Origin of the sequence: Streptomyces sp. NPDC002574, from assembly GCF_042889545.1 — a bacterium.
Taxonomy (GTDB): domain Bacteria; phylum Actinomycetota; class Actinomycetes; order Streptomycetales; family Streptomycetaceae; genus Actinacidiphila.
Genome location: NZ_JBIARB010000003.1, coordinates 353,017 through 410,367, shown reverse-complemented (window position 1 = coordinate 410,367; position 57,351 = coordinate 353,017). Strand labels below are relative to the sequence as shown.

Genomic DNA, 57,351 nt, shown 5'->3' with positions numbered 1-57,351 from the left:
CGGGCAGGGCCCGTGAGCCGCCCCTGCAGGGCTCAGTAACGCTGCGGCGCCCACCCCTGGACGGCGCTCGCGGCTCCGCCGCCCGCGTGGGCGTCGCGGTCGTAGAAGGGCTGCGCGGCCGCCCGCATCCACATGCCGACGGGGTCGTACTCGTCGGCGAGGGCGACCGCGGCGACGGGCAGCCCCTGGGGCACCGCGGCGAGGGCGGACTGCATCATCAGGCGCACCGTCTCGGCGGACTGCGGGCCGGCGTCGTAGAGGTCGACGCCGATCGCGAGGTAGGGCTCGCCGACGGCGGGCTGGACCCAGGCGCGGCGCAGGGAGCGCACCGCGGGGGTGCGGTGGGCCTGCTGGGACAACAGGGCGTAGTACTGCGGGATCTGGAGTGCGGGCTCGGCTATCCGCAGCGGCCCCGCGGGGGCCTGGTCCAGCCCGAGACCGATCCGGCGCAGGTCGAGCCACGGGACGCCGACCCCGCCGCCGGGGGCGTGCGGATCGAGCCACAGGCCCCAGCGGTCCGGGAAGAGGGAGGCGGCGATCTCGCGGCCGGACACGACCTCGTGCGCCCGGGTCCAGCCGCTGGCGGCCAGTTCGCGCGAGGAGGTCACACAGGGGGCGTAACCGTAGCCGCCCACCTCGATGTTGCCGTACTGCGCGTCCGCGCCGCCGGGCGTGCCCTGCCACAGCAGCATCCAGACCTCGCTGTCGGCGAGGGTCCGCAGCAATGTCTCGTACGCGTCGAACCTGCCGGGCGTCACCTGCCGCAGCGCATGCTCCAGCCCACCGTCCCCTCCCGCGCCCGCGCCCACGTGACCCGCCCTTCCGTCTCTGCGTCGTCCACTGCTTCGGCTGCCGGACCCAGGTTATGCGCCGGTGCCGACAAAGAAGGGTCGCACGCGCTCGATCATCCAGTCCCCCACGGGGTCCTGCGCGACGTCGAGGAGGACGAGATTGACCTGCCACGGCACGGGGACGGCGCCGAGCGCGCGGCCGAGCGCGGTCATCGCGGCGACCCGGTCCTCCTCCTGCCAGCGGTCGAGTTCGACGCCGATGAAGAGCGCGGCCGGGTCCCCCTCGACGCTGGCCATGGCGCGACGCGCGGTGAGGACGACCGGGGTGACGGCGAACTCGCCAGCGGCGGCGGCCAGGAACTCCACCGGCTCCTCGTCCGGCGAGGGCTCCCACAGCCGCACCCGGGCGCCGGTCGGCGTGCCGGCCTCGCGGTCGGTGCGGCACAGTTCCATGACGGCGGGCGGCGGCAGCGGAATCCCCACCGCGCCACCGGGGTTGACGGCGATGCCGACCTGCGGCGGCAGTCCGCGGGCGAACTCGCGGGCCGGGGCGACGGCGAAGTCCATGCCCTGCGCGGCGTGCAGGAACTGCTGCTCGGAACTGAACACCGGGACGAAGACGCCGCCGCCGAGTTCGATGGTGGGAAGGTCCAGGTCGGGACTGCTCTGGTTGCCGCCGGCCGGCAGCGGGATCCACAACTGCGAGCGCCCCAGCACCTCCAGGACCCGCGCGGTCGCGCCGGCATCGCCGAGGGCCGCGGTGAGCACTTCCTCGAGTTCGTTGGCGGGCCAGGTGCCGGCGGGCTGTTCGCCCGCGAACGCCGGGGCGAATCCGTCGGGTATCCGCTGCCCAGGGATGTTCACTGCGTCTCGCCTCGCAAAATCCGGTCGTGGTGCCCTCTCCCAAAACCCTATCCGCAGGCGGCCCCGACGGACCCCTCCGGGCCAGGAACCGTCACACCGTGCGATCTTCCGGTTGCGAGGGGTCACGACTTCTCACAAGGTGGGGCAGGCAAGGACAAAACCCTCACTTGGGAGATTCCTCAATATGCGCATCACCAGGACCACCTCCGCCCTCATAGCTGCCGCCGTCTGCGGTTCGCTGACGATGGGCCTCACCGGCGGTGTCGCGAGTGCCCACGCCCCGGTCCGGATCACGGCCGTTCACCTGGCGCGTACCGCCGATGCGGCGGAGACCGGCCGTGCCGACATCATCGCCAAGCTGGGTGACACGCTGTCGATCGGCGCGAAGCTCACACAGGAGGCCCAGGCCCAGGCTCCCGACTCGGCGAAGCTCGAAGAGCTCCGCCAGGGCCTGGAGGAGGCGACCCAGCAGTTGTCCACGGTCGTCGACCAGGCGGCCGGCGCGGCCGGCCCGTCGCAGACCGACCAGTCCGGCGCCGACCCGGCGGCCCAGTTCCCGGCCGACCCCGCCGCCGACCCGCAGTTCGCCGACGTGGCGCTGCCCGTCGACAGCAGCGAGCGTGCCGCGGACGCCGTGTCCGACGTCCAGAAGCAGCTCGACACGCTGGTGACCGACGTCGCCGCGCTGCTGAAGGCGGCCGTGAACAAGGACCTCGCGGGGGTGACCGCCGGGGTGGCCAAGGTCGTCGCCGACCTGCAGGCGCTCCTGCTGTCCGTACCGAAGCTCATTCCCCTTCCCATCACCCTGCCGCTGGAGGACCAGTCGGCGCAGGACCCGCAGGCTCCCGAGGCCCTGGCGCCCGAGGACCCGGCCGCGGCTCCCCAGGCTCCCGAGATGCCTGCGGTGCCGATGGCCCCTGCCTCGCAGGTCCCGTAGTCAGCCCACTCACCGCAGCATCACCGCAGTACGGGGTGGCCCGGCCGCTCAGCCGTCGAAGTCGATGGCCTCGAGCCGCCGGGCCGCTTCGCGGTCCAGCAGCACCGCAGAGGTGCACGCGGCCGGCAGCCGGCCCTCCTCGGCGGCGCGCAGCAGCAGCCGCGAGGCCCGCTGGTGCCGGGCCATGGCGTACGCCGAGACCCCCCGCCCCCGCGAACGCTGCCCGTCGAGGGCGGCCTCCACGGGCACGTCGAGCAGCACCAGGTGCATCCCCCGGCCGCGGCGCCGGACCTCCCGGCCGACCCAGGCCCGTACCCACGGCAGGGTGCCGCAGTCGTGCAGGGCCACGCCGGCCCCGGAGCGCAGGGCCCGCCACAGGCCCGTGTAGTGCGCCAGCCGCACCAGCGGACGGTAGACGGCATAGGGCAGCAGGCGGGGCATCCGGGCCTGCCAGCGCTCGCGCACGTCCTGGGAGTCGATCAGCCAGGCGTCGCCGGACACACGGCGCATGAGCGTGCTCTTGCCGCCGCCGGGGAGCCCGGAGACGATCAGGACGTCACCGGCCGGGTAGCGCAACCGCCGTACCGGGGTGCGGCTCGCGCGCAGGTCGACCAGCCGGCCCGGGCGCACCGAGCGGCCGGCACGGGCCGCGCCGCGGGGACGGACCGGCGGCCTCACGGCCGCCGGACGGGGAGCGGCCGGTGCCCCGGCCGTCGCGTACGCACTCTGCCACCGCACAGTCGCCCTCCCGGTGAGACTTTCAAGAAATGGTAAATCCTCGGTATGCGCCTACCCGGGGAAGCGACGCGGTGACAACACGATCGGGACCCGACCGGGACATCGGGGACACGGCCGCGACAAGGCCGAGCGGCCGTGCAATGATGGCGGCCTCAATCACATATCGGCCGTTCGAGGCCGCGCGGGAGAGTTCCCCGCTCCCGCCGTGGCGGGCGGGGCGCCGAAGGAGCAAGTCCTCCCTTGAATCTCTCAGGCACAGATACCGCGCGTCCGAGGCACATCTGAAAAGCGGGCGAGCCCTCCCGGTCCGGGGCGGCCGCCCCACCCAAGGTGCAAACCCGGGCTCCTCCGCACGGAGGGTCCAGGTGAACCTCTCAGGTTCCGATGACAGATGGGGAGGGCAAGCCCCCCTCCTGTCATCGCCAGACCTGTCTTTCCATGTCCTTGGGAGCCCGCCCGATGAGTGAACCCCGCCGTACCGCGCTGGACGCCCTGCACCGGTCCCTCGGTGCCACCATGACCGACTTCGCGGGCTGGGACATGCCGCTGCGGTACGCCAGCGAGCGCGACGAGCACACCGCCGTACGGACCCGGGCCGGTCTCTTCGACCTCTCCCACATGGGCGAGATCACGGTCACCGGCCCCGCCGCAGGCGAGGCGCTGGACCACGCGCTGGTCGGCCACATCTCCGCGCTGGCCGTGGGTCGCGCGCGCTACACGATGATCTGTGCCCCCGACGGCGGCATCCTGGACGACCTGATCGTCTACCGCCTCGGCGAGCAGGAGTACATGGTCGTCGCCAACGCCTCCAACGCCCAGGTCGTCCTGGACGCCGTGACCGAGCGCGCCGCCGGCTTCGACGCCGCCGTCCGCGACGACCGGGACGCGTACGCGCTGATCGCCGTCCAGGGCCCGGAGTCCCCCGGCATCCTGAAGTCGCTGACCGACGCCGACCTCGACGGCCTGAAGTACTACGCCGGGCTGCCCGGCACGGTCGCCGGCGTCTCCGCGCTGATCGCCCGCACGGGGTACACCGGTGAGGACGGCTTCGAGCTGTTCGTCGCCCCCGCCGACGCCGAGAAGCTGTGGCAGGCGCTCACCGACGCGGGTGCGGGCGCCGGCCTGGTGCCGTGCGGCCTGTCCTGCCGGGACACGCTGCGCCTGGAGGCGGGCATGCCGCTGTACGGCAACGAACTGACCACCGCCCTGACCCCGTTCGACGCCGGTCTCGGCCGGGTCGTGAAGTTCGACAAGCCCGGTGACTTCGTGGGCCGGCAGGCCCTGACCGCCGCCGCGGAGCGCGCCGCGGCCGAGCCGCCGCGCAGGCTGGTCGGCCTGGTCGCCGAGGGCCGCCGGGTCCCGCGGGCGGGCTACCCGGTGGTGGCCGGCGGCGCCGTGATCGGCGAGGTCACCTCGGGCGCCCCGTCCCCGACCCTGGGCAAGCCGATCGCCATGGCGTACGTGGACGCCGCGCACGCCGCGCCGGGCACCTCCGGTGTGGGCGTGGACATTCGCGGTACCCATGAGCCGTACGAGGTGGTGGCGCTGCCGTTCTACAAGCGGCAGCGCTGAGGCTCCGCCCGCACACCGGGCACCGCCGTCCCACCTGTCAAGACAGCCGTTCACCAGCACATCCCGTCATCCAGGAGAATTCACGCCATGAGCAACCCCCAGCAGCTGCGCTACAGCAAGGAGCACGAGTGGCTGTCGGCCGCGGACGCGGACGGCGTGTCCTCGGTGGGCATCACCGAGCACGCGGCGAACGCCCTCGGCGACGTCGTCTACGTCCAGCTCCCGACGGTCGGCGACTCGGTGTCCGCGGGCGAGACCTGCGGCGAGCTGGAGTCGACCAAGTCGGTCAGCGACCTGTACTCCCCCGTCTCCGGTGAGGTCACCGAGGTCAACGAGGACGTCGTCAACGACCCCTCCCTGGTCAACTCGGCCTCCTTCGAGGGCGGCTGGCTGTTCAAGGTGAAGGTGTCCGAGGAGCCGGGCGACCTGCTCTCGGCCGACGAGTACACCGCCTTCACCGGCAGCTGACGCCGCCGCGGCGGCACCAGGCCGCCCCGACCTGCCCACCCCGACCTCCGGACGGATGACCCCCCAGATGTCGCTTCTCAACAGCTCCCTGCACGAGCTCGACCCCGACGTCGCCGCCGCCGTCGACGCCGAACTGCACCGCCAGCAGTCCACCCTGGAGATGATCGCCTCGGAGAACTTCGCTCCGGTCGCGGTCCTCCAGGCCCAGGGCTCGGTGCTGACCAACAAGTACGCCGAGGGCTACCCCGGCCGCCGCTACTACGGCGGCTGCGAGCACGTCGACGTCGTCGAGCAGCTCGCCATCGACCGGGTCAAGGCGCTGTTCGGCGCCGAGCACGCCAACGTCCAGCCGCACTCGGGCGCGCAGGCCAACGCGGCCGCGATGTTCGCGCTGCTGAACCCCGGCGACACGATCCTGGGCCTGAACCTCGCCCACGGCGGGCACCTGACCCACGGCATGAAGATCAACTTCTCCGGCAAGCTCTACAACGTGGTCGCCTACCACGTGGACGCCGAGACCGGCCAGGTCGACATGGCCGAGGTCGAGCGGCTGGCCAAGGAGTCCCGGCCGAAGCTGATCATCGCCGGCTGGTCCGCGTACCCGCGGCAGCTGGACTTCGCGGCCTTCCGGCGGATCGCCGACGAGGTCGGCGCCTACCTGATGGTCGACATGGCGCACTTCGCCGGGCTGGTCGCGGCGGGGCTCCACCCCTCCCCCGTGCCGCACGCGGACGTCGTCACCACCACCACGCACAAGACGCTGGGCGGCCCGCGCGGCGGCGTCATCCTGTGCAAGGCCGAACTCGCCAAGAAGATCAACTCGGCGGTCTTCCCCGGCCAGCAGGGCGGCCCGCTGGAGCACGTCATCGCGGCGAAGGCGGTCGCCTTCAAGGTCGCGGCGAGCGAGGAGTTCAAGGACCGCCAGGTCCGCACCCTGGAGGGCGCGAAGATCCTCGCCGAGCGGCTGACGCAGGCCGATGTCACGGCGGCGGGCGTCTCGGTGCTCTCCGGCGGCACGGACGTCCACCTGGTCCTGGTCGACCTGCGCGACAGCGACCTGGACGGGCAGCAGGCCGAGGACCGGCTCCACGAGATCGGCATCACGGTCAACCGCAACGCCGTCCCGAACGACCCGCGCCCGCCTATGGTCACCTCCGGCCTGCGCATCGGCACGCCCGCGCTGGCCACCCGCGGCTTCGGCACCGACGACTTCCGCGAGGTCGCCGACGTCATCGCCGAGGCGCTCAAGCCGGGCTTCGACGCGGAGCAGGCCAAGGCGCTCGGCGCCCGGGTCGCCGCGCTCGCCGAGCGGCACCCGCTCTACCCCGGCCTGAAGTAGCGATCGTCACCCGTTGTGCGGGACCGCCCCGGCCGGCGGTCCCGCACACTGGACCTTGCGCGCGACACCCGTGCGCGCCATCCGTACCACCCGGCGGCGATCCCGCCGGCCACCCACGGACAACGGGGTCCGTGAACCCGAGGAGTCCTTCACCGTGGCCATCTCCGTCTTCGACCTCTTCTCGATCGGCATAGGCCCGTCCAGCTCGCACACCGTGGGCCCGATGCGCGCCGCCCGGATGTTCGTCCAGCGCCTGAAGAACGACGGACTGCTGGTCGGCGTCGCCTCCGTGCGCGCCGAACTCTTCGGGTCCCTCGGCGCGACCGGCCACGGCCACGGCACCCCCAAGGCGGTCCTGCTGGGCCTGGAGGGCGAGTCCCCCCGCACGGTCGACGTGGACACCGCCGACGCCCGTGTGGAGCTCATCCGCGGCACCGGCCGCATCAACCTGCTCGGCGCCCACGAGATCCCCTTCTCCGCCGACAACGACCTGGTGCTGCACCGGCGCCGCTCGCTGCCGTACCACGCCAACGGCATGACGCTCTTTGCCTACGACGAGTCCGGCGCGCCCGTGCTGGAGAAGACCTACTACTCGGTGGGCGGCGGCTTCGTCGTCGACGAGGACGCGGTCGGCGAGGACCGCATCAAGCTCGACGACACCGTGCTGAAGTACCCCTTCCGCACCGGCGACGAGCTGCTGCGCCTCACCCGCGAGACCGGCCTGTCCATCTCCGGCCTGATGCTGGAGAACGAGAAGGCCTGGCGCTCCGAGGCCGAGATCCGCGCGGGCCTGCTGGAGATCTGGGGCGTCATGCAGGACTGCGTGAACGCCGGCCTCACCCGCGAGGGCATCCTCCCCGGCGGTCTCAAGGTGCGCCGCCGCGCCTCCGCCACCGCCCGCCAGCTGCGGGCCGAGGGCAGCACCGCCGCGCACGCGATGGAGTGGGTCACCCTCTACGCCATGGCCGTCAACGAGGAGAACGCCGCGGGCGGCCGCGTCGTCACCGCTCCCACCAACGGCGCCGCCGGCATCATCCCGGCGGTCCTCCACTACTACGTCAACTTCGTCGCCCAGGCGTCGACGGAGGCCGAACGGGAGGACGGCGTCGTCCGCTTCCTGCTCGCCGCCGGCGCGATCGGCATGCTCTTCAAGGAGAACGCCTCCATCTCCGGCGCCGAGGTCGGCTGCCAGGGCGAGGTCGGCTCCGCCTGCTCCATGGCCGCGGGCGGCCTCGCCGAGGTCCTCGGCGGCGGCCCCGAGAAGGTCGAGAACGCCGCCGAGATCGGCATGGAGCACAACCTCGGCCTCACCTGCGACCCCGTCGGCGGTCTCGTCCAGATCCCCTGCATCGAGCGCAACGGCATGGCCGCGGTCAAGGCCGTCACCGCCGCGCGCATGGCGATGCGCGGGGACGGGCGGCACCACGTCTCCCTCGACAAGGTCATCAAGACCATGAAGGAGACCGGCGCCGACATGAAGGTCAAGTACAAGGAGACCGCGCGCGGCGGGCTCGCGGTGAACGTCATCGAGTGCTAGCCCGCTGGGCGGGGTCCCCGCGGGGTCGAGCGTGGCCGGCACGCATCCCGCAGGGGCGTCTCGTGACCCGGCCCAGAGCCGCCGGAGCCCCCCACGAACCTCGTGGGGGGCTCCGGCGTGCCCATGCGTTGCCGTCAGACGGTCAGCAGCGTCCTACACGGCCGATTCGCGCTCGAGAAATGCCACCAGGTTGCCGAAGTAGGGACCCTTTCCGGCATCCCAACCCTCCTGGGCACCGAGCTCGATCTGCAGCTCGCGAGCCGCAGCGAGAAGCGCTCGCGCCAGCGGAGCGCGAATGTGCTCCGGGTGCGCATCGAAGTCCACGCCGTAATCGAAGATCTCCCACTGCAGGCTGTCGAGCCCCTCTGCGCGAAGCTTCTCACGCGTGCGGTCCAACAGCCTGTCCCAACCGCGCTGACCAATTGACCAATCGCTGCCGTCGCTGAAGCCCACAAAGGCAGACATCAGTACCCGTCTCCCAAAATTATCGCCGGACTCCTTGGCGCCCCCTGGTCTCCGCCCAGGAGTCCATGGAGGTGAAGATTGTGTCGATCTGAGAGCTGTTGGCGCCAGTGAGATCCAGCACAGTGTAATCGGCACTCTTCTGGTAGAGGTGCTTCTGCAGGGACGCCAAGAATTGCCGCGCGTTCCATCTCGCGTATGCGTCGACGGTCCCGATGGCGTCATACGTCCTGTTGTTTTCGTCGATGGAATCCTCTGATGCGTTGTTCTCCCTGAAACCTCGCAACTGTCCGCCGTTGTACGACGGGTCGTCCATGAGTCGCGCGGCCTGGTTGCCGCCGCCGAGGTCGTAGTAGCGGGTGGCCTTGGCGGTCGAGGCGCCCTTGTTCAGGGTGAGTTCGGTGGTACCGAGGTAGAGCGTGGTCTCACTGTCGGTGCGGCGGATCAGGCGGTTGCCGTCGGGGTCTCGCCGGTGCGGTGGCCGGTGATGTCGTAGGTGTACGACAGCCAGTACGGCGCGGGCCCGCCGAGCGGGGAGCCCGGTGTGGCCTGGCAATTGGTGGCGCCCTGTGCCCAGGCTTCGGTGAGGCGGCCGAGGTGGTCGTAGGTGAAGCACTGGTTGTCGGTGCCGTCGCGGGAGACGTCGCTGATGGAGGTGATGTTGCCGGCGTCGTCGTAGCCGTAGGTGGAGGACTTGTCGACGCCGGGGACGCCTTCGCGGTCGACCCGGGAGTTGTCCAGGCGCTGGGTGCCCCACTGGTAGGTGTTGGTGACCTGGGTCTTCTTGCCGCCGCTCTGGTACGTGAACTGCAGGGGCTTGCCGGTGTAGCTGTAGGCGGTGCCGGTGACGTAACTGACGCTGCCCGTGCCGGAGAGCGTGACCGGACGCATCACGTCGTCGTAGGTGGGGGTGAGGACGTCGGAGGCGAGGCGGCCGGCGGCCGGGTAGCTGGACGACTGGACCGTCCCGTCCGGGTCGTACTTCGTGTTGACCTGGTAGGAGCCGGCCAGCGCGCTCTCCGAGGCCGGCAACGAGGCGGCCGGGACCGTGGCGGTGACGCGGTTCGGGCGCTACAGCGTGTCGTAGATGTTGTAGGTGGTGGTGAACGCCTGCCCGGACGCGCCGCCGACATAGCCGGTGGCCGGAGGCGAGTTGGCCCACCCTCCCGGTGGGGTCCCAGACGTGCTTGGTCAGCGTCGGCCCGGTCACCGGCCCGTCGTGGGTCTCCAGCTCACAGCCCAGACCGTCGTAGACGTGGCTGATGGTCTGCTTCGGGCTGCGCGAATCGGTGCTGGAGGTCAGCAGGTTGCGGTCGCCACCGCCCGCACGGCAGGACGCCGGGTCCCCCGCCGGCCGGCGTGCGCCGGCCGATCGAGGAGATGGGTCACATTCGGCCGAGCGGTCAGGCGCGACGGGTCCGGGGCGCGGGGCCGCGCTCAGAGCACGATCTTGCGCGGGTTGAAGTTGCCGCCCGGGTCGGCGGATTCGAAGAGGCCCGACATGACGGCGACGCCCTGCGGCGAGATGTCCTCCTCCAGCCACGCCGCGTGCTCCAGGCCCACCCCGTGGTGGTGCGAGATCGTGCCGCCCGCGTCGATGAAGGCCTGCTGGATCGCGCGCTTGACCGTGTCGTACTCGCCGAGCGGGTCGTCGCCGAACACGAAGGCGAAGGTGAAGTAGAGGCACGCTCCCGAGTGGTACGAGTGCGACATGTGCGACATCGTCCAGCCCTTGCGGCCGATCTCCTCGTAGGCGCGGTCGGCCGCCGCGTAGACCGCGGCGTGGATGCCGCGCAGCTTCGACCACGGACCGGCGGTCTCGCTCACGTCGCCGGCGGCGCCGCGGTCGAGGAGGAAGTCCCGGATGTACGGCGTGTCGAACTTCTTCTGGTCGTAGAGCGCGCCGGGCCCCTTGCCGACACCGATGCCGTGGTGCTTGCGCACGATCCGGTCGACGAGCGACTTCTGCAGCTTCGCGTGCGCCTCGTCGCCCTCGAAGCCGATGAAGGACAGGCACATCTCGTCGAGGTTCCAGCCACGCCGCCTGAGGTACGCCATGAGGCCGGCCTGCGCCTTCTTCTTGATGCCCTTGGACTCCTTGCTCGTCGCCAGGGAGAAGCCCGTCTCGTGCGCGTCCGAGATCCGGGTGACCGAGGGCGACACGTCGCTCTCGGCGATCTCCCGCATCGCGGCGAGGCCGTGGTCGAAGTCCTTGAAGAAGTAGGCGTGGATGGCACGCCTCTCGGGCAGCCGGTGGACCTGCACCGTGACCTCGGTGATGACGCCGAGCCGCCCCTCCGAGCCCACCACCATCTCCCGCACGCTCGGCCCGGTCGACGCGCTCGGAACGGCGCGGATCACCAGGACCCCGCCGGGCCGGACGACCCGCAGTCCCTTGACGATGTCCGCGATGTCGCCGTACTTGTCCGACTGCATGCCGGACGAGCGCGTGGCGACCCACCCGCCGAGCGAGGAGTGGGTGAACGAGTCGGGGAAGTGCCCCATCGTCCAGCCCTCCCGGTTGAGTTGGGCCTCGAGATCGGGTCCCAGCGCCCCCGCCTGGATGCGCGCCAGGCCGGAGTCGGCATCGATCTCCAGCACCCGGCCCAGGCGTCCGAGGTCGAGCGAGACGACGACCCGGGACTCGTCGGGGTGCGGTTCCAGGCTGCCCGCGATGTTGCTGCCGCCCCCGAAGGGGATGATCACGGCGTCGGCCCGGACGGCCGCGTCGACCACGCCCCGCACCTGCGCCTCGTCGGCCGGGTAGACCACCACGTCGGGAGTGCGCGCGATCTCGCCGGCCCGGAGGCGGACCAGGTCGCGCAGGCTCTTGCCGTACGTGTGGACGACCCGGGACAGGTCGTCGACGACGGCGTTCCCGGGTCCGACGATGCGGCCCAGGACCGCGAGGAGCTCCTCGGGTGCCGTCGGGGCGGGCACCTCGATCCGCGCGAAATCGGGCCGTTCTGCCTGCTCCCCCGCCCGGAGGTCGAGCCCGACGGCCCGGTGCACGAAGGGCGCGAAACCGGGTTTGTCCTCGTGACGGAAGCCGACGCCCTCCACGCCCCAGCCCCACCACTTCATGTGCTTCACATCACCGGTGCGCAACGCGTCGGTGCGGCTGGTGGGTTCGGTCACGGACGGTCTCCTTCAGACATGACGACGTGAGGTGGCGTGCGCGCCGAGGACGCGGTCGGAGTGCTCCTCGGCCAGGGCGACGATCGCCGAGCGGATGCGATCGCTGAACTCGCTCACCGGCTCTCCGGGAAGGGCGGTGAGCGGTTCGCCGAAGACCACCCCGACCGGCAGGCGGCCCGGTTGGGGCCAGTTGGATCCGCGGGGATGCGCCGCGTGCGCGCCGATCACCGCGACGGGGAGCACGGGCACCGCGGCCGACGAGGCGAGCGCCGCCGCCCCGGGCTTGAACGCCCCCAGCGACCCGTCGCGCGAGCGGGTGCCCTCGGGAAAGATGAGGAGCGGCACGCCCCGGTTCAGCAAGCCCCTGGCACTGACCCCGCGCGGGTTCGCCCCGGTGCGGTCGACCGGGAAGGCGTTGAAGAACAGGGCCGTCAGGCCGCGCCGCCGCCACACGTCGAAGAAGTAGTCGGCGGCGGCTCCCACCGCGAGATAGCGCGCCAGACGGCGGGGCAGCGCGCCCATGATGAGCGGCGTGTCGAGGTGCGAGGTGTGGTTGGCGACGACGACATACGTGTCGTCGACGTTCGCCAAGCGCTCGCGTCCGAGCACCGTGACGCTGGTCACGCTCCAGACGACGGGCTTCAACAGCCCGCGCTGCGCGACGAAACGCGCCGCGGCGTGAGAGCGTGACGTGAAACGGTCGCGCATCGTCGCGTGCATCCGCTTCCTTCCGGTGCGGGCTCGCCCGCACTGCTTCTTTCAGTGACTGGGACTGTCTTTGCGGCTGGACGAGATCTGCCGCGAGATCCACCGCACCGCGCGGCGCGGAAGATGGCGCGTGATCCAGATGAGCAGCCGGTACCGAAAGCTCGGCATGGAGACCACCCGTCCGCGCCGTACGTCGCGCAGACTTGTCTCGACAAGCCGATCGGCGTCGAGCCAGAGGACGTTCGGAATGCTCGACGAGCGGATTCCGGCCCGGGCGTGGAATTCCGTGCGGACCCAGCCAGGACACAGCGCGGTCACGGTGACGCCCGTACCGTGCAATTCGTTCGCCAGTCCCTCGGTGAGCGAGGTCACAAAGGCCTTGACGGCCGAATAACTTCCCATCGTGACAAAGCCGGCGGTGCTCGACACATTGACGATCGCGCCGTGCCCGCGTTCCCGCATGGCCCGCCCGGCGGCGCCGGCGAGCACCAGCACCGCGCGCGCCATGACCTCGATCGCCCGGTCGTGCGGAGTCGTGTCGGCCGAGGTGATCGCAGCGTGCACGCCGAAACCGGCGTTGTTGACGAGCATGCCGACCGGACGGGCGGGGTCCACCAGCCGGGCGGCGACACGTTCGACGTCGGCGCGATCGGCCAGGTCGGCGGGGAGCACCTCGACGGCACGGCCGCGCGATTCGAGCTCGGCCGCCATCAGGCCCAGCCGCTCCCTGTCGCGCGCGACCAGGACGAGGTCCCAACCGCGGTCCGCCAGAGCGCGCGCGAACGCCGCTCCGATCCCCGAGGTCGCACCTGTGACAAGGGCGACTTCCGCACCGCTCACCATAGTTTCATCCGGCATCTGCCCGACATGGGAAATCCCCGCGCATGACGCACCCTTCTCCGCTCGACTCCTCCTGATTGACCGGGCACCCGCCGATCCTGTGACACGCGTTTCCTGAATGCGGAGCCACGGCAGATGTCACACATGCGCCGGCTGCCCGGTCACAGGTGATAGCCCCGGAACACCACTCGCACGTTCCGGGGCCCCTGCACAGTTGCCTTCCACCCCGGCCCCAGAAAGCCCGCGCATGTACTCACAAGACGAGGCGACGACAACGCCGCCCGGCACAGCGGGCTTCGACGTGCGCGAGTTCGCCCGTACCGCACACGGCAGCCACCGCGGAAGGCTCGGCCTCGGGCCGCTCGCCGAGGAACCGCTCGACGCCGCGTCCGTCCGGCTCGTCCGCGCGCTGCGCGACATGGAAAGGGCCACGCTGCACCGCGTGCGCAACCTCCTCGTGACCGCGACGCACAAGGACGCCCGGGTCACCGCGTTCCTCACCACGTGGATCTTCGAGAGGTTCTGGGTCGCCGACGCGCTCGACGCCGTCCTGGAGGTCTCCCCCGCCGCCCACGGCCTGCCGTCGCCCGCCGGCCGGGCCCGGTGGGCACCGGCGGAGCGCCGTGAGCGCCGCGGCCCGATCCGTCGCTCCCTGATCGCCGGCGTCACCGGTACGGAGATCGTCGCCGAGCACGTGACGACGGGCCTGGTGGACGAATGGATCACGACGGCGGCCTACCGGCGTCTGGCCGGGATCTCCCCCGCCATGGCGTCGATCATCGACCCCGTGGTGGGGATCAAGCAGCGTCACATCGACTTCCTCGCCGAGGAGTCGCATCTGCGGCTGGGGCGCTCGGTCCGCGCCCAGCGCATCACCCGTCGCGCCCTGCGGCACTCCGCGTGGCCGCTCGGCTCGGTCGGCCGCGCCGCGCACGAGCGCGCCTTCTTCGAACGCCATGTCTTCGGCGACCCGGACGGACGGGCCGAGGCGGCCCGGGTCCGCGCGATGGTCGCCGCGCTCCCCGGCATCGGTCCCGGTGTCGCGTCCACCGTGGAATCGAGGCTCCTTCCGTGACGCCGCACAGTGCGAAGACCGAACTCGGCACCGCGCACGTCCTGCTCACCGGCGCGACCGGCTTCGTCGGGCAGGCCGTGCTGGAGCGGCTGCTCGCCGACCATCCCGCCGCCCACATCTGGCTCCTGGTGCGCGGGAAGGGCAGGCAGACCGGGCAGGACCGGCTCCGGCAGCTCCTGCGCAAGCCCGTGTTCGGGCGCTGGCGGGACGCCCTGGGGGCCGAGGAGGCCGAACGGGTCGCCGGTGAGCGGATCACGGTGCTCGACGGCAGCATGACCAGCGTCCCCGAGCTGCCCGCGCGCCTTGACGTGGTGATCCACTCGGCGTCGACGGTCTCGTTCGACCCGCCGATCCACGAGGCGTTCGACACGAACGTCAACGGCGCCGCGAGCCTCTACCAGGCCCTGCTCGCCTCCGGATCGGACCCGCACGTCGTCCATGTGTCGACCTGCTACGTCGGGGGACTGCGCCGCGGTGTGGTGCCCGAGGCCCGGCTCGAGCACGACGTCGACTGGCGCACCGAGTGGCGCTCCGCGACCCAGGCCCGCGAGCGCACCGAGCTCACCTCGCGGGAACCGGCGCAGCTCGAACGGTTCATGTCCCGCGCCCGCGGCGACCACGGCAAGGAGGGCCCGATCGCGGCGGCCCGCGCGAGCGAGGACGCGCGGCGCGCGTGGGTGCGTTCCCACCTCGTCGACGCCGGCCGGCGGCGCGCCCAGAGCCTGGGGTGGACCGATGTCTACACCCTGACGAAGGCACTCGCGGAACGTGCCGCGGAGGACCTCTGGGGCGAGGCGGGGCACCGGCTCTCGGTGGTCCGGCCCGCGATCATCGAGAGCGCCCTGCGGCATCCGTACCCCGGCTGGATCGACGGCTTCAAGGTCGCCGATCCGCTGATCTTCGCCTACGGCCGCGGCCAGCTGCCGGACTTCCCGGGGCTGCCCGACTCGATCCTCGACGTCATCCCCGTCGACTTCGTCGTCAACGCCATCCTCGCCGCGGCGGCCAACCCGGCCCCCGCCGGCGAGCCGGAGTACTTCCACATCGCCTCGGGCGCGTCGAACCCGCTGCCCTTCCACCGCATGTACGACAACGTGCGCGACTACTACCTGCAGCATCCGCTGCCCAACGACGACGGCTTTGTCCAGGTGCCGACCTGGAAGTTCGCGGGCGAGCGCAGGTTCAACCGGCGTCTTTCGCTGGCGAAGAAGAAGGCCGACCTGTGGGACGCCGGTCTGCGGCTGATGCCGAACGACGAGCGCAAGCGCGCACGGGCGGCCGAGAACGCCAAGCTGCGCGCCGGAATCGACACCCTCGGCAACTTCACCGACCTCTACCGCGCCTATGTGCAGACCGAGATCATCTTCGACGACCGCAACGCCCGCGCGCTGAACGGCGCCCTTCCGGCCGAGGTGCGCGAGGACCGCGGCTTCGACGTGGAGGGGATCGACTGGGAGGAGTACCTGCAGAAGGTGCACCTGCCCTCGCTGGGCGAGCTGACGGCGGTCTACCGCCGCCGGAAGGCCGGGGCCGCCCGGCCCGCGGGCGCCCGCCCGAGACCCGGGCTGCCGCAACGCACCGACGTGCTGGCCGTCTTCGACCTGGAGCGGACCGTCGTCGACTCCAACATCGTCGAGCAGTACCTCTGGGTGCGCACCGCGGGCTTCCGCAAGGCGGCCTGGCCGAAGGAGGTCGCGGACCTGCTCGTCTCGCTGCCCGGTTACCTCCGCGCCGAGAAGCGCGACCGCGGCGAGTTCATCCGTGCGTTCCTGCGCCGCTACCGCGGCATGCCCGTCGCCCGTCTCGAGGAGGTCGTACGGCGCGGCTACGCCGACACGATGCTGCGGCACACCTGCACGGACGCCCTGGCGCGTATCCGCGAGCACCGTGCGGCCGGTCACCGTACCGTCCTGGTCACGGGCTCCATCGGCCTGCTCGCCGCTCCGCTCGCCGACCTGTTCGACGAGGTCGTCGGGAGCGCCATGCACGTGAAGGACGGCGTGCTCACCGGCTACCTCGACAAGCCGCCGCTCGTCGACGAGGCGCGGGCCGCGTGGCTCCTGCGGTACGCCGAGGAGGGCGGCTACGACCTCGCGGCCTCCTACGGCTACGGCGACAGCCACTCCGACCTGCCGTGGCTGTCGCTGCTGGGCAAGCCCTCGGCGATCAACCCCGACGCCGAGCTGGCGCGCCAGTCGCACCGCAGGAACTGGGACATCCACCGCTGGAAGCGCGGCGGTTCGGGAGTACGCGGCGAGGTCATCGCCGCACGGGCGGCTATCCCCGCGCGCACCGACGAGAAGAGCGACTGATGGCATTCGACATTGACAAGTACGCGAAGAACTCCACCGGGGTGCAGTGGGCCGACCTGGACTTCGACAGGTTCGAGCGCGACCCGCTGCCCGAGGGGACGCTGCGCACGCTGCGGTACATGTGCGACGTCGAGTACCACACGGTCTGCTACATGCGGGATCTGCTGACGACCCCGTCCCACAAGGAGCCCGCGGTGGGCGCCTTCATGACGATGTGGAACCGCGAGGAGTTCTGGCACGGCGAGGCGCTCGCGGCCGTGCTCGAACGCCACGGCGTCCGCGTCGACTTCGACGCGCTCAAGGCGACCCGGCTGAGGCTCGGCTGGAAGGACCGCCTGGGGACGGTGAAGCAGACCGCGATGAGCCGCCTCATCGGGAACGACTTCGTGGCCGTGCACATGGCGTGGGGCGCGGCGAACGAGTGGTCGGCGACCGCGGCGTACCACCGGCTCGCCGCACTGGAGAGCCACCCGGTGCTGGTGCCGCTGCTGAAGCGGATCGCGCAGCAGGAGACGAAGCACGTCGCGTTCTACGCCTCGCAGGCGCGCGACCGGCTCGCGGCGAGCAAGAAGGCCCGGGTGTTCGCCCGGTTCGCGCTCGAGAAGGCCTGGGGCCCGGTCGGCTCGGGCATCATGTCCGACAGCGAGGTCACGCACGTCATGACCCACCTCTTCGCGGGCGCCGAGGGCCGCAGGCTCGTCCGCGACGTCGACTCGCACATCGCGAAGCTGCCGGGCATGGAGGGGCTGCGCATCGTCGAGGACTCCATGGACAAGCGCGGCATCCCTGCCTGAACGCCTGTACGCCGGAACGACCGCACCACCACATGCCGACGGCCCCTCCGGGCGAACCGCGTGGTTCGTCCGGAGGGGCCGTCGGCATGTGGTGGTGCGCCCGCCGGGGCCGGCGGGGTCCGGCCGCACCCCGAGGGGCGCGGCCGGACCTGCGGTCACATCGTGTCCTGCGCCCCGGGGATCCACATCGGCTCGGCCCACTGCGTGGCCGGCGCCCAGGAACCCGCTCCGCCGAAGGGCCACTGGCCGGATCCTCCCGTCCCGTGGTCACCGCCGTCGTCGCCGTGGCCGCCGGCCGCGAACGGCCGGTGGTCGCGGTCGGTGGGCTGGAATCCGACCGTGTAGGTCCGGGTGACCGCGCCGTTGGCGGAGGTCACCTTGATCGTGCGGGTGGTGAACCGGTGCCCGCCCGAGAGGACCGCGCTGCCGTCGGTGACCTTCACCCGCGCGCCGGAGGCGGCAGGCGAGGCGGAGACGGACGGGATCCTCCGGTCCTTCGGCCAGTCGACGACGTACGTGGACACCGCCGGGTCGAACCCGTCGATCGCGACGCCCCCGACGGTGATCGCCTTGGCGTCGGCAACGCTGGCCTGGGTGGCGTCCGAGTGGTTCGTCACCGTGACCGAACCGTCGGTGTGGACGACCACCTTCGCCGCCATCGCCGCCGCCAGGTTGATCCGCTGCCAGCCGGCCCCGCCGTCACCGGTCAGGTCGAGCGGGTAGCCCGAGTCCGTCGCGGTCTGCTCGATGATCTGGGTGCGCTGCTCGGCGGTGAGGTCCGGGAAGGCCGTGATCAGCAGCGCCGCCGCGTCCGACGGTGCCTTGAGGCTCTGCCCGGCCTTGCCCACCCGGGAGAACCCGTAGCTCAGGCGCTGGGTGTACAGGTCGACGTCCTGCGCCGGGCTCAGTCCGGCGTAGGGGTCGCCCGCGCAGGCCGCGAGCGTGTCGCCGTACCCCTGCTCCTCGCAGGCGGCGAGCAGCACGTTCTCCATCTCGGTGTGGGCCTGCATCAGCAGGTCCGCGAACTCGGGGTCCGCCCATCGGTGGGCCACGGTGGCCTGTCCGGAGATGCGGCCGCCCATGACGTCGAGCGGGTAGTGGAACCCGAGGACGATGCGGTTGTTCCCGTACTCCGAGGTGCGCGCCAGGATCGACGGGGCCAGCTCCGGCAGGAGCGTGGCCAGGACGGTCCCCGCCTCGTAGCCGCCGTAGGTGTGGCCGCTCGGGTACGAGCCGCTGGTGGTGAGGCTGCCGTACGAGCCGTCCTGCGACTCGTAGATGTCCCCGCCGTCACCGACGAACCCGAGCCGCACGTATGGGCGCAGGTAGCCGTAGTGGTTCTTCGCCGCGTCGACCTTGTCCAGGCCCTGCGTGACGCGGCCGAACAGCGCGCCGGTCTTGGGCAGCCGGCCCCCGTTCAGGGCGTCGAGGTAGATCTGGCCGAGCCGGGACCCGAGGCCGTCGGCCATGGTCACGGTGGAGCTGTTCGTCGCGTCGACCTCGGCCCGGTCCACCTCCTTCTGCGTCGCCGCGTTGTTGATGCCCACGGCGATCCGGTCGTTCTCCGCGGTGGGCGGAGTACCGCCCGGCACCTTGGTGTTGGCTGCGAGGACGCCGGTACCGAGGTCGTCGATGCCGTTGAGGAGCCCGTAGAAGTAGTCGGTCCCGTCACCGGTGCCCGGCCACGTGTCCGACGCGTAGCTCGCCTTCAGCGTCTCGTCCGGGAAGGGGGACGGCTCGTACGCCGGGTCGGAGGCGTCCGCCGGGACGGCCGCCGCGGGGTCGTCCGAGGTTCCGGCCAGGGTCACCGCGGTGACGGTGGCCGTGTGCGCCTTCGCCTTGCCCGAGGTGGTGAGCAGTGCCGTGTCCGCCGTGGCGGGGAGGTGAACGGTGGTTCCGTCGCCGAGGGCCACGGTGTAGCCGATGATCGGGAATCCGCCGTCGCCCGCCGCCCGCCAGGTCACGCGGACCTGCTTGCCGTCGGTGAACACACCCGTCACGGCGGGCGTCTGCGGCTTGCCGCCGCCGGTGACCACGGGTGCCGTGGCGGCGCTCGGGCGTGAGGCGCCGAACGTGTTCACCGCCTGGACGCGTGCCGTGTACGACCGGCCGGACCGCAGCCAGGTGAACGTCGTGCTCCGGCTGCCGGGATCGGCGATCTCGACCTGGTGGCCGTCGCTGAGGGTGATCTCGTAGCCGGTGACCGGGGAGCCGCCGTCGTCCTTCGGCGCGGACCAGGAGACGGTCACGCTGGAGCCGGACGGGGTCGCCGACACGGCGTCAGGCGCGGCGGGCACCGTCCTGGGCTTCGTGGTGAGCGCGGACATGGCGTGGTCGAGTGCCCTGTACCGGGTGGTGAGGGTCCCGTCCGCGGCCGTGTCGTCCGCGACCGCGGTCCTCGCCGCGGCCCGTGCCTCGGTGAAGGCCTTCCACGACGCGTCCGTGTAGCGGGTGTTGTCGAGGGCCGACGCGGTCGCGACCAGGGCCTCCAGCTCCAGCCTCGGCAGCGGGACCAGCTGGTTCGCGGCGAGGGTGAGGCTGCGGGTCTGCCCGTCGACCTCGAGCTGCGTCGCGTCGTCGGCGTCGGCCAGGGCGCCTGCCGCGGCGAGTTCGCGCAGGAACACACCGAAGTCGATCGTGTCGTAGCGCTCCGCGTCGCCGGAGAGCCCCTCGAACTGGTCGATCGCCTTCAGCAGGGCGGTCTTGTCCGTGACGGCGGGTGTGTCGACGTGGTCGAAGGTGATCCGGCCCAGGTTCGCGACGTACGGGTGCGAGGAGTCCGGGGTCGTGGTCAGCCGCAGGTAGACGGTGTGCGAGCCGGCGATCGCCTTGGGCAGCGTCAGGCTCGTGGTGCCGCCGGAGGACCAGGCGGACCCGGTGACCGGCAGCGGCACGGTCGCGTACGGCGTGCCGGGGTTGGCCGGGTCGAACGAGTCCAGGTAGAGCTGGGCGGCCGAACCGGTACCGCAGCGGGCCGAGTTGTTGACGTAGGTGAGGGTGACGGTGCTCTTCGGCGAGCTGCCGAAGTCGATGTCCCCGTAGTTCAGCCAGGCTCCGTTGTAGGTGCCGCCGAGGTCGGTGGCCGAGCCCGCCCCGGTCCAGCCGACCGGCTCGCTCTTGAGGCCGCCGCCGCTGTTGGCACGCCACGCGGTGGCGTCGAAGCCCACGGGGGCGTCGGCGGCGCGCGACAGGGTCAGCGAGTGGACGTTGGCCACGTAGGGCTGGCCGGACGTCTGCGTGCTGGAGACGAAGGCGGCGTACACGTCCTGGACGCCGGTGAAGACCTTCGGGTCGAGCTGCACGGTCGTGGTGGCGACGGTGCCCCAGCCCGATCCGGTGTACTCCAGCGGGATGGAGACGGTCTTCGGGCCGTCCTTCGAGCCGAGGTGCAGCTCGATGTGCGAGTCCGACGCCGCGCGCGACTGGGGCTTGTCATAGGTGACGGCGACGGAGTCGGCGCCGTCGCGGAGGTTCGTTCCCGTCCACTGCGCCCACGCGCCGTTCGTCACGTTCTCGAAGATGCCGCCGGTCAGCTTGAGCGGCAGCGAGCCGTCACCGGTCGCGGTGCTGTTCACCGCGGTCAGCGTGGCGAGGACGGTCGAGGGGGACGACGAGACCGGGTTCGGCGAGAACTGGTACCAGTCGAAGTTCGACACCCACTGCTGACCGGACGGGGCGTGGAAGACGAACGTCGCGCTCTTCGCGGCCAGCAGGGCGTCCGGGTCGGTGACGGTCGCCTGCACCGTGGTGTAGAACTGCCAGCCGCCGGTTCCCGGCAGCGAGGCGGTCGCCACGACCGGGCCGTCGGCGGCGCCGGCGTGGATGTCGACGCTGCTCGGCTTCGCGTTGGCCGGCTGCGAGTTCGCGTAGCGGACCGAGACGCTCCGCGGGGCGACCCCGCCGAAGTCCAGCTTGGAGTACCGCTCCCACGCGCCCTCGGTGACACCACCGAGGTCGCCGTCGGAGTAGTACGCCTCCTTCACCAGGCTGGGACCCTCCATCTGGTCGGGGGCCTCGGCCTGGAGGACCGCGTAGCCGCCCTCGTCGATGGTGAGCGTGTCGACGGCGGTCTGCAGCGCGTCGCGAGCGGCCATGATCGTGCCGGTCGCGGCGCCGGAGTCCGCGAGGACGGTCCGGGCGCGTTCGAGCGCCGAGCGGAACAGGGTCCAGGAGCCGTCGGAGTAGTTGGCGCTGCGCACCAGCGACGCCTGGCCGACCAGGTCGGCCAGGGCCTTGCGGTGCACCGCGGCGGCGGAGATCAGGAGCGGATCGGTCGCGGATATCCCGGTGCCGCTCACCGTCGAGGCCCGCACGCCGTGGGCGAAGGCCGCGTCGCGGAAGGCGATGCCGAAGCGCGCGTCGGTCTTCGTGGTGCCGTCGAGCGACAGCGTCGCCGTGCGGGAGCCGCTGACGCGCAGGTCCGCGGTGACCCCGTCCGGCAGGCCGGTCACGCTCGCCGTCCCGGCCTTGGTGAGGCTGGTGCCGTTGCGGGCGGCGAAGGACGCCGGTCCGTCCAGGGTGAGTTTCACGCTGTCGTCGACGGTGCCGTTCGCGTCGGTGTCGACGGTGCCCGGGCGGGCGGAGACGGTCGTGTCGCCCTTGTCGCCCCCGTTGCCGCCGTCACCCGTGTCGCCCGAGTCGGTGTTCAGCGAGTACGCGGGCTCGGTGTGGGCGCCCCACTGGGAGGGCTTGGAACCCATGGTGAAGTCCAGGGTTCCGCCGCCGATGATCTGCGAGTAGTCGAGCCACGTGTTGTCGAAGCGCTTGCCGTTCAGCTTCGCGCTCTGCACGTAGTAGTTGCTCGGCGAGACGCCGTCGGCGTTCACCGTGAACTTCGAGCCGTTGGCGTAGGTGATCGTCGTGGAGTCGAAGAACGGGCTGCCGATCTGGAACTGGCTGGAGCCGGCGGTCACCGGGAACAGGCCGAGCGCCGCGCCGACGAACATGGTCGACATGGTGCCCGCGTCGTTGTCCATGGTCGGCAGGAAGCCGTTCGGGGAGAGCTTGTAGACCTGGGTCCTGACCGGCGGGGTGAACTGGCCGCCGGAGCTGGGGGCCTCGTTCGTGGAGCCCGTCGCGATGTAGCGGTTCCAGGTGGTGCCGGTGTAGATGGAGCGCACCCACTTCTGCGTCAGGCTCGGCTCGCCGACGTAGTTGAAGAGGTACGGGGCCTGGAGGTCGATCTCGTTCGCGTTGGAGTGCAGCATGGTCGAGCCGTCATCGACGCTGGAGTCCTCGCCGAACATGTGCTCGACCGCGGCCCTGCCGGCCTTCGGGCCGCCCATGGCCTCGATGAGGCCGCCCATGTCGTAGGCGTCGTACCAGTGGTACTGCCACAGCGTGCCCTGGTAGAGACCGGCCGCCTCGAACTTCTCGTAGTCGGCGCTCTGCCAGTCGCCGCCCGCGGCGCGCGGGGTGAGCAGACCGACCTTGGTGCCGTCCGCCGCCGTCCAGGCGCCGGACTTCACGAGGTTGTCGATCGCCATCGTCGACTGGGTGCGCAGCTTCTTCGCGTCGTCCTTCTTGCCGAGCGCGTCGGCGATGACGGACAGCGCCCACTGGTCGTAGCCGCGCTGCACGGTCGTGCCGGGGTCACCGGCGACGTAGCCCTGCCGCAGCTGCGCACCGGTGTAGTAGCCGCTGTACGACAGCAGCGCCGGGTACGCCTCGTCGAGCCGGTCGAAGTTCTTGAAGCCCTTCGACAGCGCGTCGGCGACCAGCACGGCCGAGCGCTCCCAGCGCACGGTCGGGACCGAGTGGGTGAGGCTGCCGAGGCTCTTGCCGGAGGTGCGCGTGTCGGCGAAGAGCTCGACCAGCGACTGGATCATGTCCCGGTAGGTGGCCGGGTCGATGTACGCCTCGACGGAGTACTTGCGGAAGTCGTCCCAGGTGGACCAGCCGTCGTAGTACGTGAAGCCGTTCGCCTGGTGCACCGCTCCGTCCGCGCCGCGGTACGTGCCGCTGGTGCTGGTGGCGTTCACCGGCAGCGCGTACATGCGGTACAGGTGCGTGTAGAACTCCTTGGTGAGCGTCGACCCGGGGTCGGACTTCGCCGAGGAGCGCACGGCGACGGCGCCGAGCGCGCTGTTCCACTCCGCCTTCGTCTTCGCGCGGGCCTGGTCGAAGGTGAGCAGGCCGACTTCGTTCTGCTGGTCGGTCGCGGCCTGTTCGGCGCTGATCGGCGACAGCGTGATGCGCAGTTCGACGTCGTTGCCCGCGGCCTTGTCGAACCCGAGGACGGCGCCGGTGTCGGACCCGTCCTGCGTGGTCGCGTCGCTCAGCTTGCCGTCGTTGCCCCAGCTCTTCAGGGAGGTGACGGGGACATTGGTGGTGGCGTCGTAGTACAGCTTGTACGAGGCGCCGTTGAACGATCCCGCGATGAGACCGCTGATCGACGTGGTCCCGTTCGGGAGCGTCGTCGCCCTCATCGTCGAGCGGGTGCGGCTGGTGAAGTTGTTCGCGAGGTCGAGGACGAGCTCGGGGTTCGACCCGGCGGGGAAGCTGTACCGCTGCAGCGCCGTGCGCGTCGTCGCGGTCATCTCGGCCTTGATGGTGCCGGGGTCCTGCGTCACCGACGAGCCGGTGCCGGAGATCGCCCCGAGGCCCGCCCGGTAGTAACCGGGCGTCGCGGTCTCGTCGTCGTGGCTGTACGGGTGGGCGTACGTGCCGGAGGCGGGCCGGCTGTCGTACTGCACGGAGGTCGGGACGACGAGCAGGTCGCCGCCGCCGCCCGAGCCGCCGACGCCGTCGAGGTTCGTCGCGGTGAAACCGGCGATGTGGTCCTCGTTGTAGTCGTACCCGGTGTGGTTGCGGTTCGGCGTGGTCAGCGGGTTGACCTTGGCCAGGCCGTGCGGCGCCTGCGCGCCGGGCATGTCGTTGCCGTCGTCACCGGCGGTCGACACGAACGGGTCGACGAGTTGTGTCCAGTCCGTGCCGGCGGACGTCCCGGAGGACGAGGTCGTGCCGGGCGCCGCGGCGGCCGCGCCGCCACCGGCCAGCGCGGCGAGGCCGAGCGCGCCGGTGAGGAACGCGGCGACCGTCGCGCGCAGGGGCGAACGACGCCCGCGGGCGGTTCCCCGAAGGACCGCGCGGGGCAAGGGGGGATGGGATCTGATGGGCACGTAACCTCTCCAGCGTCGCGATGCGCACGCTCGATCCGGCCTATCAGAAGACAACGTTGTCAACCCGAACACCGGGCGTGCAACCCAGAGCGAGACGGCAGTGGACATGCGGGATCGCCCCCGCCGTGTTCACGGCCGTCCGCCATCCCACACGGGGAATGCGTCCAGCGGGGAAATGGAATCCGTACAGCGTGTGCGTACCGGACACCGCGACGACGACGCGGCTCCGCCGGGCCGGGGCCGCCGAGCGCGGGTCGGGTCCGGTTCTCCCGGCGGGGGTCCCGGCCCCGTCGGCCGGGAACCTCGACCGACGGTCCGTCAGTGGAGAACCGGAGGGGCCGAGAACGCCCCCGGTCCGCCTCGGTCGGTCAGTCTTGGAGCAGGACGCGGCGAGGAGCTCGCCGGCGCCTTCTGGACGCTGGTCGGAATGCCTCCTGGAGCACATGGCGCTGGAGGAGAAGGAGCTCCCCTGGCCGCGAGGTTCGTCATCGCCACCGAATGGGCCGGACTCGGCAGGCACGCGATGGCTCGCTCCCCATGCGGGACCGCCACCCCGCCCCGCGTGGGGAGGAGCGGGGCGCCTCGGCAGTCGGTCCCCTCGTCCTCCCGTGCGTCAACGGCGCCGTTGGGTACCCGAGGACCCGGCGCCCAACGTGTGGACCGGCCCGGATGACGACAGCGAGGTCCCCCCACGGGACCGGGGACACGTCGCGGGGCCACCGGACGGATTGCCGCGCACCGGTGTTGGCGCACTGCGCGGCGGATCCGGGGCGCATGGACAGCGGCGGTCCCCCGGCGGCATGGTGATCCTCCTGGCGGCCCCGGGGCTCCGGGGAGACGGTGGCGCCGGCGCTCCGGCCCGGCCGGGCGGGGCCCGGCCTCGCGCCGGCGTACCCCGCGGGGGCATACTCGGCCCCTCGGGCATCGGCGCCCGTGGGCAGCGGGAGGTACGCGATGGTGTCGTCGTCGGGGACGGAGCCGCGGAGGATCACGATCCATGACGTCGCCCGGTCCGCCGGGGTGTCGCGGCAGACCGTGTCGCGGGCGCTGAACGACAAGGACGAGATCGACGGGCTGACCAAGCAGCGGGTGCTGGACGCCGCGCGCGAACTGGGCTACCGGCCGAGCCGGTTCGCACGGGGGCTGGTGCGGCAGGACACGACGACCATCGGCCTGGTGATCCCGGACCTGCTCAACCCGTTCTTCACCGAGGTCGCCGCCGCCGCACTGGAGGCGGCACGCGCCCGCGGCTGGCACGTCGTCGTGTACGACACCGGCGACCGCGCCGCGGAGGAAGCGGGCACGCTGCAGGTGATCTGCTCGCAAGTGGACGCGGTCGTGGGGTACTTCAACAGCCCGGAGAACGAGCTCGAACACTTCACCCGGGGCATGCCGGTAGTGCTCATCGGCCGTGAGCACCACACGGCGCGGTTCAGCTCGATCCGGGTCGACGGCGAGGCCGGGTTCCACGCCGCGGTCGCGCACCTGGTGGGCCGGGGGCACGTGCGCATCGGCATGCTGGACCACGACGGCCGCGCCGAACCCAGCGTCCGCAGGGCGTGGTTCGCGGCGGCCGCCGCGGCCCACGGGCTCGGTACGGACGCGGTGATCGGCTCCGCCCAGTCCGCCGAGGGCGGCGCCGCGGCGCTGCGGACGCTGCTCGGCCGCCACCCCGATGTCACGGCGGTCCTCACCTTCAACGACATCATCGCCATGGGCGCCCTGCGCGAGGCGCGCCGCTCGGGCCGTGACGTCCCGGGCGACTTCGCCGTGATCGGCTTCGACGGCCTTCAGCTCGGCACGCTCGTCGAGCCCGCGCTGTCCAGCGTCGCCCTGGACACCCGGCGGCTGGGCTCGCTCGCCATCGACCAGGCGGCCCGCCTGCTGTCCGGGAGTGAGCCGCTGGACGCCGAGGAGCTCGTCGTCCGGGCCGAGTTGCTGCTGCGCGACTCCGCCTGACGGGAGACGCTTCAGACCACCGCCCACACCCCGGCGCCGATGACCGCGGCGATGTAGACGGCGGTCGCCAGCAGGACCAGCCGGATCCGCGTCGCCTCGCTCCACCGCGTCCTCGACAGCAGCCAGGCCAGCGCGGGCAGGACGAGCACGGCGTGCAGGCTCACCGCGTGCAGGGGCTTGAGCGGGGCCGTGGAGTGGTAGGCGGCCTCCTGGTGGCCGGTGCGGGTGAGGTACACACCGCGGGCGATCATGGCGGCGCCGGAGGCCAGGCCGACGAGCAGGATGGCGAAGCCGGAGCGCAGGGCCAGGGCCATGCCCGCGGGCCCGGTGGGACGATGGCGGAAGGCCGCCGCGGCGAAGGCGCCCAGCACGACCACCAGGACACCGCCGCCCACCGCCAGCGTCATGGAGACCGCGGTGTCGAAGCCGGTCTCCATGTTGAGGTGCGAGGGCACCCGCCGCCACGCCTGCAGCGTGATGCCCCCGGTCTCGACGACGCAGTCGGCCGCGAACACCGCGAGCAGGACGGCCCGCCGGCGCTCCCCGACCCGCAGGTACGAGGTGACCCAGGCGACCGCGATCAGGGTCAGCCCGAAGGAGACGCCGAAGGTGACGGGCTTGCGCCAGGACACCGGGCCGTCCCAGGGACCGCCGTCGACGGCGAGGACCGCCAGGTGGAACAGGCCCGACGCGACCAGGAGCGCGCCGGTCGCGTAGGACGCGCGCTCGGCCGGACGGAAGGTGCGCGGCGCCTGCCGCGGGCTGAGGGTGGTGGTCGCCATGGCCCCCAGCCTGCCGGGGGCGACGCGGCCGGTCGTCCTCCGCCCGGAGGCCGGCCGCGTACGCCCCCGGGAGCAGTCCGGACGGCGGCGCCGCGAAGGTCAGCGGTGCGCCGCGTGCGCGATTCCCGTGGAGGCCGCCACGCGGTCGAGCAGGTACACCGCCCCGACGCAGACGGCGATCCACGCCGAGAGGATGATGACGCCGCGGGTGAGGCCGTCGTGGTGGAAGTAGGCGAGCCCGTCGAGCGCGCGGACGCCGACACCCGCCGGCATGACCGAGGCGAGGGGCTCCAGCCAGCCGGGGAGGAAGTCCGGCGGGAGGACACCGCCGCTGGTGGCGTTGCCCATGACGAGCATGAAGATCGACCCGAGGAGGACGCCGATCGGGCCGAAGGTTCTGATCAGCATGATGGTGGCCGCGGCGACGGCGCCGGCCATGAGCGTGATGATGCCCATGATGCCGAGGAAGGAGCCCGGTATCGCGCCGAAGGCGGTGCAGGCGATCAGCGCGGTCGCCAGGCCGCCGATGACGGCGAAGAGCGTGAGGCTGAGCACGCGCTGGCCGAACGAGAGTCTCGGCGCCACCTGGTAGGTCACCTGCCCGAACAGGAATCCGGCCAGGACCAGGCCGAACGAGGCGTAGAAGACCGACAGCCCCCTGCTGTCGCCGTCCGAGAGCGGAAGGATGTCGACCACCGGGATCTTGTGCCCGTCGCCGTGCGGCACCGCCGCCAGCGGCGCGACCAGGGCGGAGACCGCCGGGCCGTTGGCCCCGGCGTAGACGATCCTGGGCTTGCCGCCGTCGGAGAGGTAGGCCGCGTAGGCCTGGCGGTGTTCGACGGCCTGCCGGGCGGAGGTCTCGTCGGGGTACCGGTCGATCTGGAACGCCTCGGGCGCCAGGCGCTGCAGCCGTACGTCGAACAGGGCCGCCGAGCTGTCGGAGGCGGCGACCGCGACGGGCAGCCGGTGCGCCGTGGGGGTGTGGAAGGCGGCGAGGAAGACGCTGACGAAGGCGAGGCCGATGATCAGCACCGTGAAGACGGGCTTGACCACCGCCTGCGTTCCCGTCATCCCCGGCCGGTCGGGCGGGGCGTCGGTCTGCGGTCCGGGCACATGGCGGTGCCGATGGCGCTCTGGCAGGGGATGCCCCTCCTCCAGGGGGTGAGCATCACGCATGTATACGGTGTCGGACACGGTGGCCGTCCTCCTGGCAATGTAAGCTGACTTATATAAGCTAACAGACAATACGGAAAGGTGACTCGTCATGCCCGTCGGCAACCCAGGCGACCGCTTGGGCTACCTCGTCTGGCAGCTCTCCCAGGCGTACATCCAGCGGCTGGAGCATGCGCTGCGGCCCCTCGGGCTGACCCAGACGCAGTACAGCGCCCTGATGCGGCTGACGCTGGACGGTGCCCTGTCGGGCGCCGAACTGGCACGTCGCTGCGGAGTCACCGCCCAGTCCATGGGCACCGCGCTGCAGGGACTGGCCGACCGCGAACTGGTCGAGCGGCACGCGCACCCGACGCACGGCCGGATCATCGAGATCCGGGTCACCGCCGCCGGCGCCCTGCTCGCCGAGCAGGGCGAGCAGGCGCTCCTGCCGTGCGAGGAGGAGGCCCTGGCGCCCTTCGAGGACCGTGAGAAGGTGCGGCTCAAGGCCGATCTGCGCCGCATGCTGAGGACACTGAGCCCGCACGCGCTGCCGCCCGAGTGACCCCCGGGCGACGGCGCTCCCGCGCCGTGGGGACCGAGGTGCGCTTCCCTCGGCCGGGGAGCACGCTGGTGGGGTGACCCACATGGCGGCGCGGCTCACGGGAGGGACGGCGCGCCGCACCGCGGCAAGGGTGGCCCGATGACCGCAACCGCTGGGACCGATCGCCACGGCACCGGCGAACTGGACCGGGTCATGAGCCACGCCGTGGTGGACGCGATCAAGGCGTTCGGCGGCTACGGCGGCGGGGTCTACCTGCGCTCGCCCAACCGCCACGGGCTGCGGCTCGCGGTGCTGGCCGGGGTGCCCCGCACGCTGGTCCGGCACTGGTGGGACCTGCGCTTGCAGTACCCGTTCCCGCCCGCCGAGGCGTTCGCGACCGGGCACAGCATCTACCTGCCGGACGCCGAGGAGACGATGCGGCGCTTCCCGCGCATGGCGGTCGTGCTGCCCTACTCCTTCGCCTCCTTCTTCGTCCCCGTGACGGACGGCGGCGAGCGGTACGGAGTGCTGCTGGTGCTGCGCGCCTCCGCCTCGGGACGCCCCATGACGGCGACGGAACGGCGCCGCATCCGCGTCGTCGCCGACCGGCTGGGCGCCGGGCTGGGAGCGCTCGCCGCCCGCGGGACGCCGGTGGAGTGGGTGGGCGATCCGGCCATGACCCGGCTGCCCGCCGCCTCGGCGTCACCGGTGCGGATCGGGCACTTCGACTGGGAACTGGACAGCGGGGCCTTCGACGCGGACGAGGAGATGTGCGCCGTCCTCGGCACCGACACGGGCGCCTTCGGGGGCACCGTCGCCGCCGTGGCCGCCCATGTGGTGCCGGGCGACGTCGCCGACCTGGTGGCGGCGGCGCGCGAGGCCGCCGGGACGGGCGGGCTGGTGCGCCACCGGCTGCGGGTGCTGGACCCCGAAGGGACGCCGCGCACCGTGGAGTTGTGGGGACGCTGCCCCGCCAGGCCGGACGGCGGCGGCCCGCGGCTGGTGGGCACGGTGGTCGACCTGGAGGTCGGCGCGGTGGCGGCCGAGGCCGCGGACCGGCTGCCGGAGGGCGTGCTCTCGCTCGACCGCCAGGGCCGGATCACCTACGTCAACCGCAGCGCGGAGGCCCTGCTGGCCCGCCCGCGGGCCGAACTGCTGGGCCGCAGACCCTGGGAGGCGCTGTCCTGGCTGGACGACCCGGCGTACGAGGACCGCTACCGCGCGGCGATGCTCTCCCAGCAGCCGGTGCCGTTCGTGGCGGCCCGCACCCCGGACCAGTGGCTGGCGTTCTCGCTCCACCCGGACACCTACGGCGTGACGGCGAGGATCGTCCCGGCCGAACCGGCTCCCGACGCGGGCGACCCCATCCTGCCCGAGATCGCGCAGCCGACCCGGTCGCCGTCGCGGACGGCGCAGGGTCCGGTCGTCCTGGCGGTGGCCCTCGCGGACGCCGTCACCGTCGGCCAGGTGGCGCGGGTCGTGGCCGACCAGGTGCTGCCGATGTTCAAGGGTGCGGAGCTGGCGATCTACGTCGTCCGGGCGCGGCACCTGACGCTGGCGTGGGAGACCGGCTATCCGCGCGGCTTCCTCCAGCAGTTCGGGGACGTGTCGCTGAGCGCGCGGCTGCCGGGCGTGGACGCCTTCACCACCGGGCGGCCCATCTTCTTCGAGTCGGCGGGCCATCTCGCCTCCGCCTACCCGGGGATACCGCTGGACGGGCGCGGCGCCTGGGCGTTCCTGCCGCTGGTCGCGTCGGGGCGGCCGGTGGGCTCGTGCATCCTGGGCTTCGAGCACTCGCGCCGCTTCGGCGCGGAGGAACGCGCCGTGCTCACCGCGATGAGCGGCCTGATCGCCCAGGCCCTGGAGCGGGCCCGGCTGTACGACACGGTGTCGGCGCTGGCACGCGGACTCCAGGACGCGCTGATGCCCCATCAACTGCCCTCGATCGGCGAGCTGGAGACGGTCGGGCGGTATCTGCCCGGCACCCAGGACATGGACATTGGCGGCGACTGGTACGACGTCATCGAGACCGACCGCGGCGTGGCCCTGGTGATCGGCGACGTCCAGGGCCACAGCGTGGCCGCCGCGGCGACCATGGGCGAAGTGCGCAGCTCGGTAAGGGCGTTCGCGACCGGCGGGCAGCCCCCGCAGGACGTGCTCGCGCTGACCAACCGGCTGCTCATCGACCTCGATCCGGGCCTCTTCGCGACCTGCTGCTTCGTGGAGCTCGACCCCCGCACGGGCACGGCGAAGGCGGTACGGGCCGGCCACCCGCCGCCGCTGCTGCGCCACCCCGGCGGGCGCACCGAGGTCCTCGACCTCCCCGGCGGCGTACCCCTCGGGGTGGACGACCGGGCCTCCTACCCGGTCACCGCGCTGCGGATGCCGGCCGGTTCGGTGCTCGCGCTCTACACCGACGGCCTCGTCGAGCAGCCCGAGACCGACATCGACACCGGCATCGAGCGGCTGCGCCGCGTGCTCGCGGCACGCCCCGGCGCCGCGCCCCTGGAGGAGACTGCGGAACGGCTCATCCAGGAGGCCGGCCGGCGCCTCGCCCGCCCCGACGACATCGCGCTCCTCCTCGCCGCCCGCGCCTTCCGCTGACGGGCTCGGCGGGCGGGAGCACGGCAGGCGGGGGCGCGGCACCGGCCGCCACGGCGGTACCGCGCTCCCTCCCCCGCCGGGGTCAGACCCTGGCGGTCACGTACTCCTTGCCGGCGGCGTTCTCGACGACGACCTCGGAGATGTCGTCCGAGGCCACCGCCGCCGAACCGTCGAGACTCACACCGTGCTTCTCGCCGGCCTCGGGGACCACCCAGCTGCCGGCGACCTCCCGGTGACCGTCCTTGTCGACCACCACCAGCCGGCAGCGCTCCCCCGCCGGGATGCCGCTGACCGACGCGTCGAGCCGGACCCAGGCACTGGCCGGGGTCACCTTCACGGTCATCCGGGCGTCGGTGGCCGGGTCGGTGGCCGAGACGACCTTGACACCGGGTTGCCCGGTGGCCACCGGGGGCCTTGCCACGTCCGACGTCCCGGCGTTCTGCCCGATCACCACACCGCCGAGGATCAGGACCGCCGCGGCGGCCGCCGCCGCCGCACCGGCGGCCGTCCATCGTCGGCGCTGCACCCCCGTGCGCTCGGAGCGCAACTGCCGCAACGTCCGCTGCAGCAGCAGGTCACCGTCGTCCGGCGGACCGTCGAGGAAGGCCTCCGGCGGGACTTCACCGAGCGCCCGCTCCATCTCGCGGAGCTCGTCGACTTCGGCCTGGCAGCGGTCACAGGCGGCGATGTGCTCCTCTACGGCACGCACCTCCTCGTCGTCGAGCGCACCGAGGACGTAAGCGGTGAGCGTCCCGCTGTCGTGCTCGTGTTCCGTGCTCATGCCGCCACCTCCCGCAGCGCGACCGGCTTCTTGGTGTAGAACTCCCGCAGCGCCTTGAGGGCGTAGTGGGACCGGGACTTGACCGTTCCCGGCGGTATCCCGAGGGTCTCCGCCGCCTCGGCGACGGTCTGCCCCCGGAAGTAGATCTGGTACAGCACGTCCCGGTGGTCGGGCGAGAGCCGGTCGAGGGCCTCCATCACGACCATGGAGTCGACCACGGCCTCGGCGTGGTCGCGCTCGACCGGCGGCGTGGCCGGTGACTCGGCCACCTCCTGCGGCCGGGCGGCCTTCGCACGGAACCGGTCCGTGATGATGTTGCGGGCCACCGTCAGCAGCCAACCACGCACCGAACCCTTGCCGTTGACCAGCGCGTCCGGGTGCCGCCACGCGCGGATCAGGGTCTCCTGGACGACGTCCTCGGCCGCGGCGCGATCGCCGGTGAGCCGGGTCGCATACGCGAGCAGGGCTTTGCCGTGTTCCTCGTAGAGCGCCCGTATGAGCGCCTCGTCACTCGTGCCCTTGCTCTGACGAGTGCGCGACCACAATGCCGCCATCCACTCACTCCGTCCTCTCCCGATCCGTGTCGCAGATCCCTCACGGCGGACACGGGGTGGGGTGGGAACGGGTTCACGTGACCCCCACCACATCGGGCGCGGGGCGCGCGCTGGTACCGGATTGTTCTTTTTCCCGCCCTCCCCCCCCAGCCTTCGGCCGGGGGTGCCCCCACCGTGTGTTGGCGTCCGATCCCGGGTGGGAGGGGTGAGATGGCGGTCCGCCGGCAGCGCCGGCTCGGGTCACTCGACCGGGGTGAGCTGTTGTTCCGCCCAGATGATCTTGCCGTCGGGGACGTGGCGGCTGCCCCAGCGGGAGGACAGCTGCGCGACGAGGAACAGCCCACGGCCGCCCTCGTCGTAGCTGCGGGCGCGCCGCAGGTGCGGGGCGGCGTCGCTGCCGTCGGTGACCTCGCAGATCAGCGACCGGTCCCGGATGAGCCGCAGGCGGATGGGCGCCTTCCCGTAGCGCACCGCATTGGTGACCAGCTCGCTGACGATCAGTTCGGTGGTGAACGACCGGTCCCGCAGGCCCCAGGTGCCGAGCCGCTCCGTCACCATGGCGCGTACCGCGGCCACCGCCGAGGCGTCGGCCGGGACCTCCCACTGGGCGAGGTCGGCCCGGTCCAGCACCCGCGGCCGGGCCACCAGCAGCGCCGCGTCGTCGCCGCGCCGGGGGAGCATCGCGGCGAGGACGTCGTCGCACACCGCGGCGGGCGAGGAGCCGGCGGCGCCGACCAGGCACTCCCGCAGCCGCGCGATCCCGGCGCCGAGGTCACGGTCCCGGGACTCCACCACCCCGTCGGTGAACAGGACGAGCAGGCTGCCCTCGGGGAGCTCCACCTCGGTCGACTCGAAGGGCAGCCCGCCCAGCCCCAGTGGCGGCCCCTCCGGCACCTCCAGCAAGTCGCTCGTCCCGTCCGGCAGCACCAGCAGCGGCGCCACGTGCGCCGCACGCGCCACACAGCACCGGCGCGACACCGGGTCGTACACCGCGTACAGCACCGATGCCCCGACCTCCGGATCGGAGGCGACGGCGGCCCTCTCGTGGTCCAGCCTGTTCACGATGTCGTCCAGGGACGTCAGCAGCTCCTCCGGCGGGAGGTCGACATCGGCGAGCGTGCGCACGACGGAACGCAGCCGGCCCATGGTCGCGGCCGCCTCCACCCCGTGCCCGACCACGTCGCCGATGACCAGGGCCACCCGCGCGCCGGACAGCGGGATCACGTCGAACCAGTCGCCGCCCACCCCGGCCGCGAGGTCGGCGGGCCGGTAGCCGTAGGCGGCGTCCACCGCGCTCTGCGCGGGCGGCTCCCGGGGGAGCAGGCTCTGCTGGAGCAGGAGCGCCGTGCTGTGCTCCCGTTCGTAGTGGCGCGCGTTGTCGATGCACACGGCGGTGGTCTCGGCCAGTTCCTCGACGAGCAGCAGGTCGTCGGCGTCGAAGGGCAGTTCGCGGCGGAGGAAGGTGACGACGCCGAGCGTGATGCCGCGCGCGGTCAGCGGCGCGGAGATCGCCCCGCCCTCGCCCCGGCCCGGTTCCCAACCGGGCCGGCCGACCGCGGGGTGCGGCAGATCGACGCGCACGGCCCGGCGTTCCCACAACGCCCGTCCGGGTAGCGACTGCCGGTCCACGGCCTGCCAGTCCCTGCAGCCGGGACCCGGCGCCGCCGGGCCGTGCTCGCCGCTCACCGCGACCAGCCGCACCTCCACCGGGCCGCGCACACCCGCCCGTTCCGTGCCCAGGGTCTCCGGGAGCAGGTGCACCAGGGCGACGTCCGCCAGGTCCGGTACCGACAGGTCGGTGAGTTCGCGCGCGGTCCGCTCGACGTCCAGGGAGAGCCCGATGGTGCGGCGCGCCTCGTCCAGCAGGCTGAGCCGCCGGCGGGCCCAGAACTCAGCGGAGTTGTTGCGGGCCATCGTGCACAGTGCGATCACCGCATCGTGCCGGTCGCGGACCGGGTCGATGTGGATCGCCCACTCGTGGGGCCGGTTCTCGCCGGGCACCTTCTCGTACGTGAGGACGGAGCGTGCCGTCCCCGTGTCCCGCACCTGGCGCATGGACTCCTCCAGCGCGTGGTGCTGACTGTCGGGCGCGAAGATCTCGGTGGGCAGCCGCCCGAGCACCTCGTCGGCGCCCGCCTTGAACAGCGCGTACGAGTAGTCGTTCGCCCACAGCAGGCGCAGCTCCGCCGACCACAGGACGATGGCGGCGCTCGACTGCGTCCACGCCCCTTCGAGCAGGCCGACGTCCCGGCCCGTCGCGTCGCCGGAGGTCCCGTTCAGGAACCAGACCGTGGGGCCGCCGTCCACGACCGCCGGCTGCACCAGGACATTCGCCTCCACACGGTGTCCCGCCTTGTGCCGCAGCACCGCCCGGTCGTGCCGGGAGCGGCCCGGGGACGGGACGCGCGGCATGCCGTCGACCACGAAGTCGGTCACCGGCCGGCCCACCGCCTCACCCCGGTGGTACCCGAGGATGGCCTCGGCCTCGTCGCTCCATCCGTCCACCCGCCCCGCACCGTCGACCGACACGACCGCGACGGGGCACGTCACGGGTATCCCTCCGTGTACGCCGCCGAACTCCGCGATGCGTGTGTGCATGGCCGGAACCATCCCATGAAGGCGATTTTGTCGGTGATTGTACGGCGTAAAAGGTGCGAATGTGTTCGAGTCGGGTCGGCATCCACGACCACCGGCCCGGCTGGACCGGGAACGGCCGGCGCATGGGTCACCGTCTGTGGCCGCGGCCCACCGGAGCGGCACCACGACCGCCGGCGTCATGCCACTCGGCGGAATCCGATGTCACCCGAGGTGATCCCGTCGACCGCCCGCCACTCCGGGCCGCGAGCGCGGCGCCCTCTGATGGCCTGACGGAGTGGCAGGAGGTCATAACAACTCATAACGTACTTTTCCGGGTGGCTGCGGAGGCCGCCCGGAAGGCAGGTGCGGCAGTCATGACACTTCGTCGGACCCCCGCGGCCGCGGCCGTGGCCGCCACGGCCGCCGTCGTCGTGGGGCTGTGCAGCGCCCCCGGGGTCGAGGCCGCGGACGCCCCGCTCCTGGTGCGTCCCGGGGAGTCGATCCAGGCGGCGGTCGACCGCGCGAAGCCGGGCGACGTCATCGAGATCGCGCCCGGGACCTACCCGGGCAGCGTCAGCATCACCAAGCCCCGGCTGACTCTGCTGGGCGCGGGACGCGAGACGGTGATCACGCCCAGCGAGAAGGGCACCGAGAACGCCTGCGCCGCAGCCGGTCACGGCATCTGCGTCACCGGTACGGAGCAGAGCCCGCTGACCTATGTGCGGCTGCGGTCGCTGACCGTCTCCGGTTTCCGGAAGAACGGCGTCGACGCCACCTGGACCGACCGCATGGAGGTGAACCGGGTCACCGCGCGCGCCAACGGCCAGCAGGGCATCAGCCAGCAGCGGTCGGTGCGTGCCGTGTTCCGCGACAACGTCGCGGAGAACAACGGTGAGTCGGGGATCTTCCTGGCCAACGCGGTGGACGCCGAGGGCGGCGCGCTGGACACCAAGCACACCCTGATCGCCGACAACGAGCTGTCCGGCAACCGGATCGGCCTCGTGCTGCGCCGGGTGCGGACGGTGGACGTCGAGTACAACGACATCACCGCCAACTGCGGCGGCGTCTTCGTCGTCGGCGACGAGGGCGTGCCGCGGGCCGGGTCGCTCACCGTCTCCCGCAACCTGGTGGCGGCCAACAACAAGTTCTGCCCGGCCAACGCGCGCCTGCCGTTCATCCAGGGCGCCGGCATCGTGCTGACCGGCGCCGAGAAGACCCAGGTGACCCACAACAGGGTCGTGGAGAACATCGGCACCTCGCCGATGTCCGGCGGCATCGTGCTCTTCCGCAGCGTGGTGGGCGCCCCCAACACCGGCAACTCCGTACGTGACAACACCGCCATGGGCAACAGCCCCGCCGACCTGTCCGCCGACGACCAGAGCAAGGACAACGTGTTCAGCGGCAGCACCTGCCGCGTCTCCCAGCCGAAGGGCCTGTGCTGACGATGAGCCTGACCGAGACCACCCCCTCCGACACCACCGGCGCCGCCTCCGCGCAGGGCGCGATGCGCCTGCGCGAGCTCGTCTTCGGCGCGGCCTGCGCCGCCGCCGTCCGGGCCGCGGCGCGGCTCGGCGTCGCCGACGCGCTCGGCGACCAGCCGGCGACCTGCGACGAGCTCGCGGCGGCCGTGGGCGCGGAGCCGCGCCCGCTGCGCCGGCTGCTGCGCGCGCTGTCCTCCTACGGTGTCTTCCTGGAGCAGCCCGACGGCCGCTTCGCGCACACCGACATGTCGCGGATGCTGCGCAAGGACACCCCCAACAGCCTGCACTACATCGCCCTGTGGTGCACCGAGCCGTGGACGTGGGAGGCCTGGCCGCGGCTCGACGAGGCCGTGCGGCACGGCCGCAACATCTTCCCCGACATCTACGGCAAGGAGTTCTTCGACTACCTGCACGACGACGCGCAGGACAGCGCCAAGGTCTTCGACCGGGCCATGACGCACTCCAGCCGCCAGTCCGCGCAGGACATCGCCGAACTGCTGGACCTGACCGGCATCTCCTCGGTCGCCGACATCGGCGGCGGCCAGGGCCACGTGCTGGCCGCGCTGCTGGAGAAGCACCCCGAGGTGCACGGTTCGCTGCTCGACCTGCCGAAGGTCGTCGCCGGCGCCGACCCGCGGCTGCGTGAGGGCGGCGAACTGGCCTCCCGCGCACGGCTGCTGCCGGGCGACTGCCGGGTGGAGATCCCGGTGACCGCCGACATGTACATCATCAAGAACATCCTGGAGTGGGACGACGAGAGCACCCGCCGCACGCTGCGCAACGTCGTGGCGGCGGGCCACCCGGGCGCGCGGGTGGTCGTCATCGAGAACCTGGTGGACGACACGACGTCCATGCGGTTCACCACCGCGATGGACCTGATGCTGCTGATGAACGTCGGCGGTCAGAAGCACACCCGGGACAGCCTGACCGGGCTGATGACCGAGGCGGGCCTCGCCGTCGGCGAGGTCACCCCGGTCAACCCCTTCCTGCACGCCATCCACAGCACCATCGGGCGGGTGTGAGTCCGGCTCAGCCGGTCATCTCCCGCACCAGCGACGTCGTGTGACGGCCCGCCCGGAACTCCGGGCGGGCCAGTACCGTGCGCAGGAAGCCCGCCGTGGTGCACACGCCCTCGCCGCGCACCCGCAGCTCCTCCAGCACGCGGTCCATCCGGGCCAGCGCCCGCTCCCGGTCCGGTGCCCAGACCACGGCCTTGGCCAGCAGCGAGTCGTAGTCCGGGCCGATCCGCCAGCCCGGGTAGGCGTGGGTGTCCACCCGGACGAAGGGGCCGCCGGGCGGCACGAACTCGGTGAGCAGCCCCGGGGTGGGGGCGAAGTCGCGGGCGGGGTCCTCGGCGTTGACGCGGCACTCCACGGCCACCCCGCGCGCCACGACGTCCTCCTGGCGCAGCGTCAGTGGATGCCCCGCGGCGATCAGCAGCTGCTCGCGGACCAGGTCGACGCCGGTGACCATCTCGGTGACCGGGTGCTCCACCTGAAGACGGCAGTTGACCTCCATCAGGTAGAAGTCGCGCTCCGGGGTGAGGACGAACTCGAAGGTGCCGACGCCCTCGTAGCCGACCGCCATCGCGCCGCGCACGGCGGCGTCGCACATCGCGCCGCGCAGCCGGGCCGGCAGGTCGGGGGCGGGGGTCTCCTCGACGAGCTTCTGGTGGTGGCGCTGGACGGAGCAGTCGCGCTCCCCCAGGTGCACCACCGCGCCGTGCCGATCGCACACGACCTGCACCTCGACATGGCGGGCCCCGTCGATGTACCGCTCCAGGTAGAGCCGGTCGTCGCCGAAGACGGCGCGGGCGTGCGCCCGGGTCTCGCGGAAGGCGTCCAGCAGCCGGTCCGGTTCGGTGACGACGGCCATGCCCCGGCCGCCGCCGCCCGCGACGGCCTTGAGGATCACGGGGTAGCCGGCCTGCTGCGCGGCCTCCTTGGCCTCGGCGGGACCGTCCAGCGGTCCGGGACTGCCGGGCAGCACGGGCAGGCCCGCCTCCGCCATCAGGGCGCGGCAGGCCGCCTTGTCGCCGAGCCGGGCGAGCACCCGCGGCGAGGGGCCGATGAACGTCAGCCCGTTGGCCTCGCAGATCTCCGCGAAGTCCGGGTCCTCGGACAGGAAGCCGTACCCCGGGTGGATCGCCTGCGCCCCGGTGCGGCGGGCCGCCTCGATCACGGCGGGGATGTTGAGGTAGCTGGCCCGCGCGGGGGGCGGCCCGATGTGCACGGCCTCGTCGGCGAACCGGACGACGGCCGATTCCCGGTCCGCGGTGGAGTACACCGCGACGGTGCGCAGGCCGAGTTCGCGGCAGGCGCGGGCGACGCGCAGCGCGACCTCGCCGCGGTTGGCCACCAGTACGGTGGAGAACACGGCGTTCACTCCCCTCCGGGGTCCGGTGCGTGCGCGGCCGCTGCCGCCGCCGGCTCCACGGCGATCAGCCGCTGGTCGAACTCCACGGGCTGGGCGTCCCCCACGACGATCTCCACGACCCGCCCCGCGACGTCCGACTCGATCGTGCTCATCATCTTCATGACCTCCAGGACGCCCACCGGCTGACCGGGGCCGACCAGGTCGCCGACGCGGACGTAGGGGGCGGCCCCGGGTTCCTGCGCGCGGTAGAAGGTGCCCACGGTCGGGGCGCAGACATAGTGCGGGGTCCCGGACGGCGGCTCGTCGTGCTCCGGCCCGGCCTCGCCGGGCTGCGCCCCGGCGGCTTCCGGGTGGTCCGGGGTGTCCCGCGACGCGTCCTCCCGGGTGATCCGCGGCGCCGGGCCGGCGGCCTCGGTCCTCTCGTGCTCCCGGGGTTCCGGCCACTCGATCTCGACCGAGGTCTGGCCGTGCCGCAGCCGGATGCGCCGTGGCGGGGTCGGGACCGAGCCGGCCAGTTCGGTCGCGCTGCGGCACACGGCGTCGAGCACCGGGTGCGCCGGTTGCGCGGTGGGGGCCGACCCGTTCAGGTTCCTGCCCACCCCGGCGGCGTGGCCGGGCAACTTGTTGTCGCCGTGGAGCGTCATGGTGCTGCCTCCTCCTCCAGTGGTCCGAATCAAGGGAACTGAGGGAACTGAGGGAACTGGTGAAACTGGTGGAACTGGTGGAACTGGTGGAAACGGTCGCGGCGTTCGGCCAGCAGTCGCTCGGGCTCCCGGGTGCGCAGTTCGTCCAGGGCGGCCGAGAGCGCGCCGCCGACGTAGGCCGCCGCGGCCGCGTGGTCGCGATGGGCACCGTCCGGCGGCTCGGGGACCACGCCGTCGACGATGCGGAGTCGCAGCAGGTCGCGGGCGTGCAGCCGCAGCGCGGCCGCGGCGAGGGGCGCGGCCTGCGTGTCCTTCCACAGGATCGCCGCGCAGCCCTCGGGGCTGATGACGGAGTAGATGCCGTTGGCGCTGACCAGCACCCGGTCGGCGACGGCCAGCGCGAGGGCGCCGCCGCTGCCGCCCTCGCCCGTGATGACCGCGACCACGGGCACCGGCAGCCGGGACATCAGCCGCAGGTTCTCGGCGATGGCGAGCGCCTGACCGCCGCTCTCGGCATCCGGCCCGGGGTCGGCGCCCGGAGTGTCGATCAGGGTGATCACGGGCAGTTCGAGCTTCGCCGCGGTGCGCATCAGGCGGGCGGCCTTGCGGTGGCCGGCCGGTCCGGCCATGCCGAAGTGCCGCCGGCGGCGGCCGTCGAGCGTGGGCCCGCCCTTGTGGTGGCCGATCAGCATGACCGGTTGTCCGTCGAGCACACCGGGCCCGCCCATCACGGCCGGGCAGTCCGCGCCGAGCCGGTCGCCGTGCAGTTCGTGGAAGTCCTCCAGCAGGTGCGCCGCGTAGTCGGCGACGGTCGGCCGTCGCGGGTGGCGGGCCAGCCGCACGGCCTCCCACGCGTCGCGCTCGGGCAGGGCCTCCACGTCGCGGACGACGGGGGCGGGGGCCCGGGGAGCCGCGGGGGGCCGCCGGGCGCCGGGGCGCGGGCCCAGCAGCCGGGACAGCGCGCCGCGCAGTGCGGCACGCGGCACGACGTCGTCGACGAGACCGTGGGCGAGCAGGAACTCGGCGGTCTGGAAGCCCTCGGGCAACTGCCGGCCGGTCGTCTGCTGCACGACCCGCGGTCCGGCGAACCCGAGGCGGGCGCCGGGTTCGGCGAGGATGACGTCGGCGAGCGTGGCGTACGAGGCGGCGACGCCGCCGTAGGTCGGGTCGGTGACCACGGACAGCACCAGGACACCGGCCTCGTCGAGTTCGGCGAGGACCTGCGCGGTCGCCGCCATCTGCATCAGCGACAGCGCGCCCTCCTGCATCCGGGCCCCGCCCGAGGCGGTGACCAGCAGCAGGGGGACGCGATGGCGCAGGCTGGTGCGGGCGGCCAGGGTGATCCGGGCGCCCACGCCGGGGCCCAGACTGCCGCCCAGGAAGCGGAAGTCCATGACGGCGGCGACCACCGGCCGGCCGCCGATGGTGCCGCGTACGCAGACCACGGCCTCGTCCAGGCCGGTGGTCTCCCGGGCGTCCCGCAACCGCTGCGCGTAGGGCCGGGTGTCGGTGAAGTCCAGGGGGTCGTGCGCAGGCGGCCGCTCGCCACCCTCGGGGACGAGCGGCGCCTGCGAGCACGGGTCCAGCAGCTGGTCCAGCCGCTGCCGGGCGGTGAGCCGGCCGTGCGCGCCGCATTCGGGGCAGACGCGCAGCGTGCGGGTGTAGCGCTTGGCGTACACGAGCGCCTCGCAGCGTTCGCAGCGCACCCACTCCGGCTCGGTGGTGGCCATGTCAGCCGCTCCGCTCCCAGCGGTAGAACTCCCGGGCCATGGCGTCCTTGGGCTCACGCCAGGTCTCGGGGTTGTACGGCAGCACGAAGGACGACAGCCGCTCGCTGATGTCGCGGAAGGCGGGGTGGTCCTTGTGCCGTGCGACCTCCGGGCCGGGCGGCCGGTCGGCCTCGACCAGGTGCAGGTAGACGTCGCCGAACTGGAAGAGGCTGCGGCCGGTGACCCCGATCAGACCGGGCAGCTCGCCCCGGTCCGAGTCGGCGAAGACCCCGGCGACCTGGTCCTCGGCGCCCGGCTTGATCCGGGCCACGATGAGCGTGCGATAGGTGCTCATGCGCGCCCCTCGCCGTCCTTGTGGCGCTTGACGACGCGCTCGCGGATCAGCTCCAGCTGCACCTTGGAGTTCTCGTTGATGCGGTTGGTCATCGCCTCGTCGTCCAGCGGCGCGCCGGGCTTCATGGAGAAGTCCTGGACCCAGCGCATCCGGACGCCCCCGGGGGTGTCCTGGTACGACCAGTGGATGTCCATGTACTGGAACGGACCGGTCTCGACCCGGTGCGCGCGGACCGTGCGCGAGGCGCGGTCCGCGGTGCGCTCGGAGACCCAGCTCCAGACCTGCCCGTTCTCGTCGGGGTGCATCGTCAGACGGAAGACGACCCGGTCGCCGTCGCGCTCGACGATCTCCGCCGAGGCGTACTCGCTGAAGAGCTCCGGCCAGTTCTCCACGTCGTTGGTGATGTCCCAGACGAGGTCGAGCGGGGCGGGGATGGTGATCTCGTTCTCGGTGTGCCCGGGCATGAATCAGACTCCTGCCTTGAGTGAGTTGTTGACGACGTCAATGAAGGCGCCGGGGGTCTTGCACGCATCGGCGTCGCCGGCGATCGAGGCACCCCGGTCGTTCTCCAGGGCGCCGACGATTCCCAGCAGGCCGAGCGAGTCCAGGCCGTACTCGGCGAAGGGCGTGTCGGGGTGACCGGCCAGCATGGTCGGTTCCACGGTGATGCCCGCGCTGGACTTCATCAGAGCGGCGAGTTCGCCGTACGTGAGTTCCTTGGACATGAAGCGCTCTCCTTGGATGGACGGGACGGGCCTCAAACCCGCACCACGAGGGCCGAGTTGGAGCCCATGAGGCCGCGGCTGAGGACCAGCGCGGTGCGCAGGTCCGCCGGGCGGGGCCGGCCGATGACCAGATCGAGGTCGTGGCAGATGTCGGTGACGTTGGGGGTCGGGGGGACCACCCCGTGCCGCAGGGCGAGCACGGCGGCGGCCACGTCGAGCACCGGGGCGCCGCAATAGGCGCGGCCGGTGCCGGTCTTGGGGGCGGTGACGGGGACGCGGGCGGCCCACGGCCCCAGGGCGTCGCCGAGCGCCAGCACCTCGGCCCGGTCGGCCTCGACGGTGCCGAGCGCGTCGGCGAAGACGACGTCGATGTCCTCGGGCGCGCACTGGGCTTCGGCGAGGGCGTCGCGGATCGCCCTGGCCAGGCCCTCGCGGGACCTCTCCCACTGGGAGGCCCCGGTGAAGGTGGCACCGTGCCCGGCGATGACGGCCCGCGTCTCGGCGCCGCGGCGGGCCGCGTGCTCGGCGTCCTCGACGACGAGCATGGCGCCGCCCTCGGCGGGGGCGAAGCCGCGGGCCCGGTCGGTGAAGGGCAGGTAGGCCCGGTCGGCTTCGGTCTCCAGGCTCAGTTCCCGGTAACCGAGCTGGCACACGCCCGAGTACGGCGCCAGCGGCGCCTCGGCGGCACCGACGACGACGGCCCGGGTGCCGGTGCCGCGGGTGATGTTGCGGCAGGCGTGCGCGATGGCGTCCAGGCCGCCGGCCTCGTCGCTGGCGACGACGCCGCAGGGGCCCTTGAATCCGCCGCGGATGGAGATCTGGCCCGTGCTCGCCGCGTAGAACCACGCGATGGACTGGTAGGGGCCGACGAAGTTCGGTCCCTGTCCCCACAGGTGCTGCAGTTCGCGCTGGCCGAACTCGCCGCCGCCGGAGCAGGCCGCGGTCACCACACCGATGTCGAAGGGGGCGTTCTCGTCCGGGCGCAGGCCGGAGTCGGCCACCGCCTGGTCCGCCGCCGCCATCGCGAAGTGGGTGAACCGGTCGGTCTGGACGGTGTAGCGCTCCTCGACGACCGCGGAGACGTCGAAGCCGCGCACCTCTCCTGCCACGCGCAGCGGGAGGTCCTGGCAGCCCTCGCGGGTGACCGAGTCGAGGACGGCGACGCCCTCCTGGGTCGCCTTCCAGAAGGCGTCGGCACCGATACCGTTCGGCGCGACCACGCCTATGCCGGTGACCACCGCTTGCGTTCTCATCGCTGGCTCCCGTCCGGTCGGTTGAGGACCACCGCGGACTGGAAGCCGCCGAACCCGCTGCCGACGGACAGCACGGTGCGCAGCTTGAGCTCGCGGGCGGTGCGCGGGACGTAGTCCAGGTCGCACTCGGGGTCCGGGGTCTCGTAGTTGGCCGTCGGCGGGACCACGCCGTGGGCGAGGGCGAGGGTGCAGGCGGCGAGTTCGATCGCGCCGATGGCACCGAGGGAGTGGCCCACCATGGACTTGATGGAGCTCATGGGCGTGGAGTAGGCGTGCTCGCCGAGCGAGCGCTTGACCGCGGCGGTCTCGTGGCGGTCGTTCTGCTTGGTGCCGGAGCCGTGGGCGTTGACGTAGTCCACGTCCCGGGGGTCGAGCCGCGCGTGGTCCAGGGCGCGGTCGATGGCCTCGGACATCTCCAGGCCCTCGGTGGTGAGACCGGTCATGTGGTAGGCGTTGCCGTAGGTGGCGTAGCCGCCGATCTCGCAGTAGATGCGGGCCCCGCGGGCCCGGGCGTGCTCCAGGTCCTCCAGGATGAGGACGGCGCCGCCCTCGCCCATGACGAAGCCGTCGCGGCGGGCGTCGAAGGGCCGGGAGGCGTGGGCCGGGTCGTCGTTGTTGGGCGAGGTGGCCTTGATGGCGTCGAAGCAGGCCACCGTGATCGGGGATATCGGGGAGTCCGAGGCGCCGGCGATGACGATGTCGGCGCGTCCCTCCTCGATGGTGTGGAAGGCGTAGCCGACCGCGTCCAGGCCCGAGGTGCAGCCGGTGGAGACGGTCTGCACGGGCCCGCGGGCGCCGTGCCGCTCGGCTATCTCGGAGGCGAGCGCGCTGGGTGCGAACGCCCGGTGGAGGTGCGCGCCGGCCTTGGTGTGGTCGACGTCCCAGCGGGCGCCGGAGGCGCTGACGCGTATGTAGTCGTGTTCGAGCCGGGTGGTGCCGCCGACGGCGGTGCCGAGCGACACCCCGACGCGCCACGGGTCCTCGTCGTCCAGGTCCAGTCCGGAGTCGCGCAGCGCCTCGGCGGCCGCGACGAGCGCGAACTGGACGTACCGGTCGGCGCGTTCGGTGTCCTTGGGACTCAGGCCGCAGGCCGCGGGGTCGAAGTCGACCTCGGCGGCTATGCGGGACCGGAAACCCGTCGCGTCGAAGAGCGTGATCCCGCGGGTCGCCGTACGGCCGGCGGTGAGAAGCTCCCAGAACGCGGGGACCCCGACACCGCCGGGGGCGACGACACCTGCCCCGGTGACCGCCACCCGGCGGGTCATGACGCCGGGCCCTGGTGGGTATCGGACCCGTGCGCGGCCGCGGTGGACGACCCGGTGGACCCGGTCGGCTCGGTGGCCTCCGTGTCGACGTGGCCGAGTTCGGGGCGCGGGGCGAGCGGGCCGAGGTGGAAGACGAGCCGGGCCTCGGTGCTGCCGACGTTGCGGAACCGGTGCCGGACGTACGGGGGGATCATCAGGCCCTGCTCGGGCCGGAGCGGGCACGGCACCCCGTCGAGGTCGACCTCCAGGGAGCCGCACTCCACGTACACGAACTCCTCGGAGTACGGGTGGTAGTGCTCGCCGATCCGCTCGCCGGGCTGCACGAGCGCCACGCCCATGAAACCGCTCGTGGCGCCGACCGCGGTCGGGGTGAGCATCGCCCGCAGGTCGCCGCCGCGGCGGCGGTTGGGCGCGGTGTCGCCGAGATTCACGATCGTCGGGGTGAACGGAACGTCCCGGTTGCTCCGGTCGTTCGTCAGCAGGTCATCCATGCTTCTCTCCTCCGGCCGGGCCGGCCCCGGGCGTACCCGGGGCCGGCCGGTACCTGCCGGTTGCGATGGCGGGTGTGGGGGTGGGTCAGGACGCGGGTGCGTTCACGGGGGCTCGCCGGTCGGTGAGCATCCGCATGTCGCACTCGTTGAGGAAGCGCTTGAGGCCCAGGTCGCTCGAGACGTCCAGGTCCGGACCGACGTCCAGCAGCCGGGCGAGCACGCTCGCCTTGTGCCGGCCGGCGGCCCCGACCGCGATCAGGGGCGCCTCCTCGACCGGCATCCGCAGGTCGATCAGTCGGACGACGATGTCCTCGCGCAGGTAGACCGTGCTGCGCGCGAGCGGGCCCTTCGGGTCCTCCACCGCCTGTTCGTCCTGCGCGGCCAGCATCTTGGCCACGGAGGGCCCGCAGCCGTCCTTGGCGGGGTAGAACAGGGCGTGCCGGCTCAGGGTCTCCGGCCGGTCAGCGCCCTTGGCGACGTGGTGCACGGCCGGCAGTGCCGCGCGGGCGAAGAACTCCCGTGCGGAACTGGGGTCGCTGAGGTCGCGGTGTGCCTCGAGGTAGGGGTTGATGGCCTCCTCGACCTCCTGCACCTCCGGCTGCCGCGCCACGTGGCGCAGCGCCCGGATCAGGTCGCCCTCCACCTCCACCGCTCGCACGACACGGTTGCCGTGCATGAACAGCGAGGTGCGGTGCAGCCGCGTGGTCTCGTCGACCTGCGCCTGCGGTGAGGTGTAGCCGGACAGGATGTCGGCGACCGTCGCCTCACTGCCGGGCTTCACGGTGAAGGTGATGGCGTGGCGGTTCAGCCCGTCGCCGACCCTCGGCACGGACTGCAGGAGACCCGGCTCGTACGAGGTACGGGTCTCCCGCAGCACGCCGAAGCGCAGCGAGCGGGTGTCCTTCACGCAGCCGTGCATCGGCTGCACCATCTCCAGATGGGTCGGGCTGTCCACCCAGGCCAGGAAGTGCAGCGCACTGTCCCACTCACTGGTGATCAGCCATTGCGAGGGATTCTCGATGGACTGGCAAAGCTGGTCGCTGACGTGCCCGGGCACGGCGGCGACATGGCGGCACATTTGGTCATACGCGTCAAGAAACCGCTGCTCGGCACCGTCCTCGACATCCAGCATGAGGACGACGCGCAGGCGAGTGCCATCGAGCGCGGACTGCGAGACCTTTTCGGCCAGGGGTGTCATATTCCACCTCTTTCGAGAGCGAGCAACCCCGAGGTCCGTCGTCCATTGATCGTGCTGTGGTGGCCCAACCGGTGCGAGATATGTGATCCGATTGGGTGATGGGCGCAAATACGCTCCGTTATCGGGCATCAAGGGAGCTATGACTCCACAGGCCGAAGACCGGGTCCCGGTCCTCATCGTGGGGGGCTCCCTCGTCGGGCTCTCCACCTCAGTCTTCCTGGGCCGGCTCGGCGTCCGGCACCTCCTCGTCGAGAAGCACCCGGGAACGTCCATCCACCCCCGCGGCCGCGGCAACAACCTGCGGACCATGGAGGTGTTCCGCACGGCGGGCGCCGAGCAGTTGATCCGGCGGGCCGCCTCCGTACTCGCCGACAACCACGGCATCCTCCAGGCCGAGTCGCTGACCTCGGCCGACGCCGAGTGGCTCTTCCGGAACATCGACCCGGGCGGCCGGCTCGCCGGGATCAGCCCCAGCGGCTGGTGCCTGTGCAGCCAGAACGACCTGGAGCCGGTGCTGCTGAAGTACGCCCGCGACCTGGGCGGCGACCTGGCCTTCAGCACCGAGATGCTCTCCTTCGAGCAGTCCGCCGACGGTGACGGCGCCGGCGTCACCGCCGAGCTGCTGGACCGGGAGACCGGCGCGCGCCGCACGGTGCGGGCGGACTACCTGGTCGCCGCCGACGGCCCGCGCAGCCCCGTGCGCGAGCGGCTGGGGATCGGCCACAGCGGCCGGGGCGACCTGTTCGCCAACATCAGCGCCACGTTCCGGGCCAAGCGCCTGGCCGAGGCCGTCGGCGACCGGTACTTCATCGCCTGCTACCTGACCAACCCCGAGGCCGACGGGGTCCTGCTGCCCGTCGACAACCAGGAGAACTGGGTCTTCCACGCCCCCTGGCACCCCGAACACGGCGAGAAGATCGAGGACTTCACCGACCAGCGGCTCATCGCCCACATCCGCACCGCGGTGGGCGTGCCGGACCTGGAGATCGAGATCACCGGCCGCGCCCCCTGGCGGGCCGCCGAGCGCGTCGCCGACTCCTACGGCCGCGGCCGGGTGCTGCTCGCCGGCGACTCCGCCCACGAGATGTCCCCGACCGGCGCCTTCGGCTCCAACACCGGCATCCAGGACGCCCACAACCTGGCCTGGAAGCTCGCGGCGGTCGTCGGCGGCTGGGCCGGGCCCGGGCTGCTGGAGACCTACGAGGCGGAGCGCCGCCCGGTCGCGGTGGCGACCAGCGAGCGGGCCTCGGCCCGTTCCGCCGAGCACGCCCACCCCGGGTACGCCCCGCCGGCGGGCGGCGGCCCGCAGAAGGGCGTGCTCGTGGTCGCCCTCGGCTACCGCTACCCCGAGGGCGCCTTCCTCGGCGGCGACCCCGGCCGCTCGGTCGTCCCGGAGGACTTCCGCCCGGTCGCCGAGCCCGGCGGGCGCGCCCCGCACCTGTGGGCGACGGCGCCGGACGGCGAGCGCCGCTCGACGCTGGACCTCTACGAGCGCTCCATGGTGCTGCTCTGCGGCGACGGCGCCGAGGGCCGGGCGTGGCACGAGGCCGCCCGCACGGCCGGCGCGCGCCTCGGTGTGCCGCTGGCCGCGTACCGCCTGGGTGACTCCGCCGAGGCCGACCTGACCCCGGAGGGCGACACGGACTGGGCCGCCCTGCACGGCGTGTCGCCGCGCGGCGCGGTCATGGTCCGCCCGGACGGCTTCGTCGCGTGGCGCGCCGAGGACGCGGTGGACGATCCCGAGGCCACCGTGGCCGGGGTGCTGACGACGGTGCTGCGGCGCGGCTGACCGTCCGCCGGACAAGGGCCCCGTGGGGGCCGGAACCCCTGTGGTCCCGGCCCCCGACGGGGCCCGCGTTCTTCCCGGGCGGGACGACCGGCCGCGGCTGGTCACCGCGCCCGCGCGTCAGCCTGTCGACGGCGCCGTGGTCCCGGCCGGGACGCCCGGTTCGGGCACCCCGGTCCAGGCGGGGGCGGGCCAGCCGCGCCAGGGGGCGTAGTCGGGGTTGAACACGCACCGGGCGGTGGCCTCGGTCCGGGTCGCGGGGTCCACCGGGCAGGCCTTGACGACGAACTGCCGCGCGATGCCGCCGGGGAAGGCGACGCTCGTCTGCGGCGCGCGCACCGCGCGGGTGCCGATGGTGGCGTTGACGTCGATGCCGCCGGGGGCGTCGATCCAGTAGTGGTAGGCCGCGTCCTGCCGGCGGTAGGCCTCCCGGTCGTACGTCGCGGCCACGTAGGGCGCGGGCTGGTCGCGCTGGGCGTAGGACCGCAGGTCGTACTGGCCGTGGGTGTCGGCCGGGCGCAGGCCCTCCGTGAAGACGACCGCGGGCGGCCGGTCGTCGGACCGGTACAGGGCACGGCAGTTGGCGCGCCACGTGGGCTCGTCCGGGCGCATCCTGGCGAGGTCCACGTCGGTCTCCGCCGCCGCGTAGAGACGGTCGGGGACGAGGGGGCACCACTCGGCCGCGTCGGCGAGCCCGGGGGCGACGGCGTCGGCGGTGGCGCACAGCGGGAGGGCGAGGGCGCCCAGCGGAAGCGCGGCGGCGCTCAGCCGGCGCAGCATACGCAGTGTGATCATATGCTCACGATCACCCCGGTCCGGCCCGGCGTCGGGGATGCTCACCCGTTCGTCGGCGTGTCCGCGCGGCGCGGCCCCTGACGCGGAGCCCCCGTACAAAAGAGGCCCCCTGCGCGCCGTTGTTCAGCGGAGTGGGGGCCTCTCATTCGTCATGGAACCAGGGGGTGTGATCCATGACGTCCTGGAACGACCGAGCCGGGTCAATGGGGTCGTTACGCACAACTATACGTCATTCCCCACCTCAGACCTCACGATGTGTGCGTGAGGTGGGCCACTGACCTTGCAAACGCAGGCGTGAAGTTCACTTTGTGTTCAACGGTCCATGACGCGCATTTCGAACCAGGTGGTCTTTCCGCGCGGCAGCAGATCCACGCCCCAGCGGTCGGCGAGCTTGTCCACCAGGAAGAGCCCGCGGCCGGAGATGTCCATCTCCCGCACCGGCATCAGACAGGGCAGCGCCCGGGAGGGGTCGCGCACCTCCACCCGGATCCAGCCGCGGCGGCGCAGCATGCGCAGGCCGAAGGTGCGGGCTCCGGTGTGCCGCACGGCGTTGCCGACGAGCTCGGAGACGAGTAACTCGACGACGTCGTTGAACTGCGGCAGGCCCCACAGCCGCAGCACCGAGAGCGCCAGCCGGCGTGCGGTGGCCGCGGACTCCGGGCGCGAGGTGAGCTGCACCTCGTCCTCGGACGGGTTCCCCACCAGATCGAGGGATGCCGCCAGTTCGTCGGCCGCCGCGGGCGGCCGTCCCGCAGCCGGGATCGTCACCCGTTGCGGCTGTTCCGATGCTCCCTGCTGCCCCGCCATGCCCTCATGATGACCGCCCCGAGCGGCGGTTCGGGGCGGATCGGGGGAATTGGCCGGGCGGAATGGGATGTTCCGAGTAGCCGTTTTGGCATATGTCAAGGGCAAAAATGGATCTCGCGCAATGCCCTTCACCTGCGGTGACCGCGTCCTGACGGCGGCCCGTCAACGCATCCGGCGCAGGTCGCCTTAAGGTCTGCTTAAGGTTGCCTTAAGGCGACCCGGCCGGTTCCGACGGTCACTCAACCGGGTGGGTCCTAACGGAACTTCGCCTTGCCGGGACCCTCCTCGACGAAGCTGCGCATGCCCGTCGTCCGGTCCTCGGTGGCGAACAGACCCGCGAAGAGGTTGCGTTCGATCGTCAGGCCGGTCTCCAGATCGGTCTCCAGGCCGGCGTCGACCGCCTCCTTCGCGGCGCGCAGCGCCAGCGCCGGGCCGCGCGCCAGACGCTCCGCCCAGGCGCGCGCCTCGGCGTACACCTGCCCGGCGGGGACCACCTTGTCCACCAGACCGATCGTCAGCGCCTCGTCCGCGGCCACCATGCGGCCGGTGAAGATGAGGTCCTTGGCCTTGGACGGCCCGACCAGCCGGGACAGCCGCTGGGTGCCACCGGCGCCCGGGATCAGGCCGAGCAGGATCTCCGGCTGCCCGAGCTTCGCGTTCTCCCCGGCGATCCGGATGTCGGCGCACAGGGCGAGTTCACACCCGCCGCCCAGCGCGTAACCCGTCACGGCGGCGACCACCGGCTTGGGGATCCGGGCCACCGCCGTGAAGGAGTCCTGCAACGCGCGGGCCCGCACGGCCATGGCCTCGTAGTCCATGGCCTGCATTTCCTTGATGTCCGCGCCCGCCGCGAACACCTTCTCGCCGCCCCAGACCACCACGGCGCGTACGTCGTCGCGCCGGGCCGCCTCCTCGGCGACCTCGCGGAGCCGGTCCTGCGTCGCGACGTCCAGCGCGTTCATCGGGGGGCGGTCCAGGCGAATGGTGCCGACACCCTCGTCGACCTCGAGATTGACTGTCATGGCCGACGAGGGTATCCGTGAACGCCCGTTTACGCTGCGACGTGCCTCACGGCACGGCGCCCGGTGTCAGGAGGCGGCGGTCCACTCGCTCCACGGCATGTTCCAGCCGTTGAGCCCGTTCCACCACTGCACCGTCTTGTCCTTGGAGTTCTTCACCTCGACGACGTCGCCGATCATCGAGTTGTCGTAGAACCAGCCCGACGGACTGCTGCTGCTGCCGCCGCGCACGTCCTGCAGACCGACGCAGCCGTGGCTGACGTTGGCGTTGCCGAAGGTGGAGGGGCTCGCCCAGTAGTTGCCGTGGACGAAGGTGCCCGAGGTGGTCAGGCGCTGGGCGTGCGGCACGTCCTTGATGTCGTACTCGCCGCCGAAGCCCACCGTGTCGCCGTTCATGCGGGTGACCGGGTAGCGCTCGGTGATGACCATCTTGCCGTTGTAGGTGGTCGTGCCCGGGCCGCCGGAAGTGATGGGCACGGTCTTCAGCAGCTTGCCGTCACGGTAGACCTTCATCGTGTGCTTCGCCGCGTCGACGATGCTGACCTGGCTGCGGCCCACCGTGTAGTGGACGTCCTTGGCCTGGGTGCCGTAGACGCCGTCCGCGCCCTCGACGCCGTTCAGCCGCAGGGACAGCGTGATCTTGGTGCCCTTCGCCCAGTACTTCTCCGGCCGGAAGTCGATGCGCTGGTTGCCGTACCAGTGGCCGGCGACCGGGACCGACGGGCTCGCGGTGACCGCGATGGCCTTCTCGACGGCCTTCTTGTCCTTGATGGCGCGGTTGAAGTTGAGGGAGACCTCCATGCCGGTGCCGATCGTCTGACCGTCCTCCGGGGTGAAGAAGCCGATGAAGGTGTCCTTCGGAGTGACCGTGGTGAAGCTCGCGTGCTTGGCGGACTCGCGTCCCGCGCTGTCCTTGGCTATCGCGTCCACCGTGTACTTCGTCGAGGCGCCCAGCGTCTCGGACGGCTCCCATCCGGTGCCGTCGGCGGATATCTCCCCGTCGACCGGGTCGCCCTTGGCCGTCTTCACCACGACCGAGGTCAACTTGCCCTTGCCGGCGGTGATCTTCAACGTGCCCGTGGTGGCCACGTCGTCCGCGCCGTCCTCCGGCGCGATCGTCACGACGGCCTGCGACTCGGTGGTGTCACTGGTGCCGCCGCCCGCCGACGCCGACGCCCCCGGCTTGGCCTTGTCGCCGCCGTCCTTGCTGTCCCCGCTCGCGCTGCCCCCGCAGGCGGTCACCAGCAGCAGCATCGCCCCCATCGCCAGGGCCAAGGTGGTGCGCTTGGCGCCCGGCGCTCCCTGTATCGCCTTCAACTCTTCTCTCCCCATGCCCGGCTGTGCCCGTGTGAGTCCCCCTCACTCTCAGGTCAGATAACCACAGGAAAGAGGTCTGGCAGGTCCCGGTAATGTCACCGTTCCGTCCCGATCACCAGGCCCTGCCGGAGCGGGTGTTCAGCCTCCGGCCCGCCACTGCTGCCAGGACAGGTTCCAGCCGCCCAGCCCGTTGTCCGGCGAGACGGTGCGGTCGTGGGAATTGACCACCGTGACCATGTCCCCGACGAGCGTGTGGTCGAAGAACCAGCCCGCCGGAGTGGCGTCCCCGCCGCCCTTCACGTCGTACAGGCCGACGCAGCCGTGGCTGGTGTTGGCGGAGCCGAAGGTGCCGGGGTCCGCCCAGTAACTGCCGTGCACGAAGGTGCCGGAGCGGGTCAGGCGCAGGGCGTGCGGGACGTCCGGGATGTCGTACTCGCCGCCGAAGCCGACGGTGTCGCCGTTCATCCGGGTCAGCCGCAGCTTCTCGGAGACCACCATGGTGCCGTTGTACGTGGGGTTGGTGGGGGCACCGGCCGAGATCGGCAGGACGCGGAACACCTGCCCGGCCCGGCGCACCGTCATGGTGTGGGTGGCCGCGTCGACGACACTGGTCTGGTCGCGGCCGACGGTGAAGCGCACGTCCTTGTGCTGCACCCCGTACACCTCGGGCGCGGCCTCCACGTCGCGCAGCCGCAGCGCGAGGGTGACCTCCGTGCCGGGCTGCCAGCGGTAGCGGGGCCGGAAGTCCAGACGCTGGTCGCCGAACCAGTGCGGCTCGACGTCGGCGGCCGGCACCGAGGTCACGGAGATCGCCCGCTCGACGGCCGCGCGGTCGGCCACCGGGCGGTTGAAGTCCAGGGACACGATCATGCCGGTGCCCACCGTCTGGCCGTCCTCGGGCGTGAAGTAGCCGACCAGGGTGTTCTGCGGGACGAGGGTGGTGAAGACCGCGTGTTTGGCCGCGCGCCGGCCGTCGCCGTCCACCGCGACCGCGTCCACGGTGTACTTCGCCGACAGCGCCGGCCGGTCGCGCGGCTGCCAGCGCGTGCGGTCGGCGCTGAGCACGCCGTCGATCCCCGCCCCCTCACCGTCGGCGACCCGCACGGAGGTCAGCCGGCCGTGCTCCGCCTCGACGGTGAACGGATCGTCGGGACGCACGTCGCGGGCCCCGTCACCCGGCGTGATCCGGATCTGAGCCTGCGACAGCTTCGGGGCGCGGTCCGCGGCCGCGCCGCCCTCCCCCGGAGCGAACCCGAGCCCGCACGCCGTCAGCACCAGACCCATCCATATGGCGGCGGTCAGTCCCACCCCCGCGCGCACAGCGCGCCGCACCGCAGTCGTCACGCAGGGTCAACGACCGGGGGGCCGCGGGGAAACGTGCCGACGCTGCCGATCGATCACGCGTGTGACGTCGTACGGGGAACGGGAAAGTAAAGCGGGAGGGCGCGACGCGCGCACGGGAGGGACACCGTGCCGCGACGGACCTGGCCGGTGCGGCCAGGACCGGCGTCCCCCGAGCCGCAGGAGGCGAGCACGTGTCAGAGACGCGCCAGGACGATACGGCCGAGCGGGCCGGCATGCTGCGCCCGGTCGGCCCCCCGACCGCTCCCCTGTCCGTGCCCCTCCCCCGCCCGCACTCCGATCCGGCGGCCGCCGTGCCGGAGCCGGCGCGCGAGGTCTGGCCGGGCAGTCCGCAGCCGCTGGGGGCCCGTTTCCACCTCGGCCCTGACGGGCGGCCGGGCACCAATTTCGCGTTGTGGGCGGGCGGTGCGGAGTCCGTCGAGCTCTGCCTGTTCGACGACGACGGCGCCGAGAGCAGGATCCCGCTGACCGAACTGACCCACGAGATCTGGCACGGCTTCGTCCCCGGCGTCCTGCCGGGCCACCGCTACGGCTACCGGGTGGGCGGCCGCTGGGACCCCTGGACCGGCGCCCGCTGGAATCCGGCCAAACTGCTGCTCGACCCGTACGCACGGGCGGTGGACGGCGACTTCACGCTCCCGCCGGAGGTGTACGGCCACGTCCGGGACTGGCCCGAGCGCGCCGTCGCCGACACCGTGCGCGACAACCGCGACTCGGCCCCGCACGTGCCCAAGGGCGTGGTCGTGGACGACGACGACTCCTGGGTGGACGACCGGCGCCCCAAGACGCCGTGGGCCGACTCCGTCATCTACGAAGTGCACGTACGCGGTTTCACCATGCGTCACCCGGGCGTCCCGCCCGAGCTGCGCGGCACGTACGCGGGGCTCGCGCACCCCGCGGCGGTGGAGTACCTGGCGGGACTCGGCGTGACGGCGGTGGAGCTGCTGCCGGTGCACCAGTTCGCGCACGAGGACCACCTGCTGCGCCGGGGCCTGCGCAATTACTGGGGCTACAACTCCGTCGGCTACTTCGCCCCGCACGCCGGCTACGCCGCCACCGGCAGCCGAGGTCAGCAGGTCGGCGAATTCAAGCGGATGGTGCGCGCGCTGCACGACGCGGGCATCGAGGTGATCCTCGACGTCGTCTACAACCACACCGCCGAGGGCAGCGAGCTGGGCCCGACCCTGTCCCTGCGCGGCATCGACAACCGCGGCTACTACCGGCTCCAGGCGGACCCGCGCCGCTACGCCGACTACACCGGCTGCGGCAACACCCTGCACGTGGTGCAGCCCCAGGTGCTGCGGCTGATCACCGACTCGCTGCGCTACTGGGTCACCGAGATGGGGGTCGACGGCTTCCGCTTCGACCTGGCGGCGGCGCTGGCCCGCTCCATGCACGACGTCGACATGCTCTCCCCCTTCCTCGCCGTCATCGCCCAGGACCCGGTGCTGCGCCGGGTCAAGCTGATCGCCGAGCCGTGGGACGTCGGCTCCGGCGGCTACCAGGTGGGCGCCTTCCCGCCGTTGTGGACGGAGTGGAACGACCGCTACCGCGACACGGTGCGCGACTTCTGGCGCGGGACCCACCACGACGTCCGTGACCTCGGCTACCGGCTGTCGGGCTCCAGCGACCTGTACGCCTGGGGCGGCCGCCGGCCGTACGCCTCGGTCAACTTCATCACCGCGCACGACGGCTTCACCCTGCGCGACCTGGTGAGCTACGAGAGCAAGCACAACGAGGCCAACGGCGAGGACAACCGGGACGGCACCAACGACAACCGCTCCTGGAACTGCGGGCACGAGGGCGAGACCGACGACCCGCAGGTGACGGCGCTGCGCCGGCGCCAGTTGCGCAACATGCTCTCCACCCTGCTGCTGTCCACCGGGGTGCCGATGCTGACCTCCGGGGACGAGGCGGGGCGCACCCAGGGCGGCAACAACAACGCCTACTGCCAGGACAACGAGATCGGCTGGATGGACTGGTCGCTGCTCCAGGACCCGGCCTGGGCCGCGCTGCGCGACCTGACCGGGCGGCTGGTGCGGTTGCGCCGCCGGCACCCGGTGCTGCGCCGCAGGGCCTTCTTCTCCGGGCGCCCGCAGTCCGACGGCGGCCTGCGGGACCTGGCCTGGTTCACCGCGCGGGGGCGGGAGATGACCGAGGCGGACTGGCACGGGGCCAACTCGACGCTGGGGATGTACCTGTCCGGCGCGGACATCCCGCACCGCGACCAGCGGGGGCTGCCGGTACGCGACGACAGCTTCCTCGCCGTGCTCCACGCCTCGCACCGCCCGGTGCGCTTCACGCTGCCGGGCGCGCCGTGGGCGGCGGAGTACGAACTGCTGCTGGACACCTCGCTGGAGGAGCAGGCGGAGGCGCCGGGCACCCGGTACCGGGCCGGCGACGTGCTGACGGTGCCGGGACGGACGGTGCTGCTGCTGCGGGTGGTCTGAGGTGCGAGACATCGCGGCCGAGGTGTGGACTCGACCAATTGGTCCAGTCCACACTGGTCGTCCGTGACCTCCGCATCTCCGCCCTCCCCGCCGCACGCCTCCGACCGCACCACGGGAGCCACCCCCCGGGACCGGCTGTGGTCACGGGGGTTCGGGCTGTACTTCACCGCCCGCAGCGTCGCCATGCTCGGCGACTCGATGCTGCCCGTCGCCCTGTCGGCCGGACTGCTCCAGCACGGCTACGGCGCGGGCGACATCGGCTTCGCCATGGCCTCGTTCACCGCCTGCTTCGCGGGGCTGGTCGTGTTCGGCGGCGTGCTGGCCGACCGGTTCAGCGCCCGCGGCCTCATGATCGGCGCGGATCTGGTGCGGGTCGGCACGCAGAGCCTGGCCGCGGCCCTCTTTTTCACGGGGCACGTCGTGCTCTGGCAGATCTGCCTGATCGGCGCGGTCAACGGCGCGGCGGGCGCGATGTTCCAGCCAGGGGTGGCCAGTACGGTCCCCCAGGTGGCGCGGGACGTCCAGGAGGCCAACGGCGTCGTCCGCACCGCCGAGGCACTGATGGCGCTGGCGGGCCCGGCGCTGGCCGGTGTGCTGGTGGCGTTCGCCTCCTCCGGCGGGGTGTTCGCCGTGCACGCCGGCACCTACGCGGTGAGCGCGGTCTGCCTGCTG

Annotated in this window: 45 protein-coding genes and 1 riboswitch (1 of these 46 only partly in view); of the genes, 16 read left to right on the top strand and 29 right to left on the bottom strand. The window is 72.3% G+C overall.

Annotated features, from left to right (window positions below):
• Nucleotides 1-32: 32 nt before the first annotated feature.
• Both ACFYXS_RS08755 and ACFYXS_RS08750 read right to left on the bottom strand, forming a co-directional pair.
• Nucleotides 33-809 (bottom strand): enhanced serine sensitivity protein SseB C-terminal domain-containing protein, encoded by a 777-nt coding sequence (locus ACFYXS_RS08755; RefSeq protein ID WP_389245383.1) that lies wholly within the window; start codon nucleotides 807-809, stop codon nucleotides 33-35.
• A 54-nt stretch (nucleotides 810-863) separates the two neighbouring features.
• Nucleotides 864-1,655 (bottom strand): enhanced serine sensitivity protein SseB, encoded by a 792-nt coding sequence (locus ACFYXS_RS08750; RefSeq protein ID WP_389245380.1) that lies wholly within the window; start codon nucleotides 1,653-1,655, stop codon nucleotides 864-866.
• A gap of 184 nt (nucleotides 1,656-1,839) precedes the next feature.
• On the opposite strand from ACFYXS_RS08750, the gene ACFYXS_RS08745 reads away from it, so the two are divergent.
• Nucleotides 1,840-2,592 carry a hypothetical protein gene (locus ACFYXS_RS08745; protein ID WP_389245378.1) on the top strand — a complete coding sequence of 251 codons (753 nt, stop codon included), beginning with the start codon at nucleotides 1,840-1,842 and terminating at the stop codon, nucleotides 2,590-2,592.
• A gap of 48 nt (nucleotides 2,593-2,640) precedes the next feature.
• Here the strand turns inward: ACFYXS_RS08745 and ACFYXS_RS08740 are convergent, their stop codons facing one another.
• The gene (locus tag ACFYXS_RS08740; protein WP_389245376.1) at nucleotides 2,641-3,330 is read right to left on the bottom strand and encodes an ATP-binding protein; all 690 of its coding nucleotides are present in this window, start codon (nucleotides 3,328-3,330) and stop codon (nucleotides 2,641-2,643) included.
• A gap of 172 nt (nucleotides 3,331-3,502) precedes the next feature.
• A riboswitch (glycine riboswitch) is annotated at nucleotides 3,503-3,605 on the top strand.
• Between the two features lie 184 nt (nucleotides 3,606-3,789).
• On the opposite strand from ACFYXS_RS08740, the gene gcvT reads away from it, so the two are divergent.
• From gcvT to ACFYXS_RS08720, 4 genes are all read left to right on the top strand, one after another.
• A complete protein-coding gene (gene gcvT / locus ACFYXS_RS08735) occupies nucleotides 3,790-4,902 on the top strand; it encodes a glycine cleavage system aminomethyltransferase GcvT (protein ID WP_389245374.1) in 1,113 nt (370 codons plus the stop codon).
• Between the two features lie 87 nt (nucleotides 4,903-4,989).
• Entirely contained in the window at nucleotides 4,990-5,370 is a 381-nt protein-coding gene (gene gcvH, locus ACFYXS_RS08730; protein ID WP_389245371.1) for a glycine cleavage system protein GcvH, read from the top strand.
• Between the two features lie 67 nt (nucleotides 5,371-5,437).
• Nucleotides 5,438-6,709, top strand: a complete 1,272-nt coding sequence (gene glyA / locus ACFYXS_RS08725) for a serine hydroxymethyltransferase (protein WP_389245369.1) — start codon at nucleotides 5,438-5,440, stop codon at nucleotides 6,707-6,709.
• Nucleotides 6,710-6,863: 154 nt separating this feature from the next.
• Entirely contained in the window at nucleotides 6,864-8,246 is a 1,383-nt protein-coding gene (locus ACFYXS_RS08720) for an L-serine ammonia-lyase (protein WP_389245367.1), read from the top strand.
• A 153-nt stretch (nucleotides 8,247-8,399) separates the two neighbouring features.
• Here the strand turns inward: ACFYXS_RS08720 and ACFYXS_RS08715 are convergent, their stop codons facing one another.
• From ACFYXS_RS08715 to ACFYXS_RS08695, 5 genes are all read right to left on the bottom strand, one after another.
• Nucleotides 8,400-8,711 carry a hypothetical protein gene (locus ACFYXS_RS08715; RefSeq protein WP_389245365.1) on the bottom strand — a complete coding sequence of 104 codons (312 nt, stop codon included), beginning with the start codon at nucleotides 8,709-8,711 and terminating at the stop codon, nucleotides 8,400-8,402.
• Between the two features lie 441 nt (nucleotides 8,712-9,152).
• On the bottom strand, nucleotides 9,153-9,740 hold the full coding sequence (locus tag ACFYXS_RS08710; protein WP_389245363.1) for a hypothetical protein: 588 nt from the start codon (nucleotides 9,738-9,740) through the stop codon (nucleotides 9,153-9,155).
• 405 nt (nucleotides 9,741-10,145) lie between these two features.
• Nucleotides 10,146-11,846 carry an FAD-binding oxidoreductase gene (locus ACFYXS_RS08705; protein ID WP_389245361.1) on the bottom strand — a complete coding sequence of 567 codons (1,701 nt, stop codon included), beginning with the start codon at nucleotides 11,844-11,846 and terminating at the stop codon, nucleotides 10,146-10,148.
• Between the two features lie 12 nt (nucleotides 11,847-11,858).
• The gene (locus tag ACFYXS_RS08700; RefSeq protein WP_389245359.1) at nucleotides 11,859-12,566 is read right to left on the bottom strand and encodes a lysophospholipid acyltransferase family protein; all 708 of its coding nucleotides are present in this window, start codon (nucleotides 12,564-12,566) and stop codon (nucleotides 11,859-11,861) included.
• Between the two features lie 39 nt (nucleotides 12,567-12,605).
• A complete protein-coding gene (locus ACFYXS_RS08695; protein WP_389245357.1) occupies nucleotides 12,606-13,397 on the bottom strand; it encodes an SDR family NAD(P)-dependent oxidoreductase in 792 nt (263 codons plus the stop codon).
• A 244-nt stretch (nucleotides 13,398-13,641) separates the two neighbouring features.
• Here ACFYXS_RS08695 and ACFYXS_RS08690 point away from each other — a divergent pair, with 244 nt between their 5' ends.
• Genes ACFYXS_RS08690 through ACFYXS_RS08680 form a run of 3 tightly spaced genes read left to right on the top strand, consistent with a single transcriptional unit; the run spans nucleotide 13,642 to nucleotide 17,575 of the window.
• The gene (locus ACFYXS_RS08690; protein WP_389245355.1) at nucleotides 13,642-14,469 is read left to right on the top strand and encodes a hypothetical protein; all 828 of its coding nucleotides are present in this window, start codon (nucleotides 13,642-13,644) and stop codon (nucleotides 14,467-14,469) included.
• Nucleotides 14,466-16,781: an HAD-IB family phosphatase gene (locus ACFYXS_RS08685; protein WP_389245353.1), complete on the top strand. Its 2,316-nt coding sequence runs from the start codon at nucleotides 14,466-14,468 to the stop codon at nucleotides 16,779-16,781. The genes ACFYXS_RS08690 and ACFYXS_RS08685 overlap by 4 nt, the downstream gene beginning before the upstream one ends.
• Entirely contained in the window at nucleotides 16,781-17,575 is a 795-nt protein-coding gene (locus ACFYXS_RS08680) for a ferritin-like domain-containing protein (RefSeq protein ID WP_389245351.1), read from the top strand. Before ACFYXS_RS08685 ends, ACFYXS_RS08680 begins: the two co-directional genes overlap by 1 nt.
• Before the next feature lie 155 nt (nucleotides 17,576-17,730).
• Here ACFYXS_RS08680 and ACFYXS_RS08675 read toward each other — a convergent pair whose 3' ends face one another.
• A complete protein-coding gene (locus tag ACFYXS_RS08675) occupies nucleotides 17,731-24,696 on the bottom strand; it encodes a glycoside hydrolase domain-containing protein (RefSeq protein WP_389245349.1) in 6,966 nt (2,321 codons plus the stop codon).
• Between the two features lie 954 nt (nucleotides 24,697-25,650).
• On the opposite strand from ACFYXS_RS08675, the gene ACFYXS_RS08670 reads away from it, so the two are divergent.
• Entirely contained in the window at nucleotides 25,651-26,655 is a 1,005-nt protein-coding gene (locus ACFYXS_RS08670; protein WP_389245347.1) for a LacI family DNA-binding transcriptional regulator, read from the top strand.
• A gap of 11 nt (nucleotides 26,656-26,666) precedes the next feature.
• On the opposite strand, the gene ACFYXS_RS08665 is transcribed toward ACFYXS_RS08670, so the two are convergent.
• Nucleotides 26,667-27,437, bottom strand: coding sequence for a hypothetical protein (locus ACFYXS_RS08665; RefSeq protein ID WP_389245345.1), 771 nt, complete (start codon nucleotides 27,435-27,437; stop codon nucleotides 26,667-26,669).
• 99 nt (nucleotides 27,438-27,536) lie between these two features.
• Nucleotides 27,537-28,631 (bottom strand): ABC transporter permease, encoded by a 1,095-nt coding sequence (locus tag ACFYXS_RS08660; RefSeq protein WP_389245343.1) that lies wholly within the window; start codon nucleotides 28,629-28,631, stop codon nucleotides 27,537-27,539.
• Between the two features lie 70 nt (nucleotides 28,632-28,701).
• Here ACFYXS_RS08660 and ACFYXS_RS08655 point away from each other — a divergent pair, with 70 nt between their 5' ends.
• Nucleotides 28,702-29,151 (top strand): MarR family winged helix-turn-helix transcriptional regulator, encoded by a 450-nt coding sequence (locus ACFYXS_RS08655; RefSeq protein ID WP_389245341.1) that lies wholly within the window; start codon nucleotides 28,702-28,704, stop codon nucleotides 29,149-29,151.
• Nucleotides 29,152-29,289: 138 nt separating this feature from the next.
• A complete protein-coding gene (locus ACFYXS_RS08650) occupies nucleotides 29,290-31,734 on the top strand; it encodes a SpoIIE family protein phosphatase (protein WP_389245339.1) in 2,445 nt (814 codons plus the stop codon).
• A gap of 82 nt (nucleotides 31,735-31,816) precedes the next feature.
• On the opposite strand, the gene ACFYXS_RS08645 is transcribed toward ACFYXS_RS08650, so the two are convergent.
• The 3 genes from ACFYXS_RS08645 to ACFYXS_RS08635 form a co-directional block, all read right to left on the bottom strand.
• Nucleotides 31,817-32,515, bottom strand: coding sequence for an anti-sigma factor family protein (locus ACFYXS_RS08645; RefSeq protein WP_389245337.1), 699 nt, complete (start codon nucleotides 32,513-32,515; stop codon nucleotides 31,817-31,819).
• Nucleotides 32,512-33,069 (bottom strand): sigma-70 family RNA polymerase sigma factor, encoded by a 558-nt coding sequence (locus ACFYXS_RS08640; protein ID WP_389245335.1) that lies wholly within the window; start codon nucleotides 33,067-33,069, stop codon nucleotides 32,512-32,514. Before ACFYXS_RS08640 ends, ACFYXS_RS08645 begins: the two co-directional genes overlap by 4 nt.
• Nucleotides 33,070-33,309: 240 nt before the next feature.
• Complete coding sequence (locus tag ACFYXS_RS08635) at nucleotides 33,310-35,619, bottom strand: SpoIIE family protein phosphatase (RefSeq protein ID WP_389245333.1); 2,310 nt, start codon at nucleotides 35,617-35,619, stop codon at nucleotides 33,310-33,312.
• A 401-nt stretch (nucleotides 35,620-36,020) separates the two neighbouring features.
• Here ACFYXS_RS08635 and ACFYXS_RS08630 point away from each other — a divergent pair, with 401 nt between their 5' ends.
• The gene (locus ACFYXS_RS08630; protein ID WP_389245331.1) at nucleotides 36,021-37,088 is read left to right on the top strand and encodes a nitrous oxide reductase family maturation protein NosD; all 1,068 of its coding nucleotides are present in this window, start codon (nucleotides 36,021-36,023) and stop codon (nucleotides 37,086-37,088) included.
• 2 nt (nucleotides 37,089-37,090) lie between these two features.
• Nucleotides 37,091-38,149 carry a methyltransferase gene (locus ACFYXS_RS08625; protein ID WP_389245329.1) on the top strand — a complete coding sequence of 353 codons (1,059 nt, stop codon included), beginning with the start codon at nucleotides 37,091-37,093 and terminating at the stop codon, nucleotides 38,147-38,149.
• Between the two features lie 7 nt (nucleotides 38,150-38,156).
• Here the strand turns inward: ACFYXS_RS08625 and ACFYXS_RS08620 are convergent, their stop codons facing one another.
• From ACFYXS_RS08620 to ACFYXS_RS08575, 10 genes are all read right to left on the bottom strand, one after another.
• Nucleotides 38,157-39,503, bottom strand: a complete 1,347-nt coding sequence (locus ACFYXS_RS08620) for an acetyl/propionyl/methylcrotonyl-CoA carboxylase subunit alpha (protein WP_389245327.1) — start codon at nucleotides 39,501-39,503, stop codon at nucleotides 38,157-38,159.
• A gap of 5 nt (nucleotides 39,504-39,508) precedes the next feature.
• Nucleotides 39,509-40,147, bottom strand: a complete 639-nt coding sequence (locus ACFYXS_RS08615) for an acetyl-CoA carboxylase biotin carboxyl carrier protein (protein ID WP_389245325.1) — start codon at nucleotides 40,145-40,147, stop codon at nucleotides 39,509-39,511.
• Nucleotides 40,148-40,176: 29 nt separating this feature from the next.
• A complete protein-coding gene (gene accA / locus ACFYXS_RS08610; RefSeq protein WP_389245323.1) occupies nucleotides 40,177-41,877 on the bottom strand; it encodes a carboxyltransferase subunit alpha in 1,701 nt (566 codons plus the stop codon).
• A gap of 1 nt (nucleotide 41,878) precedes the next feature.
• Nucleotides 41,879-42,211, bottom strand: a complete 333-nt coding sequence (locus ACFYXS_RS08605) for a TcmI family type II polyketide cyclase (RefSeq protein ID WP_319659881.1) — start codon at nucleotides 42,209-42,211, stop codon at nucleotides 41,879-41,881.
• Nucleotides 42,208-42,675 carry an SRPBCC family protein gene (locus tag ACFYXS_RS08600; protein WP_389245321.1) on the bottom strand — a complete coding sequence of 156 codons (468 nt, stop codon included), beginning with the start codon at nucleotides 42,673-42,675 and terminating at the stop codon, nucleotides 42,208-42,210. Before ACFYXS_RS08600 ends, ACFYXS_RS08605 begins: the two co-directional genes overlap by 4 nt.
• 3 nt (nucleotides 42,676-42,678) lie before the next feature.
• Entirely contained in the window at nucleotides 42,679-42,936 is a 258-nt protein-coding gene (locus ACFYXS_RS08595; protein ID WP_389245319.1) for an acyl carrier protein, read from the bottom strand.
• 32 nt (nucleotides 42,937-42,968) lie between these two features.
• On the bottom strand, nucleotides 42,969-44,189 hold the full coding sequence (locus ACFYXS_RS08590) for a ketosynthase chain-length factor (RefSeq protein ID WP_389245317.1): 1,221 nt from the start codon (nucleotides 44,187-44,189) through the stop codon (nucleotides 42,969-42,971).
• Complete coding sequence (locus tag ACFYXS_RS08585; RefSeq protein ID WP_389245315.1) at nucleotides 44,186-45,454, bottom strand: beta-ketoacyl-[acyl-carrier-protein] synthase family protein; 1,269 nt, start codon at nucleotides 45,452-45,454, stop codon at nucleotides 44,186-44,188. Before ACFYXS_RS08585 ends, ACFYXS_RS08590 begins: the two co-directional genes overlap by 4 nt.
• Nucleotides 45,451-45,945: a cupin domain-containing protein gene (locus ACFYXS_RS08580; protein WP_389245313.1), complete on the bottom strand. Its 495-nt coding sequence runs from the start codon at nucleotides 45,943-45,945 to the stop codon at nucleotides 45,451-45,453. Before ACFYXS_RS08580 ends, ACFYXS_RS08585 begins: the two co-directional genes overlap by 4 nt.
• Nucleotides 45,946-46,030: 85 nt before the next feature.
• Complete coding sequence (locus ACFYXS_RS08575) at nucleotides 46,031-47,143, bottom strand: SchA/CurD-like domain-containing protein (protein WP_389245311.1); 1,113 nt, start codon at nucleotides 47,141-47,143, stop codon at nucleotides 46,031-46,033.
• Between the two features lie 139 nt (nucleotides 47,144-47,282).
• Between ACFYXS_RS08575 and ACFYXS_RS08570 the strand changes: the two genes are divergently transcribed.
• Complete coding sequence (locus ACFYXS_RS08570; protein WP_389245309.1) at nucleotides 47,283-48,932, top strand: FAD-dependent oxidoreductase; 1,650 nt, start codon at nucleotides 47,283-47,285, stop codon at nucleotides 48,930-48,932.
• 117 nt (nucleotides 48,933-49,049) lie between these two features.
• On the opposite strand, the gene ACFYXS_RS08565 is transcribed toward ACFYXS_RS08570, so the two are convergent.
• The 5 genes from ACFYXS_RS08565 to ACFYXS_RS08545 all read right to left on the bottom strand — a co-directional run bounded on the left by ACFYXS_RS08565 (nucleotide 49,050) and on the right by ACFYXS_RS08545 (nucleotide 54,151).
• Complete coding sequence (locus ACFYXS_RS08565) at nucleotides 49,050-49,724, bottom strand: hypothetical protein (protein WP_389245307.1); 675 nt, start codon at nucleotides 49,722-49,724, stop codon at nucleotides 49,050-49,052.
• Nucleotides 49,725-50,036: 312 nt separating this feature from the next.
• Nucleotides 50,037-50,531, bottom strand: coding sequence for an ATP-binding protein (locus ACFYXS_RS08560; protein ID WP_389245305.1), 495 nt, complete (start codon nucleotides 50,529-50,531; stop codon nucleotides 50,037-50,039).
• Between the two features lie 254 nt (nucleotides 50,532-50,785).
• The gene (locus ACFYXS_RS08555) at nucleotides 50,786-51,553 is read right to left on the bottom strand and encodes an enoyl-CoA hydratase/isomerase family protein (protein WP_389245303.1); all 768 of its coding nucleotides are present in this window, start codon (nucleotides 51,551-51,553) and stop codon (nucleotides 50,786-50,788) included.
• Between the two features lie 66 nt (nucleotides 51,554-51,619).
• On the bottom strand, nucleotides 51,620-52,804 hold the full coding sequence (locus ACFYXS_RS08550) for an Ig-like domain-containing protein (RefSeq protein WP_389245825.1): 1,185 nt from the start codon (nucleotides 52,802-52,804) through the stop codon (nucleotides 51,620-51,622).
• A 201-nt stretch (nucleotides 52,805-53,005) separates the two neighbouring features.
• Nucleotides 53,006-54,151: an Ig-like domain-containing protein gene (locus ACFYXS_RS08545; RefSeq protein ID WP_389245823.1), complete on the bottom strand. Its 1,146-nt coding sequence runs from the start codon at nucleotides 54,149-54,151 to the stop codon at nucleotides 53,006-53,008.
• A gap of 251 nt (nucleotides 54,152-54,402) precedes the next feature.
• Between ACFYXS_RS08545 and glgX the strand changes: the two genes are divergently transcribed.
• Together glgX and ACFYXS_RS08535 are read left to right on the top strand one after the other, a co-directional pair.
• Nucleotides 54,403-56,679 carry a glycogen debranching protein GlgX gene (gene glgX / locus ACFYXS_RS08540; protein ID WP_389245301.1) on the top strand — a complete coding sequence of 759 codons (2,277 nt, stop codon included), beginning with the start codon at nucleotides 54,403-54,405 and terminating at the stop codon, nucleotides 56,677-56,679.
• Nucleotides 56,680-56,814: 135 nt separating this feature from the next.
• On the top strand, nucleotides 56,815-57,351 hold the 5' end (the start) of the coding sequence (locus ACFYXS_RS08535) for an MFS transporter (RefSeq protein ID WP_389245820.1). It continues 663 nt past the right edge of the window; 537 of the gene's 1,200 nt are visible here — the first part of the coding sequence; it begins with the start codon at nucleotides 56,815-56,817; its stop codon lies beyond the right edge, outside the window.

Bases quoted from the DNA above. Each gene is read 5' to 3' on its own strand.
- ACFYXS_RS08650 (WP_389245339.1), top strand. From the start codon at position 29,290: ATGACCGCAACCGCTGGGACCGATCGCCACGGCACCGGCGAACTGGAC.
- ACFYXS_RS08745 (WP_389245378.1), top strand. From the start codon at position 1,840: ATGCGCATCACCAGGACCACCTCCGCCCTCATAGCTGCCGCCGTCTGC.
- ACFYXS_RS08615 (WP_389245325.1), bottom strand. From the start codon at position 40,147: ATGACGCTCCACGGCGACAACAAGTTGCCCGGCCACGCCGCCGGGGTG.
- ACFYXS_RS08630 (WP_389245331.1), top strand. From the start codon at position 36,021: ATGACACTTCGTCGGACCCCCGCGGCCGCGGCCGTGGCCGCCACGGCC.
- ACFYXS_RS08625 (WP_389245329.1), top strand. From the start codon at position 37,091: ATGAGCCTGACCGAGACCACCCCCTCCGACACCACCGGCGCCGCCTCC.
- ACFYXS_RS08695 (WP_389245357.1), bottom strand. From the start codon at position 13,397: ATGGTGAGCGGTGCGGAAGTCGCCCTTGTCACAGGTGCGACCTCGGGG.
- ACFYXS_RS08545 (WP_389245823.1), bottom strand. From the start codon at position 54,151: ATGGGTCTGGTGCTGACGGCGTGCGGGCTCGGGTTCGCTCCGGGGGAG.
- ACFYXS_RS08575 (WP_389245311.1), bottom strand. From the start codon at position 47,143: ATGACACCCCTGGCCGAAAAGGTCTCGCAGTCCGCGCTCGATGGCACT.
- gcvH (WP_389245371.1), top strand. From the start codon at position 4,990: ATGAGCAACCCCCAGCAGCTGCGCTACAGCAAGGAGCACGAGTGGCTG.
- gcvT (WP_389245374.1), top strand. From the start codon at position 3,790: ATGAGTGAACCCCGCCGTACCGCGCTGGACGCCCTGCACCGGTCCCTC.
- ACFYXS_RS08640 (WP_389245335.1), bottom strand. From the start codon at position 33,069: ATGGCGGCATTGTGGTCGCGCACTCGTCAGAGCAAGGGCACGAGTGAC.
- ACFYXS_RS08590 (WP_389245317.1), bottom strand. From the start codon at position 44,189: ATGAGAACGCAAGCGGTGGTCACCGGCATAGGCGTGGTCGCGCCGAAC.
- ACFYXS_RS08715 (WP_389245365.1), bottom strand. From the start codon at position 8,711: ATGTCTGCCTTTGTGGGCTTCAGCGACGGCAGCGATTGGTCAATTGGT.
- ACFYXS_RS08690 (WP_389245355.1), top strand. From the start codon at position 13,642: ATGTACTCACAAGACGAGGCGACGACAACGCCGCCCGGCACAGCGGGC.
- ACFYXS_RS08680 (WP_389245351.1), top strand. From the start codon at position 16,781: ATGGCATTCGACATTGACAAGTACGCGAAGAACTCCACCGGGGTGCAG.
- accA (WP_389245323.1), bottom strand. From the start codon at position 41,877: ATGGCCACCACCGAGCCGGAGTGGGTGCGCTGCGAACGCTGCGAGGCG.
- ACFYXS_RS08655 (WP_389245341.1), top strand. From the start codon at position 28,702: ATGCCCGTCGGCAACCCAGGCGACCGCTTGGGCTACCTCGTCTGGCAG.
- ACFYXS_RS08605 (WP_319659881.1), bottom strand. From the start codon at position 42,211: ATGAGCACCTATCGCACGCTCATCGTGGCCCGGATCAAGCCGGGCGCC.
- ACFYXS_RS08700 (WP_389245359.1), bottom strand. From the start codon at position 12,566: ATGCACGCGACGATGCGCGACCGTTTCACGTCACGCTCTCACGCCGCG.
- ACFYXS_RS08585 (WP_389245315.1), bottom strand. From the start codon at position 45,454: ATGACCCGCCGGGTGGCGGTCACCGGGGCAGGTGTCGTCGCCCCCGGC.
- ACFYXS_RS08555 (WP_389245303.1), bottom strand. From the start codon at position 51,553: ATGACAGTCAATCTCGAGGTCGACGAGGGTGTCGGCACCATTCGCCTG.
- ACFYXS_RS08665 (WP_389245345.1), bottom strand. From the start codon at position 27,437: ATGGCGACCACCACCCTCAGCCCGCGGCAGGCGCCGCGCACCTTCCGT.
- ACFYXS_RS08570 (WP_389245309.1), top strand. From the start codon at position 47,283: ATGACTCCACAGGCCGAAGACCGGGTCCCGGTCCTCATCGTGGGGGGC.
- ACFYXS_RS08600 (WP_389245321.1), bottom strand. From the start codon at position 42,675: ATGCCCGGGCACACCGAGAACGAGATCACCATCCCCGCCCCGCTCGAC.
- ACFYXS_RS08550 (WP_389245825.1), bottom strand. From the start codon at position 52,804: ATGCTGCTGCTGGTGACCGCCTGCGGGGGCAGCGCGAGCGGGGACAGC.
- ACFYXS_RS08670 (WP_389245347.1), top strand. From the start codon at position 25,651: ATGGTGTCGTCGTCGGGGACGGAGCCGCGGAGGATCACGATCCATGAC.
- ACFYXS_RS08565 (WP_389245307.1), bottom strand. From the start codon at position 49,724: ATGATCACACTGCGTATGCTGCGCCGGCTGAGCGCCGCCGCGCTTCCG.
- ACFYXS_RS08580 (WP_389245313.1), bottom strand. From the start codon at position 45,945: ATGGATGACCTGCTGACGAACGACCGGAGCAACCGGGACGTTCCGTTC.
- glyA (WP_389245369.1), top strand. From the start codon at position 5,438: ATGTCGCTTCTCAACAGCTCCCTGCACGAGCTCGACCCCGACGTCGCC.
- ACFYXS_RS08595 (WP_389245319.1), bottom strand. From the start codon at position 42,936: ATGTCCAAGGAACTCACGTACGGCGAACTCGCCGCTCTGATGAAGTCC.
- ACFYXS_RS08645 (WP_389245337.1), bottom strand. From the start codon at position 32,515: ATGAGCACGGAACACGAGCACGACAGCGGGACGCTCACCGCTTACGTC.
- ACFYXS_RS08560 (WP_389245305.1), bottom strand. From the start codon at position 50,531: ATGGCGGGGCAGCAGGGAGCATCGGAACAGCCGCAACGGGTGACGATC.